Raw genomic sequence first — 57,671 nt, 5'->3', positions numbered from 1 at the left:
GACTGCGGGAAATCTGTCTGTTAAGGGAACGGATGGTGCAGAGCGTGGCGTGCGCTATGTCTTTCAAAACTATATCGAATCTCTTTTCCCATGGTTAAGTGTTGGCCAAAATATCGGATTTGGCCTTAGACATGCAAGCAATCGCAAAGACTTGGCTTCGGTTTCTGGTTCAAAGCGTCAGGAGTTGATCGAAGGCCATTTAGCTGAGGTTGGTCTTGCTGGAAAATCGTCCTTTTATCCATTCGAGTTGTCGGGTGGCATGCAACAGCGGCTTGCAATTGCGCGTGCAATCGCATCGCGACCGGAAATTCTTTTGCTTGATGAACCATTCAGTGCCATCGATGCGTTGAGCAGAGCTAATATGCAGGACCTACTTCTGCGTATCTGGAAGCAGCATAATCTAACGATTGTCTTTGTGACCCACGACATTGATGAGGCTCTGTATCTCGCAGACCGTGTCATAGTCATGAAAGAGCATGGCGCAGGAATTGATCAGGATATTACCGTTCCGATTGCGCGTCCGCGCGACCAGGTCGCGAGCCGCGAAGATGCTGGCTTCCTGAAGCTGCGCCGAGAGGTTCTCTATCGCCTGTTGGGAGAGGCTTCATGAGCACCAAGGCCACAAGTGCGCAAATCATCTCTATGGTTCAACATTATCAAGCCCCTCGTTCGGAGGCAGAACTAATCAGTGAGACAGGTGTGACCGTTAATGATGAGAGAGTGTCTAAAGACAGTTTTCTTTCGCGCTTCGTTTCCAGTCGAGCACTTGGTTGGACGGTCTTATGCGTATTGTTAGCTCTGTGGCAGGTATCAGCGTGGATACAGTATAATCCAACGGTGTCTTCACCAATCCAAATTGGACAGACGCTTGGCCAAGAACTTGCTGGCGGTGCGTTGCTCTGGGCTTTGCTGGATACGCTGCGACTTCTCGTAATCGGCTTCGCGATTGCCGCACCTTTTGGCATTGCACTTGGCTTTCTGATGGGTCGGGTACGCTTTTTCTGGGCGCTTCTTGAGCCTGTGGTGGAAATTGCCCGAGCCAAGCCGACAACTGCCATCATTCCAGTCCTGATCCTGTTTTTTGGCATCGGCGACACAATGAAAATTCTCGTGTTCCTGCTTTCAGCGATTTTTCCGTTGCTGATGACATCCTATGCAGGGGCGCAGAGCCTATCTAAAACGCTGCGAGAAACGGCGCAGACGTTCAAGTTAAGCTGGCTACAGACCCAAATCGAGGTCGCTCTGCCAGCAGCGCTTCCTTACATTCTTGTTGGTATGCGGCAGGCGCTAGGCACATCCTTGATGATGTCTGTGGTTGTTGGCATGGTCGCAGGCAATGACGGAATCGGCTTTTATATTCTCGAAGCCCAGCAATCCTTTAATATTCGAAAACTTCTCGCCGCGACCGTTCTCGTGGCAGCAGTCGGCTATTTGATCAATTCGCTCTTTCTGGTGCTCGAAAAGCGCTTCACGAGAGCGGGGCATACGCCGAACTGATCAATCTTCAGGAGAATTCCATGCCAGAAATCGGCGTTTTCAGCTTTGGCGATACCTATCCCAACCCGGTCACGGGTGAACGACAGACTGCTTATGATAATCTCAAAGATCTGCTTGAGCGTATTGAGCTTGCAGACCGTCTTGGCCTCGATTTTTTTGGGGTAGGCGAACACCATCGCCCGGATTTTTCGGTCGCTGCTTGTTCAACGGTACTTGCGGCTGCTGCGGCGCGTACCAAAACCATCCGTCTTGGTACTGCAACGATTGTTCTTTCAACGGATGATCCAGTCCGCCTTTACCAGCAATTTGCAACGCTGGACCTCTTATCGCATGGCCGTGCAGAACTCGGTCTTGGTGGCGGTGTATTTCTGGAATCGTTCGATCTGTTTGGCGTCGACTATGCGGATCGCAGTGCTTATTTTGATGAAAAACTCAACCTCATCGCCAATATTGACGCCCATGAGAATGTCACTTTCAAAGGTGTAAGCCGTCCCGCATTGGATAACTTGCTGGTCTGGCCGCGCCCATTGAGTGGTCATCTTGATCTGTGGCAGACGACTGGACTTTCGGAAGAGTCGTTTCTGCGCGCCGCAAAGCTCGGCTTTTCAGTGCAGACGGGCTCTAGAGGTCCCGATTTTGAGCGGCTTACAGAGCTTGTCACCCTCTATCGAAAGGCTGCATCAGAACTGGGACATCCGGCCAATCGCAGTCGTGTGGCACTGAGCGCGCATGGCTATATTGGCGATGACAATCAAAAAGCCATCGACAGCTTTTTCATTCATTATCAGACTTATGTTGCCAATATGCGCCTCAATCGCGGTAAACCAGTACCAACGCGCGAGCAGTATGAAGAAGCAGTTGAAGACCTGAACTCCAATATCATTGTCGGCGATGCAAAGCATGTTCTTGCCAAGCTGAAGCACCAGCATGCCCGTATTGGCCATGATCGCCATATTTTCCAGCTCGACTGGCGGGCAGTTCCGCATGCCGATCAGCTGCGTGCGATTGAAATCCTGGGGTCAGATATAGCGCCCGAATTTAAAAAACTGGACGCCGCAAGCAGCTCGCAAGCCGCTTGACCGGTAAAATCAGATATCGTTTTGTGAAAGTATCTCAAATGGTTGCAATATCCCGACGTCTGCTTTTGTCACTCGCAATCGCGACGGCTTTATCTCCGTCAGCATTTGCTCAAGAGCCAACTTTGGTACGGGTCGCGTTGACACCCGGTACTTACAACATCGCAATTGCGGAACAGGAGGGGTTTTTCGCGCGCCACGGCATCCGAACGGAGCTGGTACAGCTTGCAACCGGAACTGAATCCATTGCGGCGGTTAAAGGTGGCAGCGCCGATATTGCTTATGCTGATACTTTTGCTGGCGTAAATGCCATTCACAATGGCTTTGGTCTCAAGCTAGTCGCAGGCGCCAATCACACCAGCCAGGCAGTCAATTATCTCGTCAAACAAGACAGTGACATCAAGACGCCGGAAGACTTGAAAGCGCGCAAACTTGGTATTGGAGGGGTGCCTTTCTTCCGGGTGTTCGCTAACAAATATCTGGAAAGCAATGGTGTGCAGCCTGCAGATGTGAACTTTACCATCATCAAGCAAAGTTCTGCATTGCCCGAAGCACTGCAGAATGGCGCTGTGGACGCCATTCAATCACTTGGATTCATCGTTGCTTACAACAATGATGGCACTGGTGACGGCTATAATTTCCGTACTATTGGTGATCCGAGCACGGCGAAATACCAGAACCCTAATGCGGTTCAGGCTGGGTGGTGGACCTCCGCTGAATGGGCTGACAGCAATGCAGATACGGCACAGAAGTTTAGTGATGCGTATCGGGAATTTGCAAGCTGGTATGACAAACTTGATCTCGATAAACGCGTTGAGCTTGCTGCACGTTTTGACAAGCTTGATTTCGCAAAAGTAGCGAATGGCGACCCGGAAAAGCTCAAAAATCTGGCGTTTCTGACGACAGCTCGTTACGTTGAAGGCCCGGTTGATGTGAATGCAACTCAAGAGTGGATTGCATCGGGTGTGAAAGCCGCGCCTGAGCAAGTGCTAGAGAATGTTTCTATAGCCGACTATCTGCTGCCATCAGCCCAATAATCAAGCATGATAACAAGTCTCTTTCCACATGACTTCGTGGGAAGAGCAGGCCGTTGTTGGTCTGAGAGGAATATTATGACACAAAGCAAACGCCGGTTGCGGCTCGGCTATTCTATCTGGCCTACAGGTCATCATAGGACTGCATGGCGTCTTCCTGAAGCAAGCAACACTGGCACCGTTGATCCCGACTTCATGGCCGATACAATACGCACCGCAGAACGGGGATTGTTTGACTATTATTTCATTGGCAATGCTGTAAAAAGCGACCCGGATGCGGCGCGCTCTAATGGCAATGAAGTGTTCAAAATCGAGGGTTATGCCCTTGGTGGTTATGCAGCCGCTATCACCAGCCGTATCGGTATCGTGGTAACTATCAATATTACCTATTCTGACCCTTACAATACAGCGCGAGCTATTGTTTCGCTCGATCATTTAAGTCGCGGGCGTGCCGGACTGAATGTGGTTACAGGTGCTGCTGGCACCGATGCTGCGTTAAATTTTTCCCGGGCAGCGCATCCAAAAGCGGAAGAAAAATACCAGCAGGCCGACGAGTTTCTTGATGTTTTCAATAAGCTCATAACCAGTTGGGATGAAGACTGGCTTGTTGATGATCGCGATAATGGTGCTTTCCTTGATCCCAAAAAAGGTCGCCGGATTGATCACTCAGGCCATTTTTTCTCAGTGCGTGGGCCACTGAATGTTCCGCCTCCAATACAGGGCCGTATTCCGATCATTCATGCAGGCACCAGTGAGCAGTCATTTGAGCTTGGTGCGAAATATGCCGATATTCGTTTCAGCCCCTATCGTGGGCGCGACTGGAACAAGGCCTATTATAAAGACATAAAGAGCCGTTTGCCGAAATATGGGCGCAGTGAAGATGACCAGTTCATTCTGCCGGGCTTCACATTTTTCGTTGATGAAACAACGCGATCTGCACGTGACACCTATCGCATGGTGCAGAATTTTACGCTGGAAGAATATGCTCCCAAAGTCGTTTCCGGGTTTCTTGGGATAGAACTCGTTTCAGCAGACAAGCATGAAAAAGTGCTCAACATTGTCGATATAGAAAAGCTACGAAAAGAAGCGGCAGCACAGCCAGTACAGCTCAACGGGCAGCCGGGTCAGGCAGCCAACAAGCTTTGGGCGCTCGAAATGGCGCTTGAAAGCTTTGGCGACGTTGAAGCTGTAACGTTCAACGATCTTTATCATTACATCGTCAATTTTCCCGGAAATCAGGCGCCCGTCGTGGGTAGTGCGCGCGAAGTTGCGGACTGGATTGAAGAGCGGTTCGAAGATCGGGAATTTGACGGCGTTAAGGTGTTTCCACCTTATTCGCCACAGCCTCTGGCAGCGTTTGTTGATCTGGTTGTGCCAGAGTTGCAGAGGCGCGGCATCTATCGAACTGAATACGAGACAACAACGCTGACTGGCCATCTGGGCCTTGACGGTCGGAATAAAAATTGAGGGCGGGACATGACAGACAATAAGACCTCATCGATTATCGCAGCAGAAGAAGCAATCGCTCTTGTTAGAAAGGGCGAAGCTGTTGTTTTTCTCGATGTTCGTTTTGCACCGGGAAAAGCTGATCTTAAGCGCGGCTATGAAGAGGCTCATATTGCGGGCGCTCATTTTGTTGACCTTCCAACACAGCTGCAGGGGAAGGGGGGCGGGATCGCCGGCGCGCGACCACTGCCCAGCGTCGAGCAGCTTCAATCAGATATCACAGGGTGGGGTATCAGTTCCTATAGTAAAGTGATTGTCTATAGCAATGATACGCCAGCGGCAGCTGCGCGCGCATGGTTTGTACTCCGCTGGGCAGGTGTTGCGAACGTAAGCTTTCTTGATGGTGGCCTAACCGCATGGCAACAGGCTGGCGGCGATGTGAATGCCGATCTACCCAAGATCGGTGGTGGTGATTTTATCATCAACACGACAGGGCATTTGCCCACTGCAACTGCCGATGAAGTCGCGGAGCTCATCTCAGGTCAAGAAACTGTACTGGATGCGCGCCCTGCATCTGCATATGCAGGCGATGGTTCGGATAGGAACGGGCATATTCCAGGTGCTATTAGCCTGCCATCAAAGGCGTTGTTGGCTCTCGACGGGAAGCTGTTATCAGCCGCAGAAATCACAACTCTCCTTGAGGAGAAGGGGGTAAGGCCCGGTGATACAGTTGGTGTTTATTGTGGTGGTGGCGTGGCCGCTGCACTTGAAACATTGGTCCTGCGAGAAAATGGCGTTGATGCTCGGTTGTTTGTGGGGTCGTTCTCCGCCTGGTCTGCGGACCCTTCAAGACTCACAGAGAAATTGGCCTGACGTCATTAACAGCTGACACTAGACTTTGCCGACCGTGCCTTCGCAGGGTCGGTTTTTGCTTAACCGGATGTGCAAACATATTGTCTGATCGGAATATAGAATTATGAACAAGCCGATTGGTTTGAAAAGTCTGGACGGTGCCAGCGTTACAGTGCCGCGCAAACCAGACTGGCGGCGACAAGCAGCGATATTTGTTATCGGCGCCGTGCTTGCCGCTATCGCCTGTTACATCATACGTGGTGAGCAAGCCGTCGCTGATGGGGTGCACGAAGCTGGGAACCAACTTGGGGGCGTGGTTCTGCAACTTTTTTGCGGTATCGTGGTGGCTTCAGCAATCAGTGTTCTTGTTCCGCGTGATAAGGTGCGTGGCTGGCTTGGCTCTGAATCCAGGGCGAGAGGCTTAGTCATTGCCAGTGCTTTGGGTGCAATTATGCCCGGTGGTCCTTTTGCTTCCTTCCCTCTGGTATTGGCATTGGCCAAGGCAGGAGCTGATATTGGCGCGCTGATTGCGTTCTTAACAGCATGGGCTGCTCTCAGCCTGAGTCGTCTGCTGATCTGGGAAATTCCGCTGCTTGGCTTTGACTTCGGTATGCTGCGATTGGTCGCCAGTCTGCCACTACCATTGCTTGCGGGGTTTCTTGCGCGCTTTGCGGCTAGCAGAATTTTGAAGGGGCAATGGTGACTTGCATGGATAACAGTGAAATTTTCATGCTCGCTTTAGCCGTTGGTCTGGTCGCCTTTATATGGTGTAAACATCCCGACCGTATCAGTGTTCTGTTCCAGCAAATAAGAGATCAATCAAAGTCAATAACTGTTAGTGTTCCGGCAGGCTTTATCATAGCTGCATTTCTCAGTCGTCTTTTGCCTGCTGATCTAATCGGCTCTTTCGTAGGACGCGAAAGTGGCTTTACCGGCATTCTATTTGCCAGTGTCTTGGGTGCTTTTGTGCCGGGTGGTCCGATGATCTCTTTTCCTATCGCGCTGACGATCTGGAATATAGGGGCAGGTGAGGCGCAGATGGTAGCATTTCTGACGGGGTGGTCTGTGTTCGCGGTGCATCGGATTATTTCTTATGAACTACCTCTTCTGGGTATTCGCTTTTTATGCATCCGCACTTTTTCTTCCCTACTATTACCACCGCTGAGTGGTGCTATTGCTTTGTTGATTGCAGGATAAGCTTTCAACATAGACGCAATAATTAAGCAGCCCGAATTGATTTCGGGCTGCTTTAAACAATCAGAAAGTGCGCTGCAATGAAACGCGGCCATGTAGAGCGTGTTTACCATCAAGGCTGCTATTGGAGTCGTTCCATTTAACATAGGCGATTTCTGGAGTTACTCGCAGCCCCTGTGTCAATTGATATGGGACTGTTCCTACAATGGCCAGATTGTCAGTTCCATCATATGAGACCTGCAAGTTCAAAGTCTGCTTCCTTGAAGCCTTATATTCTAAACCGCCCCAAAAAGCCCAATCTCCGCCCCATGTTCCGTAAAAGGCATCAATTTTTCTATAAGCTTCACCATTGGCTATCGCATAACGGTCGTGGTTCGATTTGTAGGCACCCTGCAACCAGATTGAGAACTGATCTGTAATTTTGAGATCGCCGCGAATTTTACCAGCCCAGGTTTCGTTGCGGGAGTCGTAGGCTGCAACGCCTGCAATACTACCCGAGTCACCTTTCCATTTTACGCCGCCTACAATGTGCGGAACGTAGTTATCAATGGTAACATCTGTGTTGGCTTCGGAGTTTCCGCCCTGTTCAAGCGAGAAAATTGCGGAGAACTGCTTGTTTGGCTCAAAGGTATAACTGATGAGATTGGTTCGATATCCACCAGCGAGAATGATATCGTCACTTAGGACATTCCCAAGATAGCCTGTGAAGGTAAGGAACGCAGATTCATCAAGACCAACTCGCAATCCACCTAGTTGAATATACGCGAAGCGAAATGTTGTTGTGTCATTCGCATTGAACCACTGATAGCGGATCTCGGTATGGGTTTTCAGATCGCCGAGATCTGTATGACTTGCCGTTGTAAAGCGAAATTGGAAACGTGTCTGACTGCGCCATGTGTCGGCTTTAACTGCGCTGGCGCGCGTCGCGTAAACATTGTCGCCACCAGTTGTCGCATTACGAATGTAGCCATGGATACGGACGCAGGTCTCGGTCCCCGGAATATAGAAATAGCCGGCACCATAAGCATCGCAAATCTTGACATATTCGGCAGGCTCCGCGTCAGGCCCCGGCTGAATTTCAGCGGCATAGGCCCCCCAAATGCCAAACTGAGAAAGGATCGTGGTAAGTGTGAGTGACTTCAGATTCATATAATTCTCCATCAAATTATATGAAATTTCTAATTATAATTATAATTTTTATGAAGGTAATTTGTCACAATAAACATATGGAATAGGGTTTTAATGACTGTTAGTGGGTCCAAAAACTGAAATTTGTATAATCGCGTGAATTATAATTATTATTTTAATATCGAGCGGGTTGCGACCAAGTCGAAATATGCCCGCCCGGCCAAACGCCATCTTATATTTCCAGATCGATCAACGTTTTAAGATCTCAAGGCTTCTGCCGCACTCATGCGCAGAGTCATTAACGCCGGAACCAGTGAAACCACCGCCGCAACCGCGATAAAGCCAATAGCAAGCCAGACATCGCTCATCGCAAACTCCACTGGCATCCTGACTGCTGTTGTTGCGGTGAGCCATGATGTGATGGCCCGCGCTGCCGCATAGCCAATTGCCAGCCCAAGAAAAATTCCGAGCAGCAGCAGGAAAAACAACTCGCCCCAGACAATCGCCATAATAGAGCGAACCGGCGCACCAAGCGCCCGCAGCGCACCGATCTGACGTTTTCTCGCGCCTATATGCATGACCGCAACCAACAACAAGGCGAAAACTACAATCACCTGCGTACCGATGGCGATACCAAGCAGCAGGCTGCGGGCATCTCCCAATGTGGAATAGAGCCTTGTGAGAACCTCTGCCGGGAAGATCGCTAATGTGCGATCAGAACGATATTCCTGGCGCAGCCGATAGGCATCCGCAATGGTCTTTGGCTTGACTAGAATAGCCGGAACACCGGGACTATCGGCATCGAAAGCCTCATCAAGCGGTGCATTGACGTCGATCTCGTGATCATGGTCATGCGGCTTTTCGTTGACCAGAACACCAAATCCGTTACCCGGCTTTTCAGCATGGTCGTCATGCTCGTGCTCTTCATGAGCTTCTATGCCATGCAGTTGCCAGACAGTGCGAATGGGAACCAGAATGGACCGATCCCATGCGGTGCCGGTCGGAGCCATTTTGCCAGCTACCTGATAGCTAACCTCGGTATGTGCATGTCCGCCGGTTTCAACCGTACCATGCATTGGATTGACTTTAGCCCCGACAGGTAGGTCGACTGCCGAACCGATAATTGCCTGGCCCAGACGTGCGAACATCGTGCCTTCGGCGAGCTGTGGTGACAGGGCGAAAATAAGCTCGGTTGTCGTGCCGACAATGGGAAAGCCCATCGCGCTGTCACCAAAGCCTATGGGTGCTGCGAAGGCCACGCGCTTATCATTAGCAAGTTTGCCCAGCATTGCGCCCGACATAAGCGGCAGAGGCGACGGCTGCAAAAAGACCGACGAAAGTGTGAGCTGCGTGTCACTTCCTGCAGCACCGATCACAAGGTCAAACTTGTCAGAAGCCCGCGCCGTGCCAAGCCGCACAGCGCGTTCCTGCAAGGTTACGACCGAACTTAATGCAACCGACAAAGCCAGCAGAACGATGATGGCGACGGCACCACTCCAGAAGCGGCGCAGATCGGCAAGAATGAATGCGATCATGACAATTCCATCTCCGCGCTGTCGCTTGCAATCTTTCCGCCTTCAAGGCGAATACGGCGCTGCAAATATTGCATCAGCTGCGGATCATGCGTGACGACCACCAATGTCGCCTTTTCTTCGGTCGCAAGCCGCACCAGAAGCTCGGCAACATCGGCACCGGTTTTCTGATCAAGACTCGCAGTCGGTTCATCGGCCACAATCACGCCGGGCTTAGAAAGAAGCGCACGCGCGATAGCCACGCGCTGCATCTCACCACGCGACAGCGTTTCGATATGTTGATCGGGACGGGTTATTCCAACTGTCTGAAGCAATTGAAGAGCGCGTGCGCGATGATCTGCACTCACCCTGCCACTGAGCTTAACCGGTAATAGCACATTGGCCAGTGCGGAAAGGCCGGGAAATAGGTGAAAATCCTGCATCACCAGACCGATGTTGCGCGCACGAAACGCATCGCGCCTGAAAGACGACAGGCTGCTGATTTCCGTTTCGCCCCACACGACTTTGCCGGCTTTAACAGGTTCGAGACCCGTTATGGCGTTGACCAGCGTGCTTTTCCCCGAGCCAGAGGCACCGGTAATTGCCAGATGGTCACCAGCAATCAGATCAAACTTTTCAATGGAAAGCACAGGGAGAGCCAACCCCGGAAAACGTACTTCCAGATTGGCAATATCGAGCGATAGGCCCGATGGCTTGGCAAGCATCATCATCAGACCGTTTTGAAAGAGGCATCACGCAGACGAAGCTGACTGACGAAGCCCGTTTCAGGGTCTGTCCATGAACCATATTCAAGCGTGCCGCGCGTCAGAATTGGCGCGTTGAACTGCACAAATGTCTGTTTGGATGCCAGATAAACAACCATGATATTATCGGGCCAGTCGGAATCCGACGAGCAGAATGGACAGATCGACATGGGAATTTCGGTCAGGACGAAGAAATTGGCTTCAGCCTTGAGCGGTGGTGCCATGAACCCGCTGATCGCCACTTGCCTGCCCGAAGCACTTTTGACCTGATCGGAAAACTCCAGACCCAGAACGCCAAAACTTTTATACAGATTATCAAAGCCAAGCTGCTCTGCGGCTTGTGCTCTGTTTGCAATGCACATCAAAGGCGCAGTTGCCAATGCACCAAGCATGAGTTGCCTGCGATTGAAATGCGATCCTGTGCGCATCGTGTACTCCTGAAGACAAGATGGGCAAGCGGGAAGCCCGCCTGCCCTTATTCAAACGAAGATTACTCAGACTTTGCTTTGCCGAGCGCGAAAGTGTCAGCCAGTACGCGGTAAACGTCGCTCTGTTCCATGTAGCCGCGAAGACCTTCAGAACCCGGGCCTGTTGCCTGTAGAACAACGTCATCGACAGCATGCACGCCGGTATCGTCTTCCTTAGGGATATTGCCCTGCACGAAAACGGCACCGGGAACGTCCTTGTATGCTTCGTTGGCTACGTATTCACCCTTCTCGTTCTTAACGGCAGGCACGAAAGCACCATCCATCTTCGGGCGGAAGGTTTCGTAATGATCAGGGCCGTTATTGGCGGCGAGGAACAAACGACGCGATACGTCGATGCGGTCTGGATAGCCATCACCATTGCTATCTACGTAGTTCGGGAAGCCCGCATTGTCGTAGGTGCCGACCTTCTCGCGCATTTCAGTGCCCGGCTTGTCATCATCAACCGTACCGATGATAGCAACGCCATGGGTATGATCGCCAGTTACGATGATCAATGTGTCCGGGTTCTTCTCAGCAAATTCGCGTGCAACACCAACGGCCTTGTCGAATTCGATGGTTTCAACCAGCGCGCGATCCCAATCAAGCGGATGGCTCATCTTGTCAACCGATGCGCCTTCAACCATCAGGAAGAAGCCTTCCGGATTTTTCGAAAGCTTATCCAAAGCTGTTTTAGTCATTTCGACCAGACCCGGCTGGTTCGGGAACTTGTCAACCGTGCCCTTTTTCAGAAATTCACGATCAAGCGTCACATCCATATTACCGGTATGGAAGAGGCCGAGCAGCTTGTCCTGATTGGATTCACCTGATGCAGCCAGCTCATCCTTGCTTGTGACCAGTGCGTAACCAGCATCCTTGAACAACTGGATATAATCCTTGTCGTCCTTGCGCTTCGAACCCGGTACGTCTTTAGCGAGGAAGTAAGCTGAACCACCGCCAAGAACGACGTCTGGTTTAACATTATACATCATGCCGACGATATCAGCCTTGTCAGCACGCTTGCGCGTATGGGCGACCAGCGCTGCCGGTGTCGCATCCTGAAGTTCTGAGGTCGAAACAATGCCGATGGACTTCTTGGTTTCGCGACGCATTGCTTCTGCAATGGTTTCGACCTTCGGGTCGTCCTGGCTGTCAGGTGTACGATCGGCATAAACGCCAAGTGCATTCACGCGTGACTTATGGCCCGTCATGTAAGCTGACATGGTGTTGGCGCTGTCGGTTGCAATCGAATGGGTTGAAGACGTACCAATGAAAGCAACAGGTGGAACGTCATCCATATTGAGGCGGCCATTGGCCTTACCTTCGCTCATGCCCTTCGACATGATGCGCGCGCCGGTACGGTGAGCAACCGAAAGACCATCTGCAATCAGGAAGATGATGTTTTTCGCTTTGGCTTCATTGCCGGTCGAATACACATCCCAGTTGACGGACTTTGTTTCATTGCCAGCGGAAACTTCAACCTTATAATCGCCAGCCTTGCCGATTTTCAGGTCGCGCAGGATGAGGGCCGAACCCAGAACCTTGTCTTCAGCGCCTTTTTCTTCAGCGGTAAATTCAGCCTTGCTGCCAAATACAGCTTCATAGTCCTGGCCGTTGACGGTAACTTTCACGTCCTCTGGCTTAACGACCTTATCGAACTCGACCTTAAAGTCGAATGGCGAATTGACAAGGATTGTCGCCCGGTCAATCGGATATACGGTTGCGGCACCAGCCGCAGTCGTCAACATGGTTGCCGATGTGAGAGCAAGAAGCAATTTGCGCATATCAGAAAATCCCCACTGTGTAATGCGTGTGGGGAGGCTGATAAGAAAACTAGATGACAGTGGTATAACAGTCTGCAGATTTTTTGGTGAAAGATGATTTGCCAGCTACGGAATCTTGCAAATATTCCCCTTATTTCATGTGTCTGTAAAAAAGCCGAGTTAGCCTATGCGGATCAATCAGACAGGTGACATATGATAAGCAAAACGCTCTCGATCATTCCATTGACCATAATTCTGCTCAGCACAACCTTGCCTGTCTTTGCGCAAGAAAAAGTGCCCGCTTTGGTCGGCGAGCTTGTTCTGCCTACCGGCCTGAAACTCAATGGCGTTGAGTTTGGCGGCATTTCCGGCCTTGATTATGATCCGGCCCAAAATGTCTATTATGCGATTTCCGATGACCGTTCAGAGAAGGCACCTGCCCGTTTCTACAAGCTTAAACTTGATATCGACGCATCCGGCATTCACGGACTGGATATTCTGGAAACGAATACCCTGCTTGATACCGAGGGAAAGCCTTTTGCAATCAAGGATGTCGATGCGGAAAGCATTCGCTTCAACCCTGAAAGCCAGACGCTTTACTGGTCCAGCGAAGGCGACCGCAAAGGCAAGCCTTCTGTTCGTGAAATGAAGCTCGATGGAAGCTTTGTTCGTGAGTTCAAACTGCCGGAAGCCTATTTGCCAGATGAAAGCAAGTCACGTGGCACCCGAAATAACCTAGCTTTTGAAAGCCTTGCCATCACTGCTGACGGCAAGACGCTGCTTGCAGGCACTGAAAATGCGCTGGCCCAGGATGGTGAGATTGCCACAATTGATAAAGGCAGCAAGTCGCGCATCATTTCCTTCAATATCGCATCGGGCGAAGCGACCGCCGAGCATGTCTATGAAACCGATGCCATTTTTGCGAAGGCAACGCTGCCGCCTTTCTGGAACGACAATGGATTAAGCGAGTTCATGACGGATGGGTCGAACCTTCTGACTGTCGAGCGGAGTTATGCTCATGGTGTCGGCAACCGCATCAGCATTTATCGCGCATCCTTCGATGGTGCGACTGATGTGAACGGCAAATTATCGCTTGAGGGGATTGCAGCCACACCCTTGAAGAAAGAACTCTTGCTGCGTCTTGATGAAGGTACGTTTGGCCTTGATATCGACAATATCGAATCCATCACATGGGGTCCGGAAATCGATGGTGCGAAAACGCTGGTGATCGCGTCCGACAATAATTTCAATACCGACCAGTTTACCCAGTTCATCTTGATCAAACTCCCATAGCAGCTGTCATCAAACCTTAATCGTGATGATAATCACCCGTCACAGGGCCCCTTTAAGGACCATTGCGTTTGTTTTCGCAATTTAGGGGGTCCCTTATGCGCCTTGGTTATCTTCTCGCTTCCATTGCCACGATTGCTATGACGTCTTCCGCCATAGCTGAAGAGACATTCACCGCTAAACTGGCAGGTCACGCCTATCTGCCGGCTCTAACGCTGATAACACCGCCTGCCGATGCACCCCGCGACGCCTGGGTTTCCGGCAAATTCACCGGCAAGACACGCAATGACAAGCCGATGAGCGTCATGGGCGATGTCGGCAAGGCCTATGGCAGCCACACCACCGGCATCTCGCTTCCCTTCATCGGCCAGCCAGTACAGGGCATGTCAGGTTTCGCGATGAACCGCGCAGCCGATGGCAGCATTTTTACACTGACTGACAACGGCTTTGGCACCAAGGCCAATAGCCCGGATGCATTGCTGTTCTTCCACCGCATGAAGCCTGATTTTGAAACCGGCAAAGTTGAACGCGTGGAATCAGTATTTCTGAGTGATCCCGACAAGAAAGTGCCGTTTCGCATCGCCTATGAAGGCACTGATGGCCGTTACCTGACGGGTGCGGATTTTGACCCGGAAAGCATTCAGTATCTCAATGACGAAATCTGGATTGGCGATGAGTTCGGCCCATACATTATTCGCGCTGGTCTCGATGGTCGCGTGAAAGCTGTCTATCCAACCATGCTTGACGGCAAGCAGTTGATGGGTCCGGATACACCGGGCGTCGTCGTGCCTGCGGTCGCTGGCAAGGATTTCCGTGTTCAGCGTTCGGGTGGTTATGAAGGCATGGGGCTTCAGCCAAGAACCAACCAGCTCTGGGCCATGCTTGAAAAGCCGCTTTATGACGACGCAGGCAAGCCGGAAGGCGATTTCCTGCGTGTTATCACTTTCGACACCGACAAGGGCGAATGGACCGGCAATAGCTACCGTTTCCGTTTAGCTGAAGGCGCAGCCGCTATCGGCGATTTCAACTTTATCGACGACACCCGTGCATTGGTCATCGAGCGTGACAATGGCGAAGGCGATCCAAGCCTTGAATGCAAGACCGACGATCTTTCGGCCTGCTACCCGCTGCCAGCCAAGGTCAAGAACATCGTTCTCGTCGATACATCGAAAATCGACGCCGACGGCTACATCCATCGCATCGGTCATATCAATCTGATGGACATTCAGGATCCTGACAACAAGGCAATCCTGAAGACCGCAGCAGCACGCGACCTTAAGGGCAAGTTTACCTTCCCGTTCTTCACCATTGAAGACGTGATGCGCGTCGACGATACACATATCCTGATCGCTAATGACAATAATCTGCCATTCTCGGGCGGGCGTCAGATCGGCGAAGCTGCGAATAACGAATTCATATTGCTGAACGTTGCGGAACTACTTGCAGCGAAATAAACTTGCTTGAATTTCACATGGACGCATTAGTCATTATGTGACGCGATCCAATATTGTCGATAAGGCGGCCACTGCACCTTTTGTAGTGGCCGCTTTTCCAATGTTTATGTTCGATAGGCGCTTACCCGATTATAAATCTTGCTTTGATCGTTTGCTGAACGACATGAGTTATTTAAAATTGACAAAAAAACCGGAATGTTTAGTAAAAGGCACTTAATTATTCGAGATAATAGTGAGGAGTAATATTATGTATTTACGGTTGGTTAGTATCTGTGTATCTGCCATTGCATTCTCAATGGCGCCAGTGGCTGCTGACCCTTTGCAAGTGCGCGATATTAGCAATACACAACAAATTTCCGTGCAAGCCAGTAGTTTCGAGAAAGATCTCGCTTATTTGGGTATCTCTGCCAAGTTAACGTGCGAGTTAATGGTCGGCATACGGAATCAGGAGCGGAATGAAAGCTTTGGCGCTATCTGCGATATGACGTTACCTGGAAAGAAGCCAACATCTATCATGTTGTGCAATGACACGATGATTGGAACGCTGACCATTAAGGCTTCAGGTTTCAGCATAAATAAAAGCGAGCTGATAGAATTTACCAAATTCAACTGTATGCCTTGAGCAAATCTTGATATTGCGCAGCGATAATTCGCTGTTTGGTTGCAATTGGATATGTTATTCAGTTATAGCTTTCAATACTATGCCGCCGTTTGAAAGCTATTATTGATATGTTGTATGAGCTATGTATGCATAGCTGGAGGATGTTTAACAGAGATATCTGTTATTGTGATCTTCTCTGTTTTTAAAGCAATTAATGGTAGTATTGTAATATTGTCTATTTATAAAGAATACAGTAAAGTGGCCAACGAATTTAGTAATTTGATATTTTTTAACGTTATATTTTATTTGCATTATATCAAATAAACGTATTTCTTGATCATCATATGTCTGACGTGGGGGTCATTTGATGGTCGTTAATATAAAAGGTGCATGCAACCTTGTGAGAAATCACAAAAAAACGTTGCTGATTTCCTCTCTTATCATCTTTGTTGGATCGGGAGGAGCTGTCGCTCAAGAAATTACCCAGCCAATTATATTGAATAGCGGGTCACAAGAAATTTCTGGGCAGATAATCAATATTTCATCGGATAGTAATCCAGCAATAAACATCAAAAGCTCTACCCTTACGATTGATTCTTCTGATCTGAATTTAGAGAGTGGAAAGTACACTGTTCAGGCGGGTGTTGGTGCAACAGTTAGTATCACAGGACAAGAAGGTCGCCCTGCTCTTGTCGCAGCTACAGATAAAGACGGTTCCGCAGTTTACGGTCAGAATAATAGCAATATTTCTCTACGCAATCTTACTATTAGAACAGTTGGTGCCAGTTCTGTCGGCGTTATTTCGCGAGGCACTTTCGGCAGCCTCAATGCGACACTGAATTTATCTGATAGCATAATTAAGACTGTCAGCGGACGCGGTGTTGTTGTCAGTGACTCCACTGCTTTTGCAGAGAGTTTTAATATTTCAACCGGTTGGGATGAGGGTGTAAGTGCACCGTCGAGCAAAACTCATCTTTTCGGCGTATATGCCGAGAACAAAAACTTTTTGACACTGAACAACGGGCACATAGAAACGTGGACGGCAAATAGCATTGGCATCAATGCTGTCATGGATTACACGAACTCAGATATTGAACGCCTTCGTGTAAAAGATGTTACTATCATTACACATGGTAATAATGCGACCGGAATTGATAACATTAATACACGGTCTTTCATTGAAGGCGGAAGTATTATGACTTACGGTGCCGGGTCACACGGCATAGGGTCAAGTAATGGTGGTTCTTCAAGTTTTGTACCTTCACACGTTGCCGTTCAGGGGGCGAAAATTACTACAAGTGGCCGTCAAGCATATGGTCTGGTTGCGACGTCAAGTTCCGACATTCGAGCGGCTGGAGTTTCTATCGCTACGTCTGGTGAAAGCGGTGTTGGTGTTTACAGTCAGGCAACAGGTCGTATCGACCTGACGGGAAACAGCACAATCAGGACAACTGGACTTGGTGGCCATGGCGTAGCGGCTATGTTGGGCACTGAAATCAATATATCCGACGCGCTGATTGAAACAACTGGCACCAATGCGGCTGGCATCTATACAGCGGGTTATAATATTTCGGATATTATAACACTTAACTCACTCGGTAATAGCCTTGATGTTTTGAACCAGCCATTGGCCGTCGTTGATGATGAACCTGTTGAGCGTGATTATGAATCCACTGGCGACAGCATAGGCTTTCAAGATGAGAACCGTGCAGGTCGAGCTGACAATAATGTGGTGAATCTCACGAGGACCGAAATCAACGTTGAGGATGCCGCCGTTCTCAGAATCTTAGGTAGTGCCAAAACCATAGTCACTATCTCTGATTCAAAGCTTGTTGCAGGGTCAGGTTCAAATGCATTACTCTTTTCAAGTGGTCTTTATGGTGAGTATGCCATGGGGATTGCAGAGGTTGATGTTACGTCGTCTGAGTTATCGGGTGATGTCGACATCGGCAGCGGTTTCGCTAATTTTGCGCTCGCCCAAAACTCTGTTTGGTCAGGCGCCGCGCGGGATAATGGTACGCTTATATTAAATTCACTCTCGCTGGATGATACAAGTAGGTGGTTCGTCACAGGTAGTTCTGCTGTCAATTCTTTGGAAAACAACGGCAATATAATATTTTCGAACGCGGACGTTAGCTTCAGAACACTCACTGTACAAAGCGACTATAATGGCGACGGCGGTTATATCCATTTCAATGCAATATTGGAGGATGATAACTCTGCCACAGATAGACTTATTGTTGTTGGTGACACAAAGGGATTGACCAGCGTCATCGTGAATAATCTTGATGGCGATGGTGATCTTACGGTTGAGGGCATTAAGATCATCGAGGTTAGTGGTGCATCGGAAGGTATTTTCAGCCTGATCGGGGATTACGAAACGACATCTGGTCAACAAGTGGTTGTTGGTGGTGAATATGCATATGCGCTAGTTCATGGATCTGTATCTGATCCTGACGATGGGGATTGGTATCTCCGTTCGCAGTTCATCCCGGGTGAATCTGAAGAACCGCTCTATCAGGCTGGAGTTCCGGTTTATGAAGCCTATCCGCAGGCTCTGCTTGGCTTGAATGGTGTTGCAACCTTGCAGCAGCGTACCGGTAACCGTGTCTGGTCGGGCAATGGCAATCGTGTGGTTGCACAGGGTGCTGATGCGGTTGGCTCGCCTTATGCAGCCCCTGATGAAGCGGGTGCTGCAATCAATGGCAATGGCAATGGCGTCTGGGGCCGCATTGAAGGTTCGCATAACCATATGGAACCGCGCTTTTCGACATCTGATACCAATTACAACCAGAATGTCTTCAAAATGCAGGCTGGTATTGATGGCATGCTGACGGAGACCGAAAACGGCAAGCTGATTGGCGGCTTCACGGTGCATTATGCCCATGGCAAGACGAAAACCAATTCAGCCCACGGCGATGGTGATATCAGCACAGACGGCTATGGTCTTGGCGGAACGCTCACCTGGTATGGCGAGAATGGCTTTTACCTTGATGGTCAGGGTCAGGTGACGTGGTATCGCAGTGATCTTCATTCGACGACTGCCAATACAGGCCTCACCGATAACAATCATGGCTTTGGCTATGCTTTATCACTTGAAGGCGGGCAGCGTTTTGCCATCAATGAAGCATGGTCACTGACACCACAGGCACAGTTGACGTATTCCAATGTTGATTTTGATGCATTCACGGATGCATTTGATGCAGATGTCAGCCTTGATCGTGGAGAAAGCTTGCAGGGTCGTCTTGGTCTGACGGTTGATCATGAGAACTCATGGCAGAATGCCAATGGCATGCTGGATCGGACACGGGTGTACGGGATTGCTAATCTCTATTACGAGTTTCTGCAGGGCACGCGTGTGAATGTTGCGGAAAGCAGCTTCACGAGCCGCAATGATCGGGTGTGGGGTGGACTGGGTCTTGGCGGTTCGTACAACTGGAACGACGATAAATATTCGATCTATGGCGAGGGCCTCGTCAACACCAGCCTCAACAACTTTGGTGACAGCTACGCAATCAAAGGCAATGTCGGCTTCAAAGTGAAGTGGTAGCACCTGATTGAGAACAGCGAACAGAAGCCTCGGACGGCCTTAGGCGTCCGGGGTTCTCGTAGTTAGATAAGATCAATATTCCAGTAGTGGTGATACTAAGTGGTACCTGCACGCTTGATGTGCTCTATGCGTAACGCATCATTATAAGAAAAAGCCGCTCGGCATCACGCAGTTGGATGGCGTTGCGCGAGTGTGCCCTTGACTGTGCTATTATTTGCGCTGGGTATTACGATCGGGCAAGGCAATAAGCTTACTGAACGTAGACATTAGTGCCATCCTTGCCAAATTCATGCTGGTCATTAGGGATGGTTGCTATCGGGCACATTTAAAGCCCCATAGATTGTAAACATGCTTGTATTTATATTTAACTCACGGCCTTGCATGGCGTAATTTCTGGTTTATAAGCTGGCACGAGAATCAAGTGTTTTGGGTAACAGAGCCAGAGAATGCATTGTTTCTGTAATCAAAGGGCTTGTTTTTCGCTTTATTGAGGTTGCAATGTCTCCGCAATTGCTGGCCATGTTGTTGGCGCCATTACTTGGTTTATTTGTTGTCAGTATTGGAAATGGCTTTATTTCGTCACTGACGACCTTGCGGCTGGATGCGGCCGGTGCCTCTCCTATTATGATTGGCGTTGTTTCATCCGCTTATTTTATTGGTCTTACGATTGGTGCTTTGTTCCATGATCGCCTTATCGTACGCATTGGCCACATCCGTGCCTATAGCAGCTTTGCTTCGCTAATTGCTGTCAGCGTTTTGTTGCAGGGCATGTATTTTGATATTTGGTTTTGGTTTGTTTTGCGTTTCTTGTATGGCTGGGCCGCGATTGGAGTCTTTCTTGTCATCGAGAGTTGGTTGCTTTTAGCCTCTGATGAAAAGATCCGCGGACGCATTCTGGCACTCTATATGATCGCATTGTACGGATCGGGTATGATAGGACAAGCATTTCTTGGTAGCATTAATGCTATGGGAGATGTTGCGCCTTTTATGGTGGCAGGGATGTTGGCGTCCTTATCTGTTCTTCCTATAGTTGTTCTTCCGAAAGTTACGCCAGTTGTAGATCGTGCTGAACCTATCAAGCCGATTCAGCTTTTGCGGATGACGCCGAGTGGCGTGATCGGTTGCTTTGGCTCCGGTATTGCGATTGCTGCAGTTTATTCACTGTTGCCACTTTATCTGCAGCGCATTGGCCTCAATGTTAGTGACGTTGGAAAAATGATGGCCAGCGTTATTCTTGGTGCGATGTTGTTGCAGTATCCGGTGGGCCGTTGGTCTGATCGGCAAGACCGCCGGATTGTGTTGATTACGCTCAGCATAGCGTGCTTTATCCTTTCCGCTCTTATTATTGCCATGCCGTCGTCGTCACCTTTATTAATTTATGTGTTCTTTCTTCTCGGAGGTGGGATATTTGCCATCTATCCAGTCGCGGTCAGCTTTTCTGCTGATAGTACTTCTGCGGATTCGCTTGTTCGTATGATTCAAGGGTTGTTGTTGATCAATTCACTTGGGTCTATGGTTAGCCCACTCATTATTTCTCCTGTCATGTCTGAATTTGGCGCGGCAGGCCTTTTCTGGTCTATGTGCGTGCTCAATGCTTTAATGGCGTTGTTTTTCATTTGGCGTCGAGGTGTTCGTCCGGAATCTATACCAGCTGCACCCTTTGCTCCGGCCACGCCATTCTCACCGGTTGGTGCCGAACTTCGCGTCACTGAAGAATTGATTCAAGGGTCTATTGATGCTGAGCAGGCAGATGAAAATTCGATTACAGTGCGTCAGGAAGGCGAAGTTTAGTAGACATAAAAGTTTGTTGTTTGCTACGATGATAAACAATTATTTCAGTATGTTCTTTATTGAGTAATTAGGGTGAGATTTAAGCTCCCAGCAAAGCGGTGAAGGATTTAGCTTTCAAGTTGAGGCTTGCGACCAATAAGCGATGATTATCGAATTCATGCTCAATGCATACTGGAAGGCTGTCTTTGTCGGCGCCAGAATAGCAGTGTTTCGACGTACGCCAGATTAAGTTTTCAGCATGATGAGGAAGCCGCTACATGTCCGATCATAAGACGCACTCGGCGCATTGGGGCTCATTCACAGCAAAATGGGATGGTAAGCACCTCAATATTCTTCCTCATCCCGCTGACCCAGAGCCTTCACCGATTCTGGGAAATCTTACGAATGTTTTGCGGCACAAAGCCCGTGTTCTTAAACCAGCAGTCAGAAAAAGTTGGTTGGAAAGCGGCGCGCGCTCGGGAATTCGAAATCTCAGTGATACATTTGTTGAGATGGATTGGGATGAGGTTCTTCCGCTTGTTGCCCAAACACTCGCTGACGTTCGTGATCAGTACGGTGCGGACAAAGTTTTCGGTGGTTCCTATGGTTGGTCTAGTGCAGGTCGATTTCACCATGTCCAAAGCCAGGTTCACCGCTTTTTGAATGTGGCTATTGGCGGCTATGTACGTTCGGTCAATAGTTATAGTGCGGGCGCATCATCCGTTATTCTTCCGCATGTTATGGGGCCGTTTGAGGAATTATCGCGGCGAAACGTAACGTGGGAACAAGTAGAGGAGCATACGGATATCGTACTCGCTTTCGGAGGGATGGCTCTTAAAAACTCCAATATTGCAAGTGGTGGTATCACAACACATATAGAACGTGGATCCATGGAAAAGGCCGCAGCACGTGGATGCCGCTTCCACCTTTTCAGCCCGTTGCGGGATGATTTTCCACCTGAAGCTGGGGCTACTTGGCATCCAATAAAGCCCGGGACAGATGTCGCCGTTATGTTGGGCCTCTGTCATACTATGCTGGTAAATGGATTGCATGATCAAGATTTTTTGCAAAGTCACTGCAATGGTTTTGATGTTTTTGCGAGATATCTCGAAGGTTGCGACGACCAACAACCAAAGACGGCGCAATGGGCTGCAAATATATCGGGTGTTGCGTTAGAGACTATTTCTGAGTTAGCGAGAGAGATGTCGCAAAAGCGGTCATTAGTGACTGTTGCTCACGCTTTGCAGCGCGCGCGTTTTGGAGAGCAGCCGGTCTGGGCCGGTCTGGCCCTTGCCGCCATGACGGGACAAATAGGCTTGCCTGGTGGGGGATATAACTATGCGCTGGGTGCAATGGGGCATACGGGCCGGCGTGTAAACGCCGTGCCCATTCCAACTCTTTCACAGGGCAAGAACGGTGTGGAAAATTTTATCCCCGTCGCACGTATCTGTGACATGCTTTTCAACCCTGGAGGTAAGTATCAGTATAACGGCCGCGAAATGACTTATCCGGAAATTCGCGTTATATACTGGGCAGGTGGAAATCCTTTTCACCATCATCAGGATCTCAATAGATTAAGGCATGCTTTCGCCGTGCCCGAAACCATTATCGTACAGGAAAATGCCTGGACGCCAATGGCGCGCTCTGCAGACATCGTTTTGCCCGCAACAATGACGCTGGAGCGAGAAGATATTGCAGCAGCTGCAACTGATCCCCGCTTGATTGCAATGCGCAAGCTTGCTCCTGCCGCGGGTCATGCACGGGATGATTACGATATTTTTTCAGCTCTTTCTCAGCTCATGGGAAGCGCTGATCTATTTACTGAAGGGCGAAATGCCAAGCAATGGATGGAATATCTTTATGAGCCCACCCGTCGAGCATTAGAAGAATATGGTTATGACGCCCCAGACTTTGCTACATTTTGGGAGCGCGGCGAAATCGCTCTGCCTTCTGCTCCGGATGACGGAGGACTTCTCAGAGCTTTTAGAAACAATCCCGTCACAAAACCATTGCCAACTGTGAGCGGTAAAATTGAACTCTATTCTGAGAAAATTGCTAGTTTCAACTATGATGATTGTCCAGGTCACCCCGTTTGGCTTTCTCCTGATGAAGTGCCCGATCAGCGATATCCGTTAACTTTAATTGCTAATCAGCCGGCCACTCGACTGCATAGTCAACTCGATTTCGGTGCTTATAGCCAGTCGTCCAAAATTCGGGGGCGGGAGCCCGCCCGAATGAACCCGAGTGATGCAAAAGCACGTAACATTCGTGATGGCGACATTATTCGGATATTCAATGAAAGGGGTGCATGTCTGGCTGGTGTTGTGGTTGCAGATGGTGTCATGCCAGGTGTGGTTAATCTATCAACTGGTGCATGGTTTGATCCGATTGATCCTTTGGCCACCACGTGGGAATGCAGGCACGGAAACCCTAATCTCGTAACACGAGATGTCGGTACATCAAAGTTGGCCCAGGGGTGCTGTGGGCAAGTGACCGTTGTTGAGGTGGAGCGGTTTGATGGCGTTCTGCCGCCAATTCAAGCTTATGATCCACCGGTGCTTACCTCCCAAATAAGCCAGTAATTGGAGATAAACAGATGCGTCCTCTTGATGGAATTCGTATCCTTGACATGACGTCTGTGTTAATGGGGCCTTATGCTACTACCATTCTTAGCGATATGGGAGCTGATGTTGTCAAAATTGAACCTATTGGTGGCGATATTTTGCGCAGTGCCGGTGCTTCCCGTGGCGGCAGCATGGGTGGCATATTTATGCACTCTAACATTGGCAAGCGTAGTGTCGCCATTGACCTAAAAACAAAACTTGGACGTGATACGCTGCTAAAGATTGCCAAAACATGTGATGTGCTGTTCTACAATATTCGTCCAAAGGCTATGCAACGGCTCGGCCTTGGTTACGAAGATATCGCCGCGCAGAATCCGGGATTGCTCTACGTCGGTGCTTTTGGGTTTGGCCAAGACGGGCCCTATGCAGATCGACCAGCCTATGATGATCTTATTCAGGCTGCCAGCGGCATACCTATGCTGTTGGCGCAGGCATCAGGTGATGCGCCATCATATGTTCCAATTAACATAGCAGACCGAATTGTTGGTCTTCATGCGGCGACCGCCATTCTTGCAGGCTTGAGGCATCGTGATCAAACGGGTGAAGGTCAGCGCATAGACGTACCAATGTTCGAGACTATGGTGAGCTTTGTGCTTGGTGATCATATGGGCGGGCTTTCTTTTGATCCACCTCTGGATCAAGGTGGATATCAGCGCTTACTATCGAGCAGCAGAAAGCCATTCCCAACCTCCGACGGGTATATAGGTGTCGTACTATATACTGATCAGCATTGGCAACGGTTCAAGGTTTTGGTGCAAAACGAGGAAGCTTTTATCGACCCACGCTTTGAGAGCTTCTCTGGTCGGCAGAAGCATGTCGACGAGATCAATCATTTGTTGCGTCGGATTTTTCCACTGCGCTCAACGGCCCAATGGCATGAATTGTTGAATACAGCGGATATTCCGAACACGCCGCTTCATTCTCTTTCGACTATCATGGATGATCCGCATCTCAAAGCAATTGGCTTCTTCGAACATCAGGAGCATCCAGTGGAAGGTGCGGTTAAAACAATGCGTGTGCCCTCGACTTGGAGCCGCACACAACCACAACATTCGTCTCCGGCACCCATTTTGGGCCAACATACACATTCGGTTTTAAGTGAAATTGGCTACTCTGATACCGAAATTGAAGCCCTTTCAGCCGACGGTGTAATCGGAGTATCAGGTCATATGACCGTTGCTTGAGTTATGATGTAGTATTGCAATGAACCAGCGCTCGCTTAAACTGCAAACTGTTTGTAATAATGACAGCGAGCAGCACGTGGATAATGTACGACGCAGAGGCGCAGGTAATATAGAATTACGGCATTTGCGCTACTTCTTAGCTATTGCGGAAGAGATGAGCTTTGCTCGTGCCGCCGATCGATTAAACGTCGCGCAGCCGGGATTAAGCCAGCAAATCAAGATTCTTGAGGAGCTGCTTGAAGTTCGACTTTTTGACAGGTCACGCCGAAAATTACGATTTACGCTCGCGGGTGAATTATTTTTTGATGATACCAGAAAAATTCTTGCCCAGTTTGAGGTTGCGACCCAGACAGCAAAGCGTGCTGCTCGCGGTGAGGTTGGACGGCTAGTTGTTGGGTATGTTGGCTCGGCGGCCTACACTGGCATGCTAACACGTGTGATTGGAGAGTTCCGCAAAACACATCCTTCTGTCGAGCTGGAAATCTCTGAATTGGAGATGTTGCGTCAAGTTGATGCGATCGGAGACGGGCGCATGGATGTGGGGTTTATTCGTCCGCCTGCTCCTTTGCCGACAAGTATTGCATCCATTCCTATCTTGCATGAAGACTTAATGATTGCTTTGCCAGCCGATCATTTGCTTGCAGAGCGGACTGAAGTCGCTCTCAATGATCTGAAAACCGAAAAGTTCATTATTCCGGACCACCCATCACAAGTCAGCTTCAATTACTACACAACTTTGGCTTGTCAGGCTGCTGGATTTGAGCCAGAGTTTGGGCTCAAAGGGCGAGATTTCACAACTATTGCCAGTATGGTTTCGGTGGGACTTGGTGTTGCAGTGGTGCCGCAGTCAATTCAGTGTGTTCAGCTGCCGTCTGTTGTTTATAGACCAATAAAAGATGTTGGCACACGTGCCGAACTTGCTGTTGCATTCCGACGTAGCGATCATTCTCCAATCGTGCGAACTTTTGTTTCCGTTGCGCGTCGCTACTTTCAGTCGCGTGCGAATGATTGATGAGATTAACCCTCTCAACTGATAAGTATTAGTTATGAAATTCGCTCTGGCAACGTATTGTGATGAAGGGTCGGCTGGCATTTAATGCTGCTATGACGAAGCTATGATTACGTCACAACCATAAACGGGATCACGGCGAAATTGGTTGAAAATCGGCTTATCACAAGGCGTTATCGCTCATTTTCGCGAAGTTGGAAGGCATTACGTTGGCAGACTGGACAAAGCGGGCGGGATCAATTTTTAAATGTGAAAAGGGTTCAGTCTCCGGTACCATAGGGGTGGCGGTTACCAACCATCCTTTGGCCTCGGCTGCGGCAATGGAAATGCTCGCCGCGGGCGGTAACGCTTTTGATGCTACTGTATCCTCGCTATTTACGTTGACCGTGGTTGAACCAATGATGGTTGGCATATTTGGTGGTGGGGCCGCTGTGGTTCATCACGCGGATGGCGCGATAGATGTTTTCGACGGCCTCGCTACTGCTCCGGCTCAAACCCGAGCTGATAGTTATGTACCCATCTCTGACAGCTGGCCGGATTATATGGAGACAAAAGGTCGCCAGAACCGCGTTGGCCCGAAAGCAATTGCTGTGCCTGGCAACCTTAAGGCATGGTGTGAGATGGCTTCCAATTTCGGTAGGTTGCCACTTACACAGCTTATAGGCCCAGCCATTCGTTACGCTGAAGAGGGCTTTATCCTCTCACCTTATCTTGCAACCTGCATAGAAGAAATTGCGCCAGATCTTGCACTTGATAGCGCAATCGCTGCGATTTTCCTTCCTAATGGTGTCCCGCTGAAAGCAGGCGAACGCCTCATTCAGAAGGATTACGCACGTACGCTTCGGGCCATCGCAACCGACGGGCCAGATGCATTGTTTCAGGGTGAACTCGCCGAACATATGCGTCAATTTTTGTCGGCCTCTGGAACCTGGGTCACTGAGAGGGATATAGCACAGTACGCGGTCGTTCGTCGTGAAGCTGTTCATGGAACTTACCGTGGTTTTGATATTTTCGGTCCGCCGCCGCCGTGTTCGGGTGGTGTGCAGACTGTTCAGGTTCTTAATCTTCTGGAATCTAACGATGTTTCCGAAGGTGGATTTGGGACGTCTGAAACCTTGCATCGACTGATCGAGGCAATGAAGATTGCTGCAGCTGATCGTCTAGCAGTGACCGCAGATCCAGCGTTCGTGGATGTGCCTTTGGAACGACTGACGTCCAAGGAATATGCTCGGGAGCGGGCAGATGACTTCGATCCAGACCATGCGCGTGCGCAAAAAGCGAAAATTCTCACTATTGAGTCAGCAAATACAACGCATGTTACAATTGCTGATGGAGAGGGAAATGTAGTAACATCAACACAGACCATTAACAGTCTGTTTGGTGCGCGCGTGGTCATCCCCGGCACCGGGATTATTCCTAATAATTATATGTATTTGTTCGACCCTCATCCGGGGAAAGCACTTTCCCTTGCTCCGGGTAAACGCATTACCAGCGGGATAACAGCTTTAATCGGCAAAAAAGATGGAAAGCTTGAATTCGCGTTGGGCTTGCCCGGTGCTCATCGTATTCCTGCTTCCGCAATGCAGGCTGTCATAAATCTGATCGATCATGGCATGTCGTTGCAGGAGGCCGTAGAAGCGCCCCGTGTTTTCACATGGGGTCAGGAAGTCGAAGTTGAAAACGGCTTTTCGAATGAAGTGCGCGAGGGATTATCTGCGAGAGGGCATCGCGTCCTGCCGGTCGCTCACGTCGCTGGTGGAATGGGGGCAATCCAATTCCTATCCAATGGAACCATGATTGGGGCGTCTTGCTGGCGCGCTGATGGGGTGCCAATGGCAGCAGGTGGTGGACCCGCCAGAGCCAATACCTCTTTCTGGCCCGATCCCCGGCGGGGCAAAGTCTACTGATAAAGAAACGATAGATAAAAATAAAAAACGATCTTCAGAGGAGAAGGTGATATGAAATTGAATCGTCGTGAGGCACTTTTTTTTGCTGGAGGCGCTATTCTATTCGCGGCCACTCGTCCGGTTTTGGCAGCATCCCAGAGTGTCCTACGTTTTGCGCCACACGCGGCCCTGCGGGTTCTTGATCCTGTTACTACGAGCGCATATGTCACGCGTAACCATGCATTCCTAGTCTACGATAATCTGTTCAGCATGGATTCCAAATATACGCCTCAGCCCCAAATGGTTGATCATTGGACGATATCAGATGACGGTTTGACTTGGGACTTTACATTGAGAGATGGACTGGAGTTTCATGATGGCGCGAAGGTAACATCAGCAGATGTAATCGCTTCTATTAAACGCTGGTGGCAAAAAGATGTAATTGGTGTCCGCTTGCAGGCGGCAACAAAAGAGATCACAGCGACGGACGATAAAAGCTTTCGCATAGTTCTCAAAGAACCATTTGGTATCATGCTTGAAGCCTTTGCTCGCCCGTCGTCAATACCTCTTTTCATTATGCCCAAGCGCATTGCTGATCTTCCCCCAACGACTGTGCTGGAAGAAGTAGTGGGCTCTGGGCCATTTCGTTTTGTGCAGGAAGAGTTTCGTCCCGGTGTCGGCTGGACTTATGTTAAAAACGAGAAATATGTTCCGCGTACCGAACCCGCTGATGGTCTTGCAGGTGGAAAGGTGCCCAATGTTGACCGGATCGAAGCGATCTGGTTTCCAAGCCCAGACACGGCAATGAGTGCTCTTCAGAGTGGTGAACTTGATATTATGGAATCCATTAATCCGGATCATCGTATCAATTTTACGGGAAGCGATATTTTGCTTCAGCCAAAGGGCAGTCCAACGATCTCAACTATTCGTTTTAATTGGGCGCAACCTCCCTTTAATGACATCAAATTACGACAGGCCGTGCAAGCAGTAGCAACACAGCAAGACTATCTGGATGTTGTGGTGGGTGACCCTGACGCCTATAGAATATGTCCAGCTCTTTTTGGGTGTAATACCCCACTGGAAACCGATGCGGGGTTCATTGATAGTGGTATACCGGACATCGAACGTGCGAAGAAGCTCGTTGAGGAGTCGAGTTATAACGGCGAGAAGGTTGTCATTATCACACCCGGCGATCTTGCCTCGTTTTCAGCTCTTGCGCCGATGACCCAACAGTTGTTGAGCTCGATTGGTATTCAAAGTGAGATCCAAACCATGGAATGGAGCGCTTTTCTAACCCGGCGTGCCAATTCAGGGCCTGTCAGTGACGGCGGTTGGAACCTCGCTCACGCCGTCTTTGATGGTATTGATCTGATATCTCCATTAGGCAATATGAATTTCGATGCCCGGGGTAAGGATGGCTACACTGGGTTTATCGTGGATCCCGAGACGGAAACGCTTAAAACGCGCTATCAGCAGGAATCCGATCCGGAAAAACAAAAAGAGATTGCTGCTGAAATGCAGAAACGCGCCTATGAGCAGGTGTTCTATATCCCGCTTGGAACATATGACCAGTACACGGCAATCCGGCCTGAATTTGCAAATTACGTGAGCTCTCCTGTCGCCATTCTCTGGGGAGTGGGCAAAAGCTAATGCTAAGGCTACTTATTCTTCGTACGGTCTCTGCTATACCAGTTATGTTGTTCGTAGCATTGATCGTCTTCTTATTGCTTCGTTTAAGTCCTGGTGATCCGGCCACAATCATGGCCGGAGATACGGCGACACCTGAAGCGGTTGCAGCTTTGCGCTCGCAAATGGGGCTGGATCAACCTTTAGCTATTCAGTTTCTGACGTGGATTGCTGGCATTTTGCAAGGTGATTTCGGGCAATCAATCCTGTCTCGTATGCCAGTTACAACATTGATTGCAGATAGGTTGGCACCCACTCTTATACTGGCGTTGTCTGCCATCGTTCTCACTGTAGTTGTTGCAGTGCCGTTGGGAGCACTTGCTGCGTGGCGGCATAACACATGGGTGGACCGCGCTGTAATGACTCTTTCTGTGCTTGGCTTTTCAATACCAGCATTCGTTGTTGCGTATCTTTTAATGCTGTTTTTTTCCGTCAAATCCGGGCTTTTGCCCGTGCAGGGCTATGTTAGCCCCCTGGTTGATTTAGGTGGGGCTATAAGGCACTTGATCCTGCCTTCGCTAACGCTCGCTCTTGTTTTTATAGCACTTATTGCTCGCGTTACGCGATCAAGCCTGCTGGATGTTCTCAATCAGGACTTTGTCCGCACCGCAAAAGCAAAAGGCAATCCAGCATTTCGAATGCTTTGGCGGCATGCGCTGCCGAATGCTGCAATCCCGATCATCACTGTGATTGGCTTAGGTATTGCCATGTTAATTTCGGGTGTTGTTGTGACGGAAAGTGTTTTCAATATTCCGGGTATTGGACGCCTTACAATTGATGCAATACTCGCACGCGACTATCCCGTTGTTCAGGGACTCATGCTTTTCTTTGCATTGATCTATGTTGTAGTAAATTTACTAATTGACATAGCTTACATCGTTGTTGATCCAAGAATTCAGTATTGAGGGTAGGTCAGTGGCTTCTGAGACGATCTCTTTACATTCGCCCAAGTTACAATGGCGTAATTTCGTAGCTAATAATATGCTGCCGATAGCCTGTTGCTTGATACTTGCAATTATAATTTTAGCCTCTCTTGCAGCCCATTGGTTCATCCCGGCGGATTTAACAATGGTGCGTCCGCGTATGCGATTGAAACCACCTTCAGAAATCGCGTGGTTTGGAACAGATGCGATGGGGAGAGATGTATTTGCATTGTCTCTCTATGGTGCAAAGCTATCATTATTGGTGGGGTTGCTGACAGCTTTTTCTGGTGGTCTTCTAGGGACCGTTATTGGGCTTGTTACTGGATATTTCCGACGGATCGACGGACTGATTATGCGTTTGATGGACGCAATAATGGCTATTCCGAACATTCTGTTTGCAGTCGCTGTTGTATCATTGCTAGGTCCAAGTCTTCTAACTATTGTCGGCGCACTAGCATTTAGTGAAATTCCGCGTGTTGTTCGTTTGGTGCGAAGCGTCGTACTGAGCGTCAGAGAGGAGCCGTATGTCAAGGCCGCTGTTGGTATGTCGATACGCACACCTCTCGTTCTTATACGCCATATACTACCAAGTTGTGTAGCACCCTTGATCGTGCAGACCACCTATATCTTTGCGTCTGCCATTTTGTCCGAAGCTATACTTGGGTTTTTGGGCGTTGGTTTTCCGCAAGGTACACCAACATGGGGTAATATTGTTGCCGATGGTCGAACGGTTTTTTTACGCGCGCCGTGGACGATTATTGCTCCGGGTCTCATGCTGGCTATCACCGTTATGTCTGTCAATTTACTTGGTGACAGCCTGCGGGATCGCCTTGACCCAAGATTGGCACGTACGACAAGGATTCAGTCATGACGCTCAAAGCGGGTAGCAATAGTGCCATACTAGAGGTTGAGAACCTAAGCGTTGCACTTCCTGGTGGACTCGATCGTGCCTATGCCGTGGATAATGTGTCTTTAACGGTGAAGCGCAGGGAAATTACTTGCGTTGTAGGGGAATCGGGATCGGGAAAATCGGTTACAGCGTCTGTCGTTATGGGGCTTTTGCCTGATGCGTTGCGTGTGGTTCAAGGAAGCGTGCGGCTTGATGGTGAAGACATCACCAATGCGAGTGTCAGCCGAATGAACAGCTTACGTGGCAATCGAATGGCTATGATTTTTCAGGAGCCGTTGACTGCACTTAACCCGGTGATGCGCCTCGGAGATCAGATTGCCGAAGTCTTGCAGCTTCACCGACCTTCCATGAGTTCGGTAGATATTCGCAAGAGAGTGATAGAGCTAATGGCGGACGTCCATCTGCCTGATCCGGAAGAAATGTATAAACGCTATCCGCATCAGATTTCCGGTGGGCAACGTCAGCGGGTGACCATCGCCATGGCGCTCGCTATGGAGCCTGCATTAATTATTGCGGATGAACCCACTACAGCGCTTGACGTTACAACGCAGGCGCAGATTTTGTTATTATTCCGCGAGTTGCTGCAAAAGCATGACAGTGGAATTCTCATGATTACTCATGATTTTGGTGTGGTTGCAGATGTCGCCGATCATGTCACAGTTATGAAGCAGGGGAAAACTGTCGAAAGTGGTTTGCCGGATCAAATCATAGGCAATCCACAACATCCCTATACGCGTGAGTTAATCGCCGCTGTGCCTCGTTTTCAGTATTTGCCTCCTAGTGATGCTAACTCATCGGTCGTACTACAGGCTAGTGACTTGCGATTGACTTATCGCCAAAAGGGCTGGCTTCGCAAAAAGCAGGAAGTGACTGCACTGGATGGTGTAAGTTTATCTGTTTCTCGAGGGGAAACACTCGGCATCGTTGGTGAATCAGGCTCGGGGAAGAGCACTTTTGCGAAAGCTGTCCTGGGTTTTGAACAACCCGATAGTGGCAGTATATTCTTCAAAGGGAGGGATATGCTGGCAATCGATACGGCGACCCTGACAAGAGTACGTCATCGTATCCAGATGATCTTCCAAGATCCCTATAGCTCGCTTAATCCGCGCCGAACGATCGGACAGTCCTTAACCGAAGGTCCTGTTCGCCACGGTAAGTCGAAGGGTGACGCAGTTCATCGTGCTCGCGATCTTTTAGAGCATGTCGGATTGTTGCCTTCAGCCATGGAACGCTTTCCCCATGAGTTTTCCGGTGGCCAACGACAACGTATTTGCATTGCTCGCGCCCTTGCATTGGAGCCGGACGTTATTGTGGCCGATGAAGCCGTATCAGCACTTGATGTTACGGTTCAGGCGCAGGTGCTGGAACTCTTGCAGTCTTTGCAGCGAGAGTTGGGCTTTTCGATGTTTTTCATAACGCACGACCTGAGGGTTGCTTCGAATATCTGCAACTACATTGCTGTTATGAGCAAAGGGCAGGTCGTCGAAACGGGAACTGCGAAGCAGGTCTTTCAATCACCACGACATGATTACACACGGCGGTTGCTTGCAGCGCTACCGGGCTCAGAACTGCAAACCAACTGAATGTAATAAAGATTAGGCTGCCGAGAGAGGAGCGCTGAATGGCGGGTTTATATTATGAGGACTTCGTGATCGGTCGAGAATTCAGGCATGAATTAAGCCGGACCGTCACTGAAGCGGACAATATCAGTTTTAGTCTGATGACTTTAAACCCCCAGCCATTACATATTGATGCGCATTTCGCAGCGCAAACAGAGTGGGGTAAGCCTCTGTTCAATAGTCTTTATACATTGGCAATAATGGTAGGTATGAGTGTTCAAGATACCACATTGGGTACTACCATAGGTAATCTTGGTATGTCGGATGTGCGATTTCCGAAGCCTGTATTCCATGGGGATACATTGCGCAGTCGAACAAAGATTGTTTCTCTCCGTGAAAGTAAATCTCGTGCGGATGCCGGACTGGTCGAGTTCGAGCATACTTGCGTCAATCAACACGGTGATATTGTCGCGATCTGCCGACGTATGGCAATGATGCAAAGACGACAGGTTGCCTGATGCGTTCTTATCTTTTTGTTCCAGCCGATAGTTTGCGGAAATTTGAAAAAGCACGACATAGTGCGGCCGATACTCTTATTCTGGATCTTGAGGATTCTGTTGCCCATACTGCTAAGGAAAGTGCCAGATTGAGTCTCGCAACTATGTTGCAAGCCCCGCGTGGCAAACAGAAATTTTTTGTACGGATCAACGCTCTCGATACAAATCAGAGTATTTATGATCTCGCTGCTGCTATGCCATTTCGACCGGACGGTATCATATTACCAAAGGCAGGCTGCGGGCGCGATGTTACCTTGCTATCGAATTGGTTGGATGCTTTTGAAGTCTCATACAATCTGAGTTTGGGAATAACCAAAATAATTGCAATCGTTACGGAAACCGCTCAGGTGCTATTTCAGATGGCATCATTCACGGGTTCAAGTGATCGTCTTTGCGGGATGATGTGGGGAGCGGAAGACCTTGCGGCGTCATTGGGGGCAATCGAAAACCGAAGTGGGACAAGCTATTCGGCGCCATTTTTGATGGCTCGAAATCTATGTCTGGCAGGTGCTGCTGCGGCTGGGGTCGATGCAATAGATGCAGTCTGTACTGATATTGAAGATATCCAGCGTATAGAGACCGAAGCTGTTCAAGCCCGTCGCGATGGTTTCGCCGGCAAGGCGATTATTCATCCAAATCACATTGCTGTTGTGAATGATGCTTTTTCGTCCAAAGTTGAGGAAGTGATTTGGGCACATAAAGTCGTAAGTGCGTTTCAAGAAAATCCCGACGCGGGCGTTATTCGCATCGATGGCCAAATGATTGATAAGCCACATATGCGCACTGCACTTAAGATTCTTGAGCGCTGTCATACCGATGAAGTGTAGAGTCTATTGACATTACTGCTTTTGATTTGGGCACGAGAGATATGAAGCCAGTCAGAAATAGCATTCTACGAAGCAAGATAATGGTTCCATTTGCTTTCTGCTCATAATTCTATCTGTCTACACATTGCTATAAATCTTTTAACTGATTGAGACGCCTCGTTTTTGCGAAATGCGAGGGCCACGTCTGATGTGGTTGGAACTCCTGTTACATCGATATATCGAATGCCGGGCAAACCTACTGCATTTAAGGATTTGGGGGCCAGAGCGACGCCCATACTTATCGACACGCGACTGGCAATTTCGGTAAAATCAAGTGCTTGTGCACTAATGTTGGGGTCAAATCCAGCGCTGTGGCACGCGTCAATCGTTGTGCCATGAAACCCAATATCGGCAGGCTGACGCGGGGTAATGAAGATTTCATCCTTGAGCGATTGAAGCTGAATAGTAGCCTGATGCGCCAGCGGATGCGTTTCGCTGAGAACTGCAATAAGGGGCTCTTTTCTCACCACGAGGCTTGTGAGGCCCGGCAGAAGTGGCGCGGGCCAGCGCACGAAGCCCATATCGAGAAGCCCTTCGGAAATGCGTGTTAACTGCATCCGCAGTTCCATCTCCACCAGATTGACGGAGACGTCAGGATACTCCTCTTTAAATTTGCGAATGGTCTCGAAAACAATGCCTGAATAGGCGGCTGACGCGACATAGCCAATGGAGATCTGACCAATTTCACCACGCCCGGCACGGTTAACCGCAATCATGGTCGCATCGACCTGCATCAGGATTTTAACAGCCTCACGGTAAAGCACTTCGCCCGATTGTGTGAGCTGAACAGCGCGGCGCGAGCGATCAAGAAGTGGCGCACCGAGAATTGTTTCCAGCGCCATGATCTGTTGGCTCAAGCCCGGTTGGGCGATGCCAAGTTTTGCAGCCGCCCGTTCGAAGTTTTTCTCCTCTACAAGCGCACAGAAATAACGCAAATGGCGAAGTTCAAAGGATTTGGATGAGAGAAGTTTGCTGCGATGTTCTGGCATAATTGGCTCTTTGGATAATCCAAGACTATGGCGATTTTGATTATTATAAAGGAAACTTATGAAAAATACGCCCTTGAATTATTGGATAGATTAAGAAAAGATGATTAATGGGGTCCAGTTTAAACCTTGAGGGGATCAAAGTGAAAATCCTGGCCCGAAATCGCCGCACATTATCGGTTGTTATTCTTTCCGGCACGACGTTGGCCACAATCGTTGCAGTCAATGCGCAGGAAGCAGCGAGCACCACTGTGCTCGCACCGATTGTCGTGAATGGCGGTTCGGAAGATCCCACAGCACCGATTAAGGGCTACGTCGCTAAAACCAGCATCAGCGCGACCAAGACTGGAACGCCACTCGTTGAAACTCCACAGTCAATCTCTGTCGTGACAGCGAATGAAATGGCGGCGCAGGGAGCGCAGAGCCTTGGACAGGCGCTTGGCTATACGCCAGGCGTGGTTTCCGAACCCTATGGTTCTGACCCGCGCTTTGATTCACCGCTGATCCGTGGTTTTGATGGCCGTCAGGTCCAGTTTCTCAACGGCCTTCGCTTGATGCGAACCGCTGGTGCCTCTGCGGTTGATCCTTATATGCTTGAGCGTATCGAAGTGGTGCGCGGACCTGCCTCAGTGATGTTCGGTCAGGGCAATCCCGGTGGCCTGATCAATATGATCAGCAAGCGACCGACGTTTGAGAAATTCGGCGAGATTGGCGTTCAGGCTGGTAGCTATGATACCTATGGAACCTATTTCGATTTTGGCGGCCCTGTCGCGGAAAGTGATCAGTTTGCCTATCGCCTGACGGGTATGGTGCGCAAAGCTGGCACGCAGACGGACTATCTCGATAATGATCGCTATTTCATCGCGCCCGCTTTCACATGGAAACCAGATGAAGATACCAAGCTCACCATTCTGACCAGCTTCCAGCACGACAATCCAAGCTCACCTTCGGGCTTGCCTGCACAGCTCACATTGAACGCGACCGATTACAGCCTGCCACGCGACTTCTATGTCGGCGATCCAAGCTATGACGATTCAAGCCGCAATGTCGTCAATCTCGGTTATGAGCTTGAACATCGCATCAACGAAACATGGACTTTCCGGCAGAACGCGCGTTACACTAATCAACGCTGGGATTATACGGCGCTTGGCATGGCATCGACCGGTCTCGCAAAGGACGGCCGCACGATCAACCGCACGGCCACAGTCCAGAACGAACGCCTGAACACGTTCAATATTGATAATAATCTGGTCGCCGAGTTCGATACAGGTCCGGTCGAGCACAAGTTTCTTGTCGGTGTCGACTATCGCTATTTCGACAACAGTGCCGGAACGCAGTTCTGGAGTGCGACTACACTTGATGCCTACAACCCTGTCTATGGTGGGCCGATCAAGTACCTGACTGCGAAACCGACCGTTAACACGCTTGTCGATTCCCGCATGACGCAGGTCGGTATCTATGCGCAGGACGAGCTGGCCTATGAAAACTGGCGCGCGACTTTTGCTCTGCGTCAGGATTGGGCGTCGACCCGCGGCACTTCAACCAATCGCAATACCAATATACCTCGCCCGCTTGATCAGGATGATGAGAAACTAACAGGCCGTGCGGGCCTTGGTTATGTATTTGACAATGGTATCGCGCCTTATGTCAGCTATTCGACTTCGTTTGAACCTGTAGCAGTTTCGGCAACCGCAGGTGTATTGCAGCCAACGACCGGCAAGCAGTGGGAAGCAGGCGTAAAATATCAGCCAAATGGCTGGGATGGTTACTTTGCGGCAGCGGTTTATGATCTGCGCCAGCAGAATGTTCCGAACTCTGTTGCTTTGCCGGAGGGAGGCACGACAACAGAACAGATCGGTGAAGTTCGGGTTAAGGGATTAGAGCTTGAAGGCGTCACAAGTCTCGCACAGGGTCTCGATCTGCGCGCAGCCTATACTTACATGAATGCAGAAATTTCAGGCGTTAAGGATAACGGTAATCGTCCTGCCAACGTGCCGGAACACGCAGCAAGTCTCTGGCTCAATTATACCTTTCAGGAAGGTTCCATACTTGAAGGATTTGGTGCTGGCGGCGGCGTGCGTTATGTCGGCCAGCGTTATGGCGACACCGCAAACACTTTTGATCTTGATGCAATCACGCTTACGGACGCTGTCATCCACTATCAAAAGGATCACATCAAAGCGTCGCTCAATATTAAGAATATTGCGGACAAGAAGTATGTCGCAAGTTGCAGTTCGTTCGGATGTAACTATGGTGATGGCAGAACCTATATGAGCAAGCTGACATTTACATGGTAACAGGCCCGCAACGCGGATCGATAGTCTCTGCATCTCAAATCAGCCGCCGGAAAGCCCTTGGCCTTCTGGCGGCTTTGGCTTTGCCGAATGTGGCGCGCGCCAATCCATTTCCGCGTATTGCGGCAATCGATTGGGCCATGCTCGAATGTCTGGTGGCATTGGGTGTCACGCCGATTGCGGCAACAGAGCTGATCCGGTTTCGTGAAGATGCGGTTGAGCCGCAATTGCCTGCTTCGGTTGTCGATCTCGGTCTGCGTGGTTCGCCGAATTTCGAGCTGCTTTATCTGCTCAAGCCTGATCTGATCCTGAGTTCCCCTTTTTATACCCGGCATGAAGAGGCGATGAAATCGATAGCGCCGATCATGTCATTGCCGTTTTATGTGCGCGGCGAGGGGCCTTATGAGAAGTCGCTGCAAGCTGTAACGGCGCTGGGCGACAAGCTTGAACTCAGCGCCAAAGCATCAAGTGTTATTGAGGCTCAGGCGAAATTTATTGCCGAGACCAAAGAGACATTAAAGCCTTTTGCATCGCGCCCGACCTATCTCATCAATATTGGCGATGCGCGCCATTTCCGCGCTTTCGGCAATGATAGTATGTTTGGTGATGTGCTGGAACGGCTTGGTCTGCCAAACGCCTGGACGGATCGCTCGCGCTTTACATTTGCGGCTCCCGTTCCGTTGGAAAATCTGGCAGCAAATCCTGATGCGCGCATCATCATCATCTCGGATATTCCAGTTGAATCGCGCAACAGCCTGCGCAACAGCGTGATCTGGCAATCGCTCAAACCTGTCCGCGACGGCCGTGTCTATATGGTGGGTAACATCAATCCTTATGGCGGACTGACCGCCGGATTGCGATTTGCACGGCTTTTGAGCCGGGCGTTGCAGGCAAGTGGCGAGGCATTTCTGTGACCCGTGGCGGACTGATTTCAAGTGCTGTAATAGGCGTTATGATTGCTCTTGGACTGTTTCTCTGGAACGCCAATGCATTTTTGCCTTTTGCACAATGGCCTTCGCTGCCGTTTAATCCGCAAAGCATGAGTACCGAGCAGGTCATTCTGGCCTATGCGCTGTTTCCGCGTGCTTCCGTTGCGATTTTTGCCGGTGCAGCATTGGGGCTGGCGGGTGCTTTGCTGCAGCGTTTGCTCAACAACCCGATTGCCGATCCATCGACGCTTGGCGTATCATCGGGCGCGCAGCTGGCAATCGTTACGGCAACGCTGTTCTTCCCGACAGTGCTTGACCAGTTTCGCTGGGCGGTGGCGCTTTCGGGCGCTGGTGTTGCGACCGCAATCGTGTTTCTGCTCGGCTGGCGTAGTCGGCTTGAGCCAGTGACGATGGTTGTGTCCGGTCTTCTGATCGGTGTGACGTGCAGTGCGATTTCCGCCGCGATGACGCTATCGCAGGGCCAGTATCTCATGTCGCTCGTGACATGGAATGGCGGTTCGCTGAGCCAGCAGGACTGGTCATCGACGGTCGCCCTTGCTTTGCAATTCCTTGTCTGCCTCATTGCCGCAATCATGCTGAGCCGTCCGCTGACGCTTGCAAGCCTTGGTGATAGCAGTGCGCGCTCGCTGGGTGTTCCGCTGGCATGGCTGCGTGTGGCGGTCGTGGCTGTTGCGGTGGTGCTGAGTGCTGGCGTTGCGGCCAGTGTCGGGCTTATCAGTTTTGTCGGTCTGGCTGCCCCCGCAATCGTCCGTGGCTTCGGGGTCAGAAAGCCGAGTTTAATCCTGCTGGCGTCACCTTTTGCTGGTGCCGTTCTTCTCTGGATCTGCGACGGGGCGGTGCAAGTTTTCGGCGCAAATCTGGGTGAGACTTTCCCGACAGGCGCAGTTACTGCACTGATCGGTGGGCCTTTGTTGCTCTGGCTCATTCCGCGTGTGCGTTCGACAGGATCGCAGCAATCCTCACCTGCACAGGTTTTCAGACGTGCTTCCAATGCCAAACTTTGCTTGCTGCTCATCGCTCTGCTGGTCGCAGCTTTTTTCGCTCTTGCGCTTGCGCGCACGCCGGAAGGCTGGTTGCTTCTGACAGGCGAAAATCTTCGCGATATCTTGCCTTTGCGCTGGCCGCGCCTTCTGGCAGCCGCTGCCGCAGGCAGTCTGCTTGCAATGGCGGGCGCTGTCCTCCAGCGACTAACCGGCAACCCGCTGGCAAGCCCGGAAGTAATCGGCGTCAGTGGCGGAGCAGGCATAGGCTTTGCTTTAGCACTGACAATTTTCGCCGCACCCAATAATGCGCAATTGCTACTTTGCGCGTCCATTGGTGCGCTGATTGCTATGCTGGTTGTGTTGAGCTTTGCGAGCCGCAGAAGGCTGTCATCTGCACGTTTGCTTCTGGCCGGTATTTCGGTCGGTTCGCTCGCATCTGCCATATTGAGTATCTTCCTCTCGATCGGCGATCAGCGATCGTGGCAGATTCTTGCCTGGCTCAGCGGGTCATCGGCAACGGCAACGCCGGAAAGTTCGCTTTTCCTTGTCGTGCTGACATTCACAGTGATTGGGCTGGCATTGCTCGCGTCCCGCTGGTTAACCATCCTGCCGCTGGGGCAGACGATTCCAGTCTCACTTGGTTTGCCGGTGCGGTCTGCACGAATATTGACGATCCTGCTTGCCGCGATTGCCAGTGCCGCCGCATCGCTTCTCGTCGGCCCGTTGAGCTTTGTGGGGCTGATGGCACCGCATATGACGCGGCGAATGGGCTTTGATCAGGCTCAGTCGCATGTCGTGGCATCAGCCGTGCTAGGCGCGCTTTTGATGGTGATTGCCGATCTTGGTTCGCGCAATGCGACCTTCCCTTATGAGTTGCCGCTGGGCCTTTTCGCAGCTTTGGTTGGTGCGCCCTATCTTGCCTGGGCGCTCGCGTCGGCCCGGAAATCATGACGATTTTCGAGAAGCATGATGCACAGATTTAAATATTCGGAGCGTCCTTTGTGCGTTCTTTGGACGAAAGGGATAATCTGATGAATACGAACACGTCGCTCTGGATGGATTCTCCGGAGCGATACGGGCTTGTGAGCCGAATTCTACATTGGGCAATGGCCTATATTCTGCTCTGGCAGTTTGTTATGATCCTTTCGTGGAAAATGGTTGGCCCTTCAACGGTGCTTGATGCCATCAGAATTTTCGGTCCAGCACATGGAACGGTCGGGTTTCTGACGATTGTACTGGTTGTCGTGCGTGGCATCTGGGCATTCATCAATCGCAATCAGCGCCCGCCGCATCAAGCAGGACTGATGGGCAAACTGGCGTGCATTGCACATAATGCTTTCTATGTGCTGCTGTTCGCCATTCCGGCTCTGGCACTGTTTCGCGCCTATGGCAGCGGTAAGGGACGCGAGCAATGGGGCATTAATATTGTACCCGCAACCGGCGAGAAAGTGGAATGGATGATGGCACCCGCAAATGCGCTGCACAGCCTGCTTTCATGGGTTCTGTGCGTGTTGATTGTCGCCCACATACTGGCCGCACTGTTTCATCAACTGGTGCTTAAAGACGGCATTCTTTCACGCATGGCTGGCCCGATGCGAACTTAATTCTGTAAGTTTCAAGGTGAATAGAGATTTCACAGATTCAAAATATGGCAATGATGGACTATCCAGGGGAAGCTCCCCTGACCCGTAGATGTATACTCATCGCCAATGGTAAATTTAACTATTATCGCGCTGACGGCCAGTTTATTTAAACCACGGCATCTGGGCGAGCTGCAACCGGGACAGGATTAGCATGTCTGCATTGTTTGAACTTGAGAATGTGACTTTTTCGGTTGAAGGACGCACACTTTTGCAGCCGCTGAGCGTATCGATACAAGCAGGCAATATGACTGCACTTATCGGACACAACGGTTCAGGGAAGTCAACACTGCTTAAAATTCTTGCTCGGCAACACGTTGCATCGGCAGGAACGATAAGCTTCGCGGGTAAAAAGCTTGATAAATGGGGCGATCGAGAATTTGCGCGTAAGCTTGCATATCTTCCTCAGCAGACTGCGCCAGCTACGGGTATGCTTGTCAAAGAACTCGTGGCATTGGGACGCTACCCTTGGCATGGTGCTCTTGGGCGGTTTGGCTCGATTGATCGGCAGAAAGTCGATGAGGCCATTGAACTGACAGGATTAGGCCTGTTTGCTGACCGCTTGGTTGATACGCTTTCAGGTGGAGAGCGGCAGCGTGTGTGGCTTGCTATGTTGGTTGCGCAGGATGCAGAGTGCTTGTTGTTGGATGAGCCAACATCTGCGCTGGACATTGCTCATCAAATTGAAGTTTTATCGCTTGTACGAAAACTATCGCACGAAAAAAACCTAAGCGTGTTCGTTGTTTTACATGATGTTAATATGGCTTCGCGCTTTTGTGACGAGGTTCTAGCTCTGCACAGTGGTAAATTAATCGCCCGCTCGACCTGCAACGATATTATGCAGCCTGAACGCCTTCGGGACATATATGGAATACAAATGGATGTTATGCGTAATTCTTCTAATGGGTTGTTGTTTGCGGCCCCGAGATAGGTAAATCTATTGTTATCTAATTACGCGCAGTCTAATGTTTTATTGATCGCGTGATTTTGTAATCGGTATTTGGTTTCATAAAAATCGATCTTCATTTGCCGTAAAGCTGATTTAGAAAGTATATCCTTCCGAAATATCAAGCTGCAGGGCGACTGTTGCTTTTTTAATATCCTTCGCAACGATTGCGTCGTAAACGTCGAGATGGTGCTGAGCAGAGCTTCGAAAAAGTGTGTCGTTTGGAACAGATTGCCGCACGGAAGGACCAATATGCATCCAAAGTGGTTCCAATAGTTGGCTGATGAAGGCAAGGTTGCTCATTTCTGCGATCAACATATGGAAATGATAGTTCGCTTCCAGAAAGAGGTCCAGATCGTTAATTTCAGCGGAGCGGCAAATATCTGCAACGTAGATTTTCAGCTTATCAAGCTGCTCTTGCGTACGGTTTTCGATCGCGCGTTCCAGCGCAGCAGTCTCTAAAATAGTTCTTAGCACGCGAATATCATGCAGTTCCTTAGTGGTGAATATCGGCACCATCATCGTTCTATTGGCTGTTGAAACCACACTGCCAACACTCTCCAACCTCTGCAATGCATCGCGTACTGGCATCAAACTGGTTCCCAGGCTTTTAGCGAGACCTCGGAGAGGTAGCTTCTGACCCGGTGTAAATCGCCCCATCATAAGATTACGCTTAAGCATCTCATAAATCTGCTCATGAAGCATGTCACGGGAAACTGGTGACAGTTCAGGCGCGCTCGCTCCTGCTGGGTCGGTATCACGGTTTTGCATAAGGTCTCCTCTTAATGTGCCGTCGTCATAACATCGAACATAATCTTTAGCATTAAAAACATTGCCATAAAACTGTTATAACACTAGACAAATATGAAGTGTGGCCATAATCTGATGCCGCCAAGTTTGCCTTGAAAAGATCATGTCAGATGAATGGTCGGAGCAGATCTTAATGATGCGGTCTCTTGCATCTCTCGTGCCCAGACGGACGACTGCGCAAACGTCAAATGGAGGAAGATACAAATGAATGATAGGCTTTCCAACTCGCTCGCCCATGCGGATATCACGACGACTTTGCATCCCTACACAGATGCACGCGCGCACGAGCTACAAGGCCCGATGATCATTGATCGTGGCAAAGGCATCTACATTTACGATGATGCTGGCAAAGAATATATTGAAGGACTGGCCGGGTTGTGGTCGGTCGCGGTTGGCTTTGACGAACCGCGTCTCGTCAAAGTTGCCGCCGAGCAGATGGCTAAATTGCCTTACTATCATACATTCAGCCACAAATCGCATGAGCCATCCATCCGTCTTGCTGAGAAGATCGTTGAGATGACGCCTGCTTCGCTAACACGGGTGTTTTTTACAAGTTCTGGTTCCGAAGCCAACGACACCATGATCAAGATGGTCTGGTACATGAACAATGCGCTTGGCCGACCACTAAAAAAGAAATTTCTCGCCCGCACGCGTGGCTATCATGGCATCACGATTGCCTCTGGCAGTCTGACGGGCCTGCCAAACAATCATCGCGATTTCGACCTCCCAGCCATTCCGGTTAGGCATCTGACTTGCCCGCATTTTTATCGTTATGGTTTGCCAGGCGAGAGTGAAGCTGAGTTCACAGCAAGGCTGATTGCTGAAGCCGAAGCAGTGATCCTTGAGGAAGGTCCGGAAACCATTGCGGGCTTCATCGGTGAACCATTGATGGCTGCGGGAGGCGTGATGCCGCCACCAGAAGGTTATTGGAAAGGCATTGAAGCGCTTTGCCGCAAATATGATATTCTGCTGATTGCTGATGAAGTAATTTGTGGCTTTGGTCGTCTTGGCACGACCTTTGGCTGTGAATATTATGGCTTCACACCAGACATCATGGTCGTGTCAAAGCAGTTGACCTCGTCATATATGCCCCTTGCAGCAGTTGTATTTACAGAGGCCGTATATGATGCGATTGCTGACAATACGGCCAAGATCGGCACTTTCGGCCATGGCTTCACTGCCTCCGGTCATCCGGTGGCGACAGCCGTGGGTGTTGAAAATCTCAAGATCATTGAAGAACGTGATCTGATTGGAAATGCAGCCCGTATGGGTGCAATTTTACAGTCTAAACTGGCAGAACTTGCCGATCATCCGCTTGTTGGAGAAATTCGAGGCGCTGGCCTTATCGCTGGTATCGAGCTTGTGGCGGATAAAGAAAGCCGCCATCCTTTTGCTACGCCAGGCAAAATTGGTGCCCGCGCTTTCGCTGCCGGACACGAGAATGGACTCATTGTTCGCGCTATCGGCGATGTCGTTGCACTGTGCCCACCACTCATCATCAACGAAGAACAGGTGCACGAGACGGTGAAACGTCTCCGCAGAACACTTGACGATACTGCCCAGTGGCGCAGCTCTGAAAACCTGAACTAATCAACAAAAAGATGGGCGCTGTATAAATTACAGCGCCCTTTTTCAGGAGTGCATTGTGTTATTAGCCGCCTAATGTAGAATCTGACTGAGGAAAAGCTTCGTGCGTTCATGCTGGGGGTTGTCGAAGAACTCGGCTGGCGCATTTTCTTCGACGATCTGGCCCTGATCCATGAAGATCACACGGTTTGCGACCTGCCGGGCAAAGCCCATCTCGTGTGTCACGCAGATCATTGTCATGCCTTCATCAGCAAGGCTCACCATCGTATCCAGCACTTCCTTGACCATTTCCGGATCAAGAGCCGAAGTCGGCTCGTCAAACAGCATAACCTTCGGGCTCATGCAGAGCGCACGGGCAATCGCCACACGCTGCTGCTGACCACCTGAAAGCTGACCCGGATATTTATTGGCCTGTTCCGGAATTTTCACGCGCTTCAGATAATGCATAGCCACTTCTTCAGCCTGCTTCTTCGGCATTTTACGCACCCAGATCGGGGCCAGCGTACAGTTTTCCAGAATGGTCAGATGCGGGAACAAGTTGAAGTGCTGAAACACCATGCCGACTTCACGGCGAACTTCGTCGATCTTTTTGAGATCATTGGTAAGCTCGATGCCGTCCACAATGATCTGCCCTTTCTGGTGCTCTTCCAGACGGTTGACGCAACGGATCATGGTTGATTTTCCCGAACCCGATGGTCCGGCCACAACGATGCGTTCGCCCCGCATGACCTTCAGGTTGATGTCACGCAGCACGTGGAATTCGCCATACCACTTGTGCATATTCTTGATCTCGATAGCCACTTCGGTCTCCGAGATCGCCATTTGCGGACTATCTTCTTGAAGATCGTCGAAACGTTTGACATTTTCGCCTATCATTCGAGCATCCTTTTATTATTGCGGCTTTGCCCATTAGGCTGCACAGTTGATCAATATTTACCACATGACTATTTGAGCTCAGAAGTTACTCAACACTTCGTCACATATCTGTAAAAGCTCATCTGCATCAGAGATCGAAAAGGGCAGCGGTGGTCTGATCTTCAAAACATGACCGAGCGGTCCAGATGCACTGATCAGCACGTGCCGCCGACGCAGCTCATTGACGAGATTACCAGCAGCACCTGGTGAGGGCGCGCCATTCTCGTCCAGAATATCAACGCCCAGAAATAATCCCACACCACGCACATCACCGATCGCCGCGTGGCGCTTCGATAAGCCCTCGAAACCGGCCTTCATATGTTTGCCGACTTTCGAGGCATTTGCCAGAAGGTCTTCATCGCGCAGTATGTCAAGGACTGCCGAGGCAGCGGCGCAGGCAACTGGGTTGCCGCCGAATGTATTGAAATAACGAGCTTCGCGAGCAAAGCGTTCAAGAACTGCCTCACGTGCGACGACGCCTGCAATAGGATAACCGTTGCCCATTGGCTTGCCCATAGTGACAAGATCAGGGACGATGCCGTGGCGCTGGAAGCCCCACATATGCGAACCCAGACGACCGAAACCAGCCTGCACTTCATCTGCAATGAAGAGGCCACCCGCTTCACGGATTGCATCGACGGCACCTTTAAGGAAACCCGTCGGTTCTGCAAAAACACCATCGCTCGAAAAAATGGTATCGACGAGAAGTCCAGCGGGTCGAATGCCATGGCGTTGCATATCGGCAATAGCAATTCGAACTTCGTTCTCAAAAGAAGCACACACCTGCTCAGGAAAACCGGCGACACGCGCATCAGGCGCAGCAACCGTGCGAACCTCAATTGCCAGTGGCACATTTGGGCCAAGCGAAGGCGACATGGCCGCTATCGCATGGCTGATACCGTGATAAGCATTAGCGGTGACAATAAAGCCTGTACCGCCCGTATGGTTACGGGCAATACGCAGGGCCAGATCATTAGCTTCGCTGCCTGTGCAGGTCAGCATCAAACGGTTGGTTTGGGCCGGGAAGTGGCTGAGCAGCTTCTCAGCATAACTGATAATACCTTCATCGAGATAACGCGTGTGTACGTTGAGGCGCGCAGCCTGTTCAGCAATTGCTGATACAACACGAGGATGACAGTGCCCCACGCAAGGCACATTGTTATAGGCATCAAGATAGGCATTTCCCGCATCATCATAGAGCCGAACACCGGACGCGCGTTCAAAATGGACTGGCTCTTCGTAAAACATGCGGTACGGTTGACCGAGAACACGCTGACGGCGCTCAACAAGGTTTCTCGTGCGCTCATCAAGGCTTCCGGCGTTCTTCGCATCGAACGCATTGATCATCACAGGTACACTCATGGCATGCGCCTTAATTTCTGGTGAAGGGAGCTGAATAGGTTTTGCGATAATGCTGACAACCGCTTTAATCGCATCCAGGAGGCGGGATTGTTTTTCATGATGTAAGGCCGGTTGACTGGGTCACTATCGGCCAAAAACTCTGTAACAATGACGTTAATGACGCAACGTGCGATCATAAACTCTGGCAAGAGCGTGAATTCCAGCTCCGACAAAGGCGAAGCATTATGGTAGGCCCCGACAATATCGGCGGCATTCTCAAAATCATCCTCTTCGCCGCGAATTTGTAACAGTGCGGCTCCTGCAAGATCAACAAGACGAGGAGCGTGAACCAAGTCGCCGAAATCCAGAAAGCCCGCCAACTGTTCGCCATTAATAAGGATATTTTGACCGTTCATGTCACTATGAACAGCCTGTGTGGGCAAGTAGGCTATTTGCGGCTTGGCAAGAGTTTCAAAACGATCCAGCATTGCTTGCGCAAGGGGACGACGATCTTCCTCTATCAGAAGCAAATGTTCGCGCAGACGGCTTATATTTTTCACATCCCATATAAGATCGCGCTCGTGTGCATAGCTATGATCAAAGCTCGCCAGCGCATTATCAAGGTTGGCTACTGCCTGTCCAATTGTCTGACGCAATGCTCTTGATGATAAAGCTACAGACGAAAGTGGTGTTCCTTCAAGATAGGTCAATAACCGCAAATATCTGCTATCATTTAGCGCCACGGGAACAATAGGCTGACCATTGATCGCGGATGTGACGCGGGGCGCTGAGATTTCAGGTGCTGTTTTTTCAATATGAAGAAGAACTGCATTTTCCAAAAGCACACTCTCGATGCTTTCCTGCGGATCAGAAATCTTCAGCGTGAACGCTGCACCATCGGCTAAACGGATGCGGAAATTCTGTGTGCGTTCACCGCCAAGCTCTATGGCTTGACCATCGATACCAAAATGCTTTCTCGTGAGGGTCTCTGCATCAATCGTCGTAATTCGCGCCATCATTCCTCTGCTTCCTGAAATGAATCAGCCAGAATGCCGAAACAGTTGACAACATCAGAGACGACAGCGTTTCGCGCGGCTGAAGCATTGTGAGACGCTATGGCGTCAAAAGCTATTTTGTGATCAGGAATTGCGTCAATCAGTTTGCCCGGTTCGGCCTTTGCGAGGCGTACCGAAGGGCCCATTCTCAACCAAAGCGGTTCAATCATGTCGCGCAGAATAGGAGAGTTGCTCATATCTGCGATATGCAGATGGAAGCTGGCATTCGCACGCAGGAAGAGACTTGTATCATTGGCGCCTGCCGCTGCAATCATGGCTTCAAAATGCACACGCAAACCGGCAAGGCTTTCGGGCGTTGAAGCTCGCGCAGCACGCGCCGCCGAAAGCCCTTCCAATGCCACTCGAATGTCGCGGATCTCCGTAAGTTCAAGTATGGTCAGACGTGGCACGATAAACGTGCGCTCAAGACGTAGTGCGCCAAGGCTTTCAAGCTTTTGAAGAGCGTCGCGGACCGGAACCACGCTCGTCCCGAGAGCCGCAGCAAGATTGCGAAGAACAAGTCTATCACCGGGGCGAAACTCCCCGATGATGAGTTTTTCCTTGATCTGCTGGTAGATCTGTTCGTTCAGCGTATCCTGAACGAGCGTCCTATATGTCTGTATGGCAACGCCGTCTGCCTGCACGTTTTGCCTAATGTCCATTTCTAGCGCCTCTCAAGAGCAAATTCGCGCTCAAGACGCCGGGAATGAATGGAGAGAATGAAGCAAAACACGAAGAATGCACCACCAACGACAAGATATGCTTCACGATAAAAGCCGAGCCACGCACCGTCAGCAATTGCTCCACGTGCACCACCGAGCACGTCAATAAGGCCAATAATACTTATCAGGGTCGTGTCTTTGATGGACTCGATAAAGGTGTTGATGATCGCTGGAAGAGCGATGCGAAATGCCTGCGGCAGCACGATCAGACGTGAAATAAGACCACCGGAAAGTCCGAGGCTCTTTCCTGCTTCTGACTGACCGCGTGGCACAGCTTCAAGGCCCCCACGGATTGCTTCAGCAAGATATGCAGCCTGAAACAGGATCAGAGCCACCTGAGCACGCAGGATATTGTCGACCATATTACCACCGGGCAGCAGAAACGGCAGCATCGTTGAAGCAATGAAAAGCACAGCAATGAGTGGCAGACCGCGCACGATCTCAACATAGAGCGAACAGAAACGCCGGACGATAGCGGCTTTCGACTGGCGACCAAGCACAATCAGAACGGATAGCGGAAGTGCCAGCACAATACCAAAAGCAGACAGGCCAACAGTAAGCGGCAGGCCACCCCACCGACTTGTTGACACTGCCGGTAGACCGAAAATGCCACCCCTCATCAATATGAGGCTGATGACCATGACTGCTACCCAAGCCAGTGCGAGTGCCGGTTTCCAGAAACGACGAAAGCCACTGATAATGAGGATGGAAAGCACCAACACGACAGCGAGTGTAGGACGCCAGTACTGATCAATTGGGTAGCTGCCGAAAAGGATAATGTGATAGCGCTCATAGAGAAACGCCCAACAGGCTCCAGCCGCCGCCCTGCAAACATCGGGTGATGCCGGACCAAATACTGCATTCACAACAGCCCATTGATAGAAGTGCCAGAACAGGTAGAGAAGTCCGCCAGTGATGACGACTGTCAGCAGGGCGTGCGGCCACGGATGAAAATAAGGTCGGAGCCAACCCGATACGAAGCCATCGGACGGACGTTGAAGTGTTGCAGAAGGTTCGCTCATGATTTCACCAGTTGCGCGCGTTTCTCCAACCAGCGGATAACAGCAGAGGTTATCAGGCTGAGCGACAAATAGATCAGCAGATAGATAGAGACGGTTTCAATAGCCCGGCCTGTCTGGTTGAGCGCGGTGTTACCCACCGAAACGAGATCAGGATAACCAATGAGAACGGCGAGTGTCGTGTTCTTGATTGCGTTGAGATACTGATTGGCCAGCGGTGGCAGCATGAGCCGAAGCGCTTGTGGTGCAAGAACCAGATAAAGTGTGAGCAATGGATTGAGGCCGAGCGAGTTTGCCGCTTCTGTTTGCCCCTTTGGCAAAGCAGCAAGACTTCCGCGTACAATTTCTGCGATAAAACCTGACGTGTAGAACGAAAGACCAATCAACATAGCGATATATTCCGGCGTAAGGCCCACGCCACCACGGAAATTAAAGCCGGTCAGCGCGGGCTTCTGTATCTCGCCCCAGCCAAGTGCAAAAATGATGACGCCAAGAAGAGCCGCAAGAGAGACGCAAAAGCCACCTGTGGCACGTCGGGAAAAATGTCCAGTTTCGTTGCGCCCTTTCACCATAAAGCGCCAGAATACATAGCCACTGATCAGGCTTGCAATGAAGATGGCGGCCAGCGTGGGCCCGGTATCTCCGAACAGAATTGTCGGCACATGGAGACCACGGCTTGAGATGAAAACAAAGTCCCCAAGTGCCCATGCCTGACGCGGTGCAGGAAGCACGCGGACGGCAGTTGCACAGACAACGAGAATGAGCAGAAGCGGTGTGTTACGCGTGACCTCAATATAAGTCTTCGCTAGCGTGCGAAGCTGCGGGTGAGCAGCGCGACCTGCAAGACCAATCAGAAGCCCGAGCAAGGTGGACAATACAATAGCGGCAGCAGCCAGCTTGATTGTATTGAGCAGACCCACAAGGAACGCCCGAAAGTAGCTGTCTCCTGAACTAAAGGAAATCAGTGACTCCCCGATTGGAAAAGACGTGGCGCTCCACAGGAAACTATAATCGATGCTGATGCCGCGTGCAGCGAGATTGGACGCAAGATTGTGTGACAGCCACGCAAAGACTGCAATGGCTGCCACAACAAACAGCGCGTTTTGAAGGCGCTCGCTACGCATTAGCGCAACGGTGCTGCATACATAAGGCCACCCTTCGTCCACAGGTCATTAAGACCGCGGTCGAGCTTGAGAGGGGAAGCCTTACCTAGGTTGCGCTCGAAACTCTCACCGTAATTGCCAACAGCTGAGACAAGTTTAACAACCCAGTCTTCCGGCAGACCGAGATCTTTGCCGTTACCCGGTGTGGTGCCGAGTATCTGCTTAACTTCCGGATCGGTAGAGTTTTTGGCAAGATCTTCAACGTTAGCCTGCGTAATCCCAAGCCGCTCAGCTTCAACAAGCGCAAACATGACCCAGCGTGCTATAAGGAAAAGTTGCTCATCACCACTTTTGACAGCAGGTGCGTAAGGTTCCAGCGTTATGAAATTCGGGAAGATGATGTAATCGTCGACATTACCATTACCGGCACGTGATCCGGCAAGGTTACCATAATTTCCGCCGAACGCATCACAACGTCCGCCAAAGAAAGCTGCATCCAGCTGCTCCCAGGCACTTAGTACAAGTGGTGTATAGTTGAGGCCGCGAGACTTGAAGAAATTCTCAGTGTTCACTTCGAAAGTGGAGCCCTGCAGGATACAGACTGTAGCGTCAGCCAACTTATCAGGACTATCGATACCAAGAGACTTTGGTACCATGAAGGTATAGCCGTCAAAGTAATTTGGTGAGGTGAAGCGGGCGCTCTGAGCGCCTTCGCGGTTCAGTGTTGTTGTTGTATCATGAGCCAGAACGTCGATCTCACCCGACGATAGCAACACAAAACGCTCGGCATAAGATGTCTGGCGATAGTTGACTTTCGAGGCATCGCCAAGAATAGCGGCTGCCATTGCCTTACAATAGTCAATGTCGATGCCGGCCAACTCGCCGTTCGCAGCTGGAGCGGAAAAGCCCGGAACGGCCTGACCAACGCCGCAGACCAGAGTACCCTTGGACTTAATTGCATCCAAAGCGGCACCTGCATGTGCTGCTCCGCTCAGTGCTGTTGCTCCCATTAGCGCAGCTGCACAAGCCATAATTCCCATTTTCAAAGTGCTCGTGATTTTCACGTTATTCCCCTTTGTTTTTATGCGTTTATATTACCCTCGCGGCGTTATGCCGTTGGGTATTCATGCTGCAGACTGGGTGATGCAGATGTATTTCAACTCAAGGAACTCCTCGATCCCGTACTTCGAGCCCTCCCGCCCGATGCCAGATTCTTTTACACCGCCAAAAGGTGCGACTTCATTGGAAACCAAGCCTTCATTGACGCCGACAATGCCTGACTCGATTTGTTCAGCAACGCGCCACATCCGGTCCAGATCTCGGGTGAAAATGTAAGCTGCGAGGCCGGATGTGGTGGCATTCGCGGCTTTGATCACGGCTTTTTCATCCGAGAACCGCTGCACGGGCGCAACTGGACCAAACGTTTCTTCGCTTTCAAAGAGCATCGTCGCATCGACATCAACAAGCACCGTTGGCTCGTAGAAGGTCTGTCCAAGCCTATGGCGTTTGCCGCCCACAACAACTCTTGCACCCTTGCCGACAGCATCGGCTACATGACGCTCCACCTTTGTCAGCGCAGCTTCATTGATTAACGGACCCTGTTGCACGCCTTCACCAAAGCCGTCACCAATTTTCAATGCGCTGACTGCCGCAGAGAGGCGCTCGATGAAAGCGTCGTGTACGTTTTCATGAACATAAATGCGGTTCGGACAGATGCAGGTTTGACCGGTATTGCGGAATTTAGCGTTGAGAACGCCTTGAACCGCAACGTCAAGATCCGCGTCTTCGAACACGATAAGCGGGGCATTACCTCCAAGCTCCATCGCTACTTTCTTGACCGTATTAGCTGATTGTTCGAGAAGAATTTTTCCGACGCGGGTCGATCCTGTGAAGCTGATTTTACGAACAATCGGGCTTGAAGTCATTTCGCCGCCAATTGCAGTCGCGTCACCAGTTACAATGTTGAATACCCCTTTTGGAATACCAGCACGTTCAGCAAGTTCGGCCATTGCAAGTGCCGAGTAGGGCGTAAATTCTGACGGCTTAACCACGACCGAACAACCTGCGGCAAAAGCTGGTGCGCACTTACGGGTAATCATTGCGGCAGGGAAATTCCAAGGTGTGATCGCTGCAACAACACCTATTGGTTGCTTGAGAACCATGATACGAGACCGAGCACGTGGAGCCGGGATCAGGTCTCCGTAGGCACGCTTTGCCTCTTCTGCAAACCATTCCGCAAAAGACGCAGCATAACGGATTTCGGCTTGACTTTCCGCTAACGGCTTGCCCTGCTCGGCAGTCATGATCGTTGCGAGATCGGAAAGATTGGAAATTATCAGGTCAAACCAACGACGCAAAACGATTGCGCGCTCCATGGCTGGCAGCGCTGCCCATGCATGACGGGCCTGCTCAGCACTTTCAATTGCGCGGCGCGTCTCAGCAGCGCCCATATTTGGGACAGAACCGATCACAAGATTGGTTGCAGGGTCTGTGACAATAACTGTCTCTCCATTGTCAGCAGCTATCCATTCGCCACCGATATATGCCTTGTTCCGCAGGAGTGAAGAATCTTTAAGGCGGTCCTCTAACCGCGGCGTAGCGTGGTGGTTCATGTTGTTCCCAGTTCAGGTTTCTTTTTGTTAAGTGTTATAGCACACAACAAATCTCAGCCTGTCAATACACGCTTTTTGCTATTTTACTGCTAAGCAGAAAATCGGGATCATCGAGACGTCTTTGACGACGCTCGCTTCGGCAAAGCCATTTTGTTAATATTTCTATCTCTTGATTTTGGAAAATTTAGCTGTGCTTTAAAGCATATCGGTCTGATCACCGATCGCTTTTTTATATATTATTTTGTGTATATCGATAATGTTTGATTTATATATTTATTTTATTTGCCCAATATTCTCTATAAAGCAAATATGCATCGCTATTAATTGAATATGTTTCACTTTCTACTTCAGGAACAGTTGATCCTGCAAGTAGTCCAGCTCCGAGGGCGGTGCCGGTGCTGCCGGATACAGCCGTAACATCACGCTCGGTGAAACTGGACAGTGCGGATAAGTAAATGGGGTTTTTTACAAAAGGCCCCTCGACGATAGTTGGACCACAGGCTTTTAGTAGATCAAGGCAAGTCGCTGTCATTAAGGCTGCGTAAAGGCATGCTGCAACATAAAGCTCATCAGAGTTTGCAGTGTCAGCATTTATCCATTGAAGTGAATTATTGGGATAAGGGCCGCTGCCAGAAATAGAAGATGGAAGCGCCATAATGTTATGATTGAGGACGACTTCTAGTGCTTTGGCTATTCTGTTTGGCGTTGGAGTTTTGATGCCGTCGGTCATCATATCAAATTCACGGCCACCCATGTAACGCGCGGATGGGACGGCACGCCCATAAGCATCGACATTGGCCAGTGTATCACGTTTGGGATCAAGCCCATCGAGATCACCACCAACGGCAAAGCTTACCACCCATGTCCCGGTCGATATGACGGAAAAAGGCGGGTCTCTGTGCAAAAGGTGAGCCAGCAGCGACGCATTGGAATCATGAATGCCGCAATAAACTTGCACCGGAACAGATATGCCTATTTCATCTGCCAGATCCTGATGCATCTGCCCCAAAACGTCGAATGCCGAACGCAACGGCGGGAACTTACCTTCAATCCCGAGGCTTTCAACCAGCGACGAATAGGTGCTTACTTTCGGAAGCCAGAGATCCGTATGGCAGCCAAGTGATGTTGCTTCCACCGATGGTACACCCGTCAACCGATACGCCCAATATTGCGGGTAAGTGAGGATCTGGCTCACCTTGGCAAATTCTTCTGGAAACGCGGTTTTCAAATAATGTAGTTGCGCGCCGAGATTTAGTCCGACGCCCAATGATGGCGAAAAGGTTTCTTCAAAAGGTGGTTTGATACGCGCATAAGCAGCCCGGATTTCTGGAACATATTCATGCTCATAATCGAGCACCGGCATTGCAAGCTTACCCGTATCATCCAGCAAAGCCGCACAGGCGCCGTGGGTCGTGATGGATATAGCGTCAAATCCGGGATTTTGTGCAAAATCAGTGAGGCTTTTCAGAAAAAACTGCCAGAGCGCTTCGATGTCATAATGCGGATAAGGCCCTTCCCGCAAAACCTTGTTTGGCGTGCGATGAACGGCGATTTCACCCCCAGTTTTTGCATCGAGCAGCACAGCTTTGGCGTTTGTTTTTCCTATATCGAGAATGGCAATGCGTTTCATGGCATATGAAAGACTGGTTTGAGGTCGACGGAAACCGGCGAATTATCGGCGTTTGTTTCCATAATGTCGGACATATGCGCCCACCATTTTTTCATAACCGGATGGTCCGGCAGCGAAGCCATGCCGCGCGCTTTCGTGCGGGTAAGCGTGCCAAAAAGAAGATGCGTTTCTTCATCTAGCCAGATCGAGTAATTGGACACACCAGCTTCGTGCAGCAGATCGATAAGCTCCGGCCAGATTTCATCATGACGACGCCGATATTCGGCTTCCTGACCGGCATGAAGTTTCATACGAAACGCATAGCGCTCGGTTGTCATGTTTTACGCCTTGCTTTGAACTTGCGCCCGAGGATTGGCAGCGAGATCGTGATGATCAGCAACAGTCCAATGAAGATGGACATAACGATGCCAGGGACGTTGAGAAGGCCGAGGCCGAAGGTCACAAGTCCCATCACAAAAGCTGCGATTACCACGCCGATGATGCTGCCTGCGCCGCCGAGGATCGACACACCGCCGAGCACGACCATCGTGATGATTTCAAGTTCCCAGCCCTGAGCAATCGATGGACGGGTGGAGCCGAGACGCGAGGTGAGGCAGACCGCTGCAATCCCGCTCATCAGGCCTGTCAGCATGAACAGCGTAAACTTCATGCGCTCAACCGGAATTCCCGAGAAGCGCGCGGCAAATTCATTATTGCCAATTGCGTAAATGCGACGGCCAAAGCTGGTCGCGTGAAGCAGAACGCCAAAGATCAGCGCAAAAGCGATAAACAGCACAAACTCGAACGAGAAAACCCAGACGACATAGCCTTGACCAAAATAAGCGAAGCTTTCTGGGTATCCGCCATAGGCCTTATCGCCGAGCACAATATAGGAAATGCCGCGAAACAGGCTCATCGTACCAATAGTGACAACGATGGAAGGAAGTTTCATTCCTGCTACGAGTCCGCCATTGATTGCACCACAAAATAGTCCTGTACCAATGCCGATCAAAACCAGTCCGGGTGTGCCTACACCCATCTGTGCTGCGGCCCCCATGGCGGTCGATGCTAAGGCAATGATCGCAGCGACCGACAGGTCGATCTCACCGGAGATGATGAGCAGCGTCATTGCAAAGGCAATGAGCGCTTTTTCGGTGAAGTTAAAAGTTGCGTCGGAAAGGTTCCAGGCATTTAGGAAATATGGCGAGGCAAAGGAATTTGCGACGAAGATCGCAATCGCCACGCCAAGCAACAGCATTTCCCAGCTGGCAAACAGCCGCGTATAGGAGGTACCCAGCCGATCCGGGATATGGCGGCGTTCCGTTATCTCGCTCACGCTGCTGGCTCCTCATAAGTCTTAGCGGCCTTGTCACGCAGAATGATGCGTCCGCCGCGTTTCTCCTGTCGGGCATTAAAGATCACGGCTGCGATGATAACCGCGCCGGAAATCGCCATTTGCCAGAAGGGTGAGATGTTGATGACGGGTAGGGCGTTTTTGATAACACCGAGAAACAATGCTCCAAGCACTGCGCCAAAGGCCGTGCCAATGCCGCCGATGATCGAGATCCCACCGATTACGCAGGCGGCGACGCTATCGAGTTCAAATCCGTTGGCGATATCGACATAAGCAACCGCATATCGTGAAACCCAGAGATAACCGCACAAACCCGCCAACGAACCGGAGAGTACGAAGGCGAAAAAACGCGTTCGGCCCACGTCAATTCCGGCATAGACCGCTGCCGTTGGATTGCCACCTGATGCATAAAGTGCTCGGCCAAAGAAGCTGCGAGTGAGCAGCACATAGATAAAGCCGATAATGAGCAGCGCCGTCCAGCCAAGGAGCGGAAGTCCCAGAAACACCGTGCGCGGCGTATTGAGAAACGGTCCCGTCATTTGGTGCGCGTTTACCCAAGCACCACCGGAAAGCACAAAGGCCATACCGCGATAGATTGTCAGTGTGCCCAGAGTGACCACGATAGCCGGAATATCCAGTTTCCAAACCAGAATGCCGTTGATTGCGCCGAGTATGGCGCCAATGATCACGGCAGCAACAATTAACACGACCAGTGGTATTTCGGGGAAGGCGGCATTGAGCATCGCCACCGCCATACCGGTAAATGCCAGATTGGCCGCGACCGATAGATCGATGGACTTTGTCAGGATCACCGACATCTGTCCAAGGGCCAGAATAATCAGGATGGACGTGTCGTTGAAAATATTTGCGAGGTTGCGGGGCGAGCTGAAACCCGGTGCGCGCATCGAGAACAACCCGATCATAATTGCGATGATGACGAGAAGCAGGAGTTCGCGTTGTTTAAGAAGCTTTTTCATATTCTACCCCGCATTCTCACCGCTATTTCCGGTGGCGGCACGCACCAGAACTTCGGCATCAAGGTCGGCACGATCAAAAATGCCTTCCACCAGCCCTTCGCGCATCACCATGACGCGATCCGACATACCTATAATTTCGGGTAGCTCGGACGAGATCATAATGATGCTCA

The 57,671-nt window shown here is 50.4% G+C and carries 49 protein-coding genes (2 of these 49 cut by a window edge); 29 read left to right on the top strand and 20 right to left on the bottom strand.

The annotated features are described in order from the left end of the window. The 8 genes from WH356_RS09905 to WH356_RS09870 all read left to right on the top strand — a co-directional run. Positions 1–610, top strand: the 3' portion of a protein-coding gene (locus WH356_RS09905) for an ABC transporter ATP-binding protein (RefSeq protein ID WP_339510297.1). It extends 215 nt beyond the left edge of the window; 610 of the gene's 825 nt are visible here — the last part of the coding sequence; its start codon lies off the left edge, out of view; the stop codon is at positions 608–610. Next, positions 607–1,497, top strand: coding sequence for an ABC transporter permease (locus WH356_RS09900; RefSeq protein ID WP_339510295.1), 891 nt, complete (start codon positions 607–609; stop codon positions 1,495–1,497). The genes WH356_RS09905 and WH356_RS09900 overlap by 4 nt, the downstream gene beginning before the upstream one ends. 20 nt (positions 1,498–1,517) lie before the next feature. Then, entirely contained in the window at positions 1,518–2,576 is a 1,059-nt protein-coding gene (locus WH356_RS09895) for an LLM class flavin-dependent oxidoreductase (protein ID WP_339510293.1), read from the top strand. Between the two features lie 38 nt (positions 2,577–2,614). Further along, the gene (locus WH356_RS09890; RefSeq protein ID WP_339510291.1) at positions 2,615–3,610 is read left to right on the top strand and encodes an ABC transporter substrate-binding protein; all 996 of its coding nucleotides are present in this window, start codon (positions 2,615–2,617) and stop codon (positions 3,608–3,610) included. A 75-nt stretch (positions 3,611–3,685) separates the two neighbouring features. Beyond that, positions 3,686–5,074, top strand: coding sequence for an NtaA/DmoA family FMN-dependent monooxygenase (locus WH356_RS09885; RefSeq protein WP_339510289.1), 1,389 nt, complete (start codon positions 3,686–3,688; stop codon positions 5,072–5,074). Positions 5,075–5,083: 9 nt separating this feature from the next. Beyond that, a complete protein-coding gene (locus WH356_RS09880; RefSeq protein WP_339510287.1) occupies positions 5,084–5,926 on the top strand; it encodes a sulfurtransferase in 843 nt (280 codons plus the stop codon). Between the two features lie 103 nt (positions 5,927–6,029). After that, positions 6,030–6,608, top strand: a complete 579-nt coding sequence (locus WH356_RS09875; protein ID WP_339510285.1) for a permease — start codon at positions 6,030–6,032, stop codon at positions 6,606–6,608. 5 nt (positions 6,609–6,613) lie between these two features. Beyond that, positions 6,614–7,102 carry a hypothetical protein gene (locus tag WH356_RS09870; RefSeq protein ID WP_339510283.1) on the top strand — a complete coding sequence of 163 codons (489 nt, stop codon included), beginning with the start codon at positions 6,614–6,616 and terminating at the stop codon, positions 7,100–7,102. Positions 7,103–7,162: 60 nt separating this feature from the next. Here the strand turns inward: WH356_RS09870 and WH356_RS09865 are convergent, their stop codons facing one another. The 5 genes from WH356_RS09865 to WH356_RS09845 form a co-directional block, all read right to left on the bottom strand. Continuing rightward, complete coding sequence (locus WH356_RS09865) at positions 7,163–8,248, bottom strand: porin (RefSeq protein ID WP_339510281.1); 1,086 nt, start codon at positions 8,246–8,248, stop codon at positions 7,163–7,165. Between the two features lie 236 nt (positions 8,249–8,484). Continuing rightward, positions 8,485–9,762 carry an ABC transporter permease gene (locus WH356_RS09860; protein ID WP_339510279.1) on the bottom strand — a complete coding sequence of 426 codons (1,278 nt, stop codon included), beginning with the start codon at positions 9,760–9,762 and terminating at the stop codon, positions 8,485–8,487. Next, positions 9,759–10,469 carry an ABC transporter ATP-binding protein gene (locus tag WH356_RS09855; protein ID WP_339510277.1) on the bottom strand — a complete coding sequence of 237 codons (711 nt, stop codon included), beginning with the start codon at positions 10,467–10,469 and terminating at the stop codon, positions 9,759–9,761. The genes WH356_RS09860 and WH356_RS09855 overlap by 4 nt, the downstream gene beginning before the upstream one ends. Further along, complete coding sequence (locus WH356_RS09850; RefSeq protein WP_339510276.1) at positions 10,469–10,930, bottom strand: hypothetical protein; 462 nt, start codon at positions 10,928–10,930, stop codon at positions 10,469–10,471. The genes WH356_RS09855 and WH356_RS09850 overlap by 1 nt, the downstream gene beginning before the upstream one ends. Before the next feature lie 62 nt (positions 10,931–10,992). Next, positions 10,993–12,750 (bottom strand): alkaline phosphatase, encoded by a 1,758-nt coding sequence (locus WH356_RS09845; protein WP_339510274.1) that lies wholly within the window; start codon positions 12,748–12,750, stop codon positions 10,993–10,995. 192 nt (positions 12,751–12,942) lie between these two features. Between WH356_RS09845 and WH356_RS09840 the strand changes: the two genes are divergently transcribed. From WH356_RS09840 to WH356_RS09770, 15 genes are all read left to right on the top strand, one after another. Continuing rightward, positions 12,943–14,022 (top strand): esterase-like activity of phytase family protein, encoded by a 1,080-nt coding sequence (locus tag WH356_RS09840; RefSeq protein ID WP_339510272.1) that lies wholly within the window; start codon positions 12,943–12,945, stop codon positions 14,020–14,022. 95 nt (positions 14,023–14,117) lie between these two features. Continuing rightward, entirely contained in the window at positions 14,118–15,473 is a 1,356-nt protein-coding gene (locus WH356_RS09835) for an esterase-like activity of phytase family protein (RefSeq protein ID WP_339510270.1), read from the top strand. Between the two features lie 247 nt (positions 15,474–15,720). Beyond that, on the top strand, positions 15,721–16,095 hold the full coding sequence (locus tag WH356_RS09830; protein ID WP_339510268.1) for a hypothetical protein: 375 nt from the start codon (positions 15,721–15,723) through the stop codon (positions 16,093–16,095). 1,174 nt (positions 16,096–17,269) lie between these two features. Beyond that, a complete protein-coding gene (locus WH356_RS09825) occupies positions 17,270–19,624 on the top strand; it encodes an autotransporter family protein (protein WP_339510266.1) in 2,355 nt (784 codons plus the stop codon). Positions 19,625–20,122: 498 nt separating this feature from the next. Further along, on the top strand, positions 20,123–21,415 hold the full coding sequence (locus WH356_RS09820; RefSeq protein ID WP_339510264.1) for an MFS transporter: 1,293 nt from the start codon (positions 20,123–20,125) through the stop codon (positions 21,413–21,415). 257 nt (positions 21,416–21,672) lie between these two features. Continuing rightward, positions 21,673–23,976 (top strand): molybdopterin-dependent oxidoreductase, encoded by a 2,304-nt coding sequence (locus WH356_RS09815; RefSeq protein ID WP_339510262.1) that lies wholly within the window; start codon positions 21,673–21,675, stop codon positions 23,974–23,976. A 14-nt stretch (positions 23,977–23,990) separates the two neighbouring features. Further along, the gene (locus WH356_RS09810; RefSeq protein WP_339510260.1) at positions 23,991–25,202 is read left to right on the top strand and encodes a CaiB/BaiF CoA transferase family protein; all 1,212 of its coding nucleotides are present in this window, start codon (positions 23,991–23,993) and stop codon (positions 25,200–25,202) included. A gap of 19 nt (positions 25,203–25,221) precedes the next feature. Beyond that, a complete protein-coding gene (locus WH356_RS09805; protein ID WP_339510258.1) occupies positions 25,222–26,214 on the top strand; it encodes a LysR family transcriptional regulator in 993 nt (330 codons plus the stop codon). Between the two features lie 206 nt (positions 26,215–26,420). Then, positions 26,421–28,118, top strand: coding sequence for a gamma-glutamyltransferase (gene ggt / locus WH356_RS09800; protein WP_339510256.1), 1,698 nt, complete (start codon positions 26,421–26,423; stop codon positions 28,116–28,118). A gap of 51 nt (positions 28,119–28,169) precedes the next feature. Next, positions 28,170–29,747 carry an ABC transporter substrate-binding protein gene (locus WH356_RS09795; protein ID WP_339510254.1) on the top strand — a complete coding sequence of 526 codons (1,578 nt, stop codon included), beginning with the start codon at positions 28,170–28,172 and terminating at the stop codon, positions 29,745–29,747. Beyond that, positions 29,747–30,688: an ABC transporter permease gene (locus WH356_RS09790; RefSeq protein WP_339510252.1), complete on the top strand. Its 942-nt coding sequence runs from the start codon at positions 29,747–29,749 to the stop codon at positions 30,686–30,688. Before WH356_RS09795 ends, WH356_RS09790 begins: the two co-directional genes overlap by 1 nt. Before the next feature lie 163 nt (positions 30,689–30,851). Next, a complete protein-coding gene (locus WH356_RS09785) occupies positions 30,852–31,577 on the top strand; it encodes an ABC transporter permease (RefSeq protein WP_339510250.1) in 726 nt (241 codons plus the stop codon). After that, positions 31,574–33,199, top strand: coding sequence for an ABC transporter ATP-binding protein (locus WH356_RS09780; RefSeq protein WP_339510248.1), 1,626 nt, complete (start codon positions 31,574–31,576; stop codon positions 33,197–33,199). The genes WH356_RS09785 and WH356_RS09780 overlap by 4 nt, the downstream gene beginning before the upstream one ends. A 38-nt stretch (positions 33,200–33,237) precedes the next feature. Beyond that, complete coding sequence (locus WH356_RS09775; RefSeq protein ID WP_339510247.1) at positions 33,238–33,693, top strand: MaoC family dehydratase; 456 nt, start codon at positions 33,238–33,240, stop codon at positions 33,691–33,693. After that, the gene (locus tag WH356_RS09770) at positions 33,693–34,559 is read left to right on the top strand and encodes an HpcH/HpaI aldolase/citrate lyase family protein (protein WP_339510245.1); all 867 of its coding nucleotides are present in this window, start codon (positions 33,693–33,695) and stop codon (positions 34,557–34,559) included. Before WH356_RS09775 ends, WH356_RS09770 begins: the two co-directional genes overlap by 1 nt. Positions 34,560–34,660: 101 nt before the next feature. Here the strand turns inward: WH356_RS09770 and WH356_RS09765 are convergent, their stop codons facing one another. Continuing rightward, entirely contained in the window at positions 34,661–35,587 is a 927-nt protein-coding gene (locus tag WH356_RS09765; protein ID WP_339510243.1) for a LysR family transcriptional regulator, read from the bottom strand. A 107-nt stretch (positions 35,588–35,694) separates the two neighbouring features. Between WH356_RS09765 and WH356_RS09760 the strand changes: the two genes are divergently transcribed. The 5 genes from WH356_RS09760 (at position 35,695) to WH356_RS09740 (ending at position 42,382) form a co-directional block, all read left to right on the top strand. Beyond that, positions 35,695–37,881: a TonB-dependent siderophore receptor gene (locus tag WH356_RS09760; RefSeq protein WP_339510241.1), complete on the top strand. Its 2,187-nt coding sequence runs from the start codon at positions 35,695–35,697 to the stop codon at positions 37,879–37,881. Beyond that, positions 37,875–38,792 (top strand): iron-siderophore ABC transporter substrate-binding protein, encoded by a 918-nt coding sequence (locus tag WH356_RS09755; protein ID WP_313829126.1) that lies wholly within the window; start codon positions 37,875–37,877, stop codon positions 38,790–38,792. The genes WH356_RS09760 and WH356_RS09755 overlap by 7 nt, the downstream gene beginning before the upstream one ends. Before the next feature lie 38 nt (positions 38,793–38,830). Then, on the top strand, positions 38,831–40,762 hold the full coding sequence (fhuB, locus tag WH356_RS09750) for a Fe(3+)-hydroxamate ABC transporter permease FhuB (RefSeq protein WP_339510336.1): 1,932 nt from the start codon (positions 38,831–38,833) through the stop codon (positions 40,760–40,762). A gap of 80 nt (positions 40,763–40,842) precedes the next feature. Continuing rightward, positions 40,843–41,415, top strand: coding sequence for a cytochrome b (locus tag WH356_RS09745; protein ID WP_339510235.1), 573 nt, complete (start codon positions 40,843–40,845; stop codon positions 41,413–41,415). A gap of 190 nt (positions 41,416–41,605) precedes the next feature. Further along, positions 41,606–42,382 carry an ATP-binding cassette domain-containing protein gene (locus WH356_RS09740; protein ID WP_339510233.1) on the top strand — a complete coding sequence of 259 codons (777 nt, stop codon included), beginning with the start codon at positions 41,606–41,608 and terminating at the stop codon, positions 42,380–42,382. Between the two features lie 111 nt (positions 42,383–42,493). On the opposite strand, the gene WH356_RS09735 is transcribed toward WH356_RS09740, so the two are convergent. After that, positions 42,494–43,168: a GntR family transcriptional regulator gene (locus WH356_RS09735; protein ID WP_339510231.1), complete on the bottom strand. Its 675-nt coding sequence runs from the start codon at positions 43,166–43,168 to the stop codon at positions 42,494–42,496. Positions 43,169–43,411: 243 nt separating this feature from the next. Between WH356_RS09735 and WH356_RS09730 the strand changes: the two genes are divergently transcribed. Beyond that, complete coding sequence (locus WH356_RS09730; RefSeq protein ID WP_339510229.1) at positions 43,412–44,797, top strand: aspartate aminotransferase family protein; 1,386 nt, start codon at positions 43,412–43,414, stop codon at positions 44,795–44,797. A 69-nt stretch (positions 44,798–44,866) separates the two neighbouring features. Here WH356_RS09730 and WH356_RS09725 read toward each other — a convergent pair whose 3' ends face one another. The 13 genes from WH356_RS09725 to WH356_RS09665 form a co-directional block, all read right to left on the bottom strand. Next, positions 44,867–45,616 (bottom strand): amino acid ABC transporter ATP-binding protein, encoded by a 750-nt coding sequence (locus tag WH356_RS09725; RefSeq protein WP_421565693.1) that lies wholly within the window; start codon positions 45,614–45,616, stop codon positions 44,867–44,869. A gap of 132 nt (positions 45,617–45,748) precedes the next feature. Next, the gene (locus tag WH356_RS09720; protein ID WP_339510225.1) at positions 45,749–47,071 is read right to left on the bottom strand and encodes an aspartate aminotransferase family protein; all 1,323 of its coding nucleotides are present in this window, start codon (positions 47,069–47,071) and stop codon (positions 45,749–45,751) included. Continuing rightward, positions 47,068–48,069, bottom strand: coding sequence for a phosphotransferase (locus WH356_RS09715; RefSeq protein ID WP_339510223.1), 1,002 nt, complete (start codon positions 48,067–48,069; stop codon positions 47,068–47,070). The genes WH356_RS09720 and WH356_RS09715 overlap by 4 nt, the downstream gene beginning before the upstream one ends. After that, a complete protein-coding gene (locus WH356_RS09710) occupies positions 48,066–48,767 on the bottom strand; it encodes a GntR family transcriptional regulator (protein WP_339510221.1) in 702 nt (233 codons plus the stop codon). Before WH356_RS09710 ends, WH356_RS09715 begins: the two co-directional genes overlap by 4 nt. A gap of 2 nt (positions 48,768–48,769) precedes the next feature. Further along, entirely contained in the window at positions 48,770–49,849 is a 1,080-nt protein-coding gene (locus tag WH356_RS09705) for an amino acid ABC transporter permease (RefSeq protein WP_339510219.1), read from the bottom strand. After that, positions 49,846–50,970, bottom strand: coding sequence for an ABC transporter permease subunit (locus tag WH356_RS09700; protein WP_339510217.1), 1,125 nt, complete (start codon positions 50,968–50,970; stop codon positions 49,846–49,848). Before WH356_RS09700 ends, WH356_RS09705 begins: the two co-directional genes overlap by 4 nt. Next, positions 50,970–52,013, bottom strand: coding sequence for an amino acid ABC transporter substrate-binding protein (locus tag WH356_RS09695; protein WP_339510215.1), 1,044 nt, complete (start codon positions 52,011–52,013; stop codon positions 50,970–50,972). The genes WH356_RS09700 and WH356_RS09695 overlap by 1 nt, the downstream gene beginning before the upstream one ends. 60 nt (positions 52,014–52,073) lie before the next feature. Further along, positions 52,074–53,561, bottom strand: coding sequence for an NAD-dependent succinate-semialdehyde dehydrogenase (locus WH356_RS09690; RefSeq protein ID WP_339510213.1), 1,488 nt, complete (start codon positions 53,559–53,561; stop codon positions 52,074–52,076). A 265-nt stretch (positions 53,562–53,826) separates the two neighbouring features. Next, the gene (locus WH356_RS09685) at positions 53,827–55,191 is read right to left on the bottom strand and encodes an FGGY-family carbohydrate kinase (protein WP_339510211.1); all 1,365 of its coding nucleotides are present in this window, start codon (positions 55,189–55,191) and stop codon (positions 53,827–53,829) included. Beyond that, positions 55,188–55,508 (bottom strand): L-rhamnose mutarotase, encoded by a 321-nt coding sequence (rhaM, locus tag WH356_RS09680; RefSeq protein ID WP_339510209.1) that lies wholly within the window; start codon positions 55,506–55,508, stop codon positions 55,188–55,190. Before rhaM ends, WH356_RS09685 begins: the two co-directional genes overlap by 4 nt. Next, positions 55,505–56,506: an ABC transporter permease gene (locus WH356_RS09675; RefSeq protein ID WP_339510207.1), complete on the bottom strand. Its 1,002-nt coding sequence runs from the start codon at positions 56,504–56,506 to the stop codon at positions 55,505–55,507. Before WH356_RS09675 ends, rhaM begins: the two co-directional genes overlap by 4 nt. Beyond that, positions 56,503–57,501 (bottom strand): ABC transporter permease, encoded by a 999-nt coding sequence (locus WH356_RS09670; RefSeq protein ID WP_339510205.1) that lies wholly within the window; start codon positions 57,499–57,501, stop codon positions 56,503–56,505. The genes WH356_RS09675 and WH356_RS09670 overlap by 4 nt, the downstream gene beginning before the upstream one ends. A gap of 3 nt (positions 57,502–57,504) precedes the next feature. Further along, positions 57,505–57,671, bottom strand: the 3' portion of a protein-coding gene (locus WH356_RS09665; RefSeq protein WP_339510203.1) for a sugar ABC transporter ATP-binding protein. It continues 1,390 nt past the right edge of the window; only the last 167 of its 1,557 coding nucleotides appear in the window; its start codon lies off the right edge, out of view — the gene reads right to left on this strand; its stop codon occupies positions 57,505–57,507.

It is taken from the genome of Ochrobactrum sp. MYb379 (assembly GCF_037479515.1).
Lineage (GTDB): Bacteria > Pseudomonadota > Alphaproteobacteria > Rhizobiales > Rhizobiaceae > Brucella.
This window is presented reverse-complemented; position numbering and strand designations above follow the sequence as displayed.

Excerpts from the sequence above, each read along its gene's own strand:
- rhaM (WP_339510209.1), bottom strand. The coding sequence starts at position 55,508 with ATGACAACCGAGCGCTATGCGTTTCGTATGAAACTTCATGCCGGTCAG.
- WH356_RS09815 (WP_339510262.1), top strand. The coding sequence starts at position 21,673 with ATGTCCGATCATAAGACGCACTCGGCGCATTGGGGCTCATTCACAGCA.
- WH356_RS09785 (WP_339510250.1), top strand. The coding sequence starts at position 30,852 with ATGGTGCGTCCGCGTATGCGATTGAAACCACCTTCAGAAATCGCGTGG.
- WH356_RS09730 (WP_339510229.1), top strand. The coding sequence starts at position 43,412 with ATGAATGATAGGCTTTCCAACTCGCTCGCCCATGCGGATATCACGACG.
- WH356_RS09805 (WP_339510258.1), top strand. The coding sequence starts at position 25,222 with ATGAACCAGCGCTCGCTTAAACTGCAAACTGTTTGTAATAATGACAGC.
- WH356_RS09860 (WP_339510279.1), bottom strand. The coding sequence starts at position 9,762 with ATGATCGCATTCATTCTTGCCGATCTGCGCCGCTTCTGGAGTGGTGCC.
- WH356_RS09845 (WP_339510274.1), bottom strand. The coding sequence starts at position 12,750 with ATGCGCAAATTGCTTCTTGCTCTCACATCGGCAACCATGTTGACGACT.
- WH356_RS09895 (WP_339510293.1), top strand. The coding sequence starts at position 1,518 with ATGCCAGAAATCGGCGTTTTCAGCTTTGGCGATACCTATCCCAACCCG.
- WH356_RS09865 (WP_339510281.1), bottom strand. The coding sequence starts at position 8,248 with ATGAATCTGAAGTCACTCACACTTACCACGATCCTTTCTCAGTTTGGC.
- WH356_RS09725 (WP_421565693.1), bottom strand. The coding sequence starts at position 45,616 with ATGGCGATCTCGGAGACCGAAGTGGCTATCGAGATCAAGAATATGCAC.
- WH356_RS09755 (WP_313829126.1), top strand. The coding sequence starts at position 37,875 with ATGGTAACAGGCCCGCAACGCGGATCGATAGTCTCTGCATCTCAAATC.
- WH356_RS09705 (WP_339510219.1), bottom strand. The coding sequence starts at position 49,849 with ATGAGCGAACCTTCTGCAACACTTCAACGTCCGTCCGATGGCTTCGTA.
- WH356_RS09715 (WP_339510223.1), bottom strand. The coding sequence starts at position 48,069 with ATGATGGCGCGAATTACGACGATTGATGCAGAGACCCTCACGAGAAAG.
- WH356_RS09790 (WP_339510252.1), top strand. The coding sequence starts at position 29,747 with ATGCTAAGGCTACTTATTCTTCGTACGGTCTCTGCTATACCAGTTATG.
- WH356_RS09820 (WP_339510264.1), top strand. The coding sequence starts at position 20,123 with ATGTCTCCGCAATTGCTGGCCATGTTGTTGGCGCCATTACTTGGTTTA.
- WH356_RS09740 (WP_339510233.1), top strand. The coding sequence starts at position 41,606 with ATGTCTGCATTGTTTGAACTTGAGAATGTGACTTTTTCGGTTGAAGGA.
- WH356_RS09855 (WP_339510277.1), bottom strand. The coding sequence starts at position 10,469 with ATGATGATGCTTGCCAAGCCATCGGGCCTATCGCTCGATATTGCCAAT.
- WH356_RS09825 (WP_339510266.1), top strand. The coding sequence starts at position 17,270 with ATGACTTACGGTGCCGGGTCACACGGCATAGGGTCAAGTAATGGTGGT.
- WH356_RS09720 (WP_339510225.1), bottom strand. The coding sequence starts at position 47,071 with ATGAGTGTACCTGTGATGATCAATGCGTTCGATGCGAAGAACGCCGGA.
- WH356_RS09795 (WP_339510254.1), top strand. The coding sequence starts at position 28,170 with ATGAAATTGAATCGTCGTGAGGCACTTTTTTTTGCTGGAGGCGCTATT.
- WH356_RS09840 (WP_339510272.1), top strand. The coding sequence starts at position 12,943 with ATGATAAGCAAAACGCTCTCGATCATTCCATTGACCATAATTCTGCTC.
- WH356_RS09850 (WP_339510276.1), bottom strand. The coding sequence starts at position 10,930 with ATGCGCACAGGATCGCATTTCAATCGCAGGCAACTCATGCTTGGTGCA.
- WH356_RS09700 (WP_339510217.1), bottom strand. The coding sequence starts at position 50,970 with ATGCGTAGCGAGCGCCTTCAAAACGCGCTGTTTGTTGTGGCAGCCATT.
- WH356_RS09760 (WP_339510241.1), top strand. The coding sequence starts at position 35,695 with ATGGGGTCCAGTTTAAACCTTGAGGGGATCAAAGTGAAAATCCTGGCC.
- WH356_RS09870 (WP_339510283.1), top strand. The coding sequence starts at position 6,614 with ATGGATAACAGTGAAATTTTCATGCTCGCTTTAGCCGTTGGTCTGGTC.
- WH356_RS09885 (WP_339510289.1), top strand. The coding sequence starts at position 3,686 with ATGACACAAAGCAAACGCCGGTTGCGGCTCGGCTATTCTATCTGGCCT.
- WH356_RS09780 (WP_339510248.1), top strand. The coding sequence starts at position 31,574 with ATGACGCTCAAAGCGGGTAGCAATAGTGCCATACTAGAGGTTGAGAAC.
- WH356_RS09710 (WP_339510221.1), bottom strand. The coding sequence starts at position 48,767 with ATGGACATTAGGCAAAACGTGCAGGCAGACGGCGTTGCCATACAGACA.
- WH356_RS09775 (WP_339510247.1), top strand. The coding sequence starts at position 33,238 with ATGGCGGGTTTATATTATGAGGACTTCGTGATCGGTCGAGAATTCAGG.
- WH356_RS09685 (WP_339510211.1), bottom strand. The coding sequence starts at position 55,191 with ATGAAACGCATTGCCATTCTCGATATAGGAAAAACAAACGCCAAAGCT.
- WH356_RS09735 (WP_339510231.1), bottom strand. The coding sequence starts at position 43,168 with ATGCAAAACCGTGATACCGACCCAGCAGGAGCGAGCGCGCCTGAACTG.
- WH356_RS09880 (WP_339510287.1), top strand. The coding sequence starts at position 5,084 with ATGACAGACAATAAGACCTCATCGATTATCGCAGCAGAAGAAGCAATC.
- WH356_RS09670 (WP_339510205.1), bottom strand. The coding sequence starts at position 57,501 with ATGAAAAAGCTTCTTAAACAACGCGAACTCCTGCTTCTCGTCATCATC.
- WH356_RS09770 (WP_339510245.1), top strand. The coding sequence starts at position 33,693 with ATGCGTTCTTATCTTTTTGTTCCAGCCGATAGTTTGCGGAAATTTGAA.
- WH356_RS09830 (WP_339510268.1), top strand. The coding sequence starts at position 15,721 with ATGTATTTACGGTTGGTTAGTATCTGTGTATCTGCCATTGCATTCTCA.
- WH356_RS09690 (WP_339510213.1), bottom strand. The coding sequence starts at position 53,561 with ATGAACCACCACGCTACGCCGCGGTTAGAGGACCGCCTTAAAGATTCT.
- WH356_RS09835 (WP_339510270.1), top strand. The coding sequence starts at position 14,118 with ATGCGCCTTGGTTATCTTCTCGCTTCCATTGCCACGATTGCTATGACG.
- WH356_RS09810 (WP_339510260.1), top strand. The coding sequence starts at position 23,991 with ATGCGTCCTCTTGATGGAATTCGTATCCTTGACATGACGTCTGTGTTA.
- WH356_RS09890 (WP_339510291.1), top strand. The coding sequence starts at position 2,615 with ATGGTTGCAATATCCCGACGTCTGCTTTTGTCACTCGCAATCGCGACG.
- WH356_RS09900 (WP_339510295.1), top strand. The coding sequence starts at position 607 with ATGAGCACCAAGGCCACAAGTGCGCAAATCATCTCTATGGTTCAACAT.
- WH356_RS09765 (WP_339510243.1), bottom strand. The coding sequence starts at position 35,587 with ATGCCAGAACATCGCAGCAAACTTCTCTCATCCAAATCCTTTGAACTT.
- WH356_RS09875 (WP_339510285.1), top strand. The coding sequence starts at position 6,030 with ATGAACAAGCCGATTGGTTTGAAAAGTCTGGACGGTGCCAGCGTTACA.
- WH356_RS09745 (WP_339510235.1), top strand. The coding sequence starts at position 40,843 with ATGAATACGAACACGTCGCTCTGGATGGATTCTCCGGAGCGATACGGG.
- fhuB (WP_339510336.1), top strand. The coding sequence starts at position 38,831 with ATGATTGCTCTTGGACTGTTTCTCTGGAACGCCAATGCATTTTTGCCT.